We start from the raw sequence: 55,555 nt of genomic DNA, 5'->3' as shown, positions 1-55,555 counted from the left end.
CTTCAGTTTCTTCTCCTTCGCGAAGAGGTGCCGCGCGACCGCGGTGAGGAGTTCCTGCGCCTCGTCGTCGTCGAGGTAGCCGGAGACGTCCAGGATGATCGGGACGTTCTGTTCTAAGGCGAGGTTCGCGAGTTTCTCGGCGTGCTCGGGACTGACGACGATGTCGCACTCCTCGTCCGCGCCGGCGTGCAGCAGTTCGAACTGCTCTTTCAGGCCGTAGTACTCGCCGTCCGTGTCGACGATCAGGACCGGAAAGTTGTTCGAGAGCAGGTTCTCGATGACCACCGAGGCCGTGTTCGATTTCCCCGATCCGGACTTGCCGGTGATGAACCCCCGGCCGGTCAGGATGTCGACGACGGGCAGGTCGACTGTCGCCCCCGGGTCGTGGGTTCCGTCGCCGCCCGGCCCCTCGCTCACGTTCGCGACGGCGATCGTCTCCGTCTCCTCGGTCATTGCTGAGAGGCTTGCTCTCGCGGGACATAGTTCCTTCCCCGGGAAGACGGGCGTCTGACGTGCGTCTGACGCCGGTTCCGGGATCAACTCACTCCCCGGGGTCGAACTGGTCGAGCGACGCCTGGCCGCGCCCGGTGTCAGACCGCTCGTGGCCGTCGGCTTCGCCCTCGCCGTCTCTATCCTCGACGGCCGTTTCTCCCTCCCAGCCGTCGAGTTTCGCCTGTTCGCCGTCTGCGAACGAGAGGTTCGAGACGCGGACGCCGACCTTGCGCGCGGGGTCGTCTTCGAACTCGGTAAGCAGATCCAGCGCGACACGTTCGACGAGTCCCGGCTCGTCGACCGGCCCCGAGAGCGATCGCTCGCGGGTGTTGACGTCGTAGGGCGGGACGACCACCTTGATGCCGATCGTCCGGTAGGTCGCCCCGCGGTTTCTCGCCCGGGCGGCGACGTCCGAAGCGAGCGCCCTGACCTGTTCACGTTTCTCCGCCCTGTCGGTCGTCGCTCCCGCGAACGCCGACTCCCGCGAGAGACTCTTGGGCCGGCCCGTGGGGGTGACCTCCCGGTCGTCGACGCCACGAGCGCGGTCCCGCAGTTCCGGGCCGCGGGAGCCGAACGCCGAGCGGAGTTCGGTCGGATCGGCGTCCGCGAGGTCGCCCGCCGTCTCGATCCCCATCGAACGCAGCCGATCGGCAGTGACCGGACCGATGCCGTGAACGGCCGTGACCGGCAGCGGAGCGAGAAACGCCGTGACGTTCCCGGGTTCGACGACCACGAGTCCGTCGGGCTTGTCGTGGTCGGACGCGATCTTCGCGGTCGACATATTCGGGGCGACGCCGATGCTGGCGGGGACGCCCACCTCGCGGGCGATCCGCTGTTTCACGTGTCTGGCGTACCCTTCGGCCAGCGTTCGCTCACCGTCCGGAGCGCGCTCCCAGGCGGTTCGACCGGTCACGTCGAGGTACGCCTCGTCGATACTCACCTCTCTGACGACGTCGGCCGACTCGTGAAGGACGTCCTTGACCGACGCCGCGACCGAGCGGTAGAAGTCGAGGTCGACGGGCCGGTAGTAGCCGACAACGTCGTGATCGGCGTCGTCGTCTGTCGGTGAATCGTTTGTGCCGTCTGTCGGTGGATCGTTCGCGCCGTCTGTCGGTGGATCGCTCCCGCCGCCCGCCGGCGGATCGTTCACGCCGTCCGTCGGTCCATCGCTCGCGCTGTCCTCGGCCGCCCGCGGCACCCGTTCGAGCGCCTGTGAGATGGGCTGAGCGCTCTCGACCCCGTACTCGCGAGCCTCGTAGCTCGCGGTTGCGACCGCGCCGAAGGTCTCGCCCGCCTCGTACCCCATCCCGACGATGACTGGCTCACCGCGGAGTTGCGGCTCTCGTAACCGCTCGCAGGAGGCGTAGAAGCAGTCCATATCCACGTGGAGGACGATCCGCGAGGACGGTTCGGTCTCCACGCCGGGAAGGGTCTCACCGCTCATCGTCCGCTGGGGAGGTCGTGGCGGGAGACGAGACGCGGTGCTCGTCCCGCGGCGTGCTTCGGTCTCCGTTCCGTCCGGTCACGACGCGTCTGGATACGTGAAATTAGATGAGGAACCACTATAGCGTTCGCAAACCGGGGCGGAAGTGAATCCGAGCGAGGGGTCGGGCGAGACGGGCGAGCAGAAGAGCGGAGACCTCGACGGTACAGGGGGCCTTACTTCAGACGTTCCTGGAGGAACGACGGGTGAGCGGCCGTGATGCCCTCGATGCCGAGCAGCGTTTCGGAGATCACGTCGCCGAGCGCGTCGCCGTCGGGGGCCCGGACTTCGGCCATAAGCATGTGATCGCCCGACGAGGTGTACAGCGACTCGACGGCCTCGAGTTCTTTGAGTTCGCGAGTGGCTTCGACGTAGCGCTCTGAGGCGACGTCGAGCCCCACCAGCGCGATCGACGTCTCGGAGAGCTTCTTCGGATCGACGTCGGCCGAGTAGCCGACGATGATCCCCTCGTCTTCCATCTTCCGGATGTACTTCCGCACGGTCGGCTTCGAGACGTCCGCGCGGTCCGCAATCTCCGAGTACGACGCCTGGGCGTCCTCTTCGAGTACGTCGAGGATGCGCCCTTCCGTCGAGGTAGTTTCCATACCTGTATGTTTTGCTCGATAGAAAAAATACCTTCCGAATAAACAAAGCGACCTCACGCCGACGAAACGATCGAGTCACAGCTTGACCAGCGGGCTTCGGAGCCGGGTGATTCCAGTCGGTATCGCCGCGGCGTCTGGCGATCCGCGTCGGGAGGTCGTTACTTGTGCTTGTCGAGGAACGTGTCGTAGACACGCTCCCACTCGTAGTCGTCGTCGAAATACCGCTCGGCGAGCGGTTCGTCGGGAATCTCGCCGATGCGCTGTTTCTCCTGCTGGTAGGACGGCCGGTCGTCGACGTAGTAGCGGCCGGTGAGCACGGTGCCCTCGTGCAGTGCGTTCTCCGTCTTGAACATCATATCGGAGGCCTCCGACCGGCTGGTGTTGTCGAACTCGTAGTCCTCGGAGTCGTTGACGTCGATGTAGGGGACGTACTGCTTGGCGTCCTTGTTCCAGGTCGGACACTGCGTGAGGAAGTCGACGTGGGAGAACCCGTCGTGTTCGATCGCCTCGACGATGATCTCTTTGGCCTGGTTCGGGTTCACCGCGGCCGTCCGGGCGATATAGGACGCGCCGGCGTTCAGCGACATCGACAGCGGCCGGATCGGATCCTTCGCCGAGCCGTGCGGTTGCGTTTTCGATTTGTGGCCCTTCGGCGACGTCGGCGACGTCTGCCCCTTCGTCAGCCCGAAGATCTCGTTGTTGAACACGATGTAGGTGATGTCGTGGTTCTCCCGGGCCGTGTGCATGAAGTGGTTGCCACCGATGCCGTAGCCGTCGCCGTCGCCGCCGGCGGCGATGACCGTGAGGCCGGGATTCGACAACTTGGCCGCCCGCGCGATCGGGAGCGAGCGTCCGTGGATCGTGTGGAACCCGTAGCTGTCGAAGTAGCTGTTCAGTTTGCCCGAGCACCCGATGCCCGTCGAGACGAGCATCTCCTCAGGTGAGAGGCCCAGTTCCGCTGCCGCACCCTTCAGGGCCTTCAGGACCCCGAAGTCGCCGCAGCCTGGACACCACGTCGGCTGTGGTTCGAGGCCGGGGGTGTACTCGTTACGGTCGCGTTCGTCGTCTTCGCCGATTGCACTGAATGCGCTCATTTTCAATCACTCGCTGCGGGGACGAACTTGGTCTCGTGGCCGGGCAGCGTCCCGTCCTCGACGATGCTGGTGACGAACCCGTCGACGATCTCGGCGGGCTCGAATGGGTTGCCGTTGTACTTCAAGAGGCTCGAGAGCTTCTCGCCGAAGCGACCGAGCTCCTTCTGGGTCAGGCCGCGGAACTGCGCGGAGGCGTTCATCTCGACGACGAGCACCTCGTCGACGCTCTCGATGAACTCGGTCACTTCCTCGACCGGGTAGGGAGCGAGTTCGGAGACGCCGAGGGACTTCACCGAGTGACCTCGGTCGTTCAGTTCGTCGACGGCCTCCTCGACGGTCCCCTGCTGGGAACCGAACGTCATAATCCCGTACTGCGCGTCCGCGGGCCCGTAGTGGGCGTTCGTGCCCTCGTCAGTGTCGAGGTCGGCCCGGATGGCCTCCATCTTCTGCGTCCGACGGTCGACCTGACTGACGCGGTTGTCGGGGTCCTCGGAGATGTGCCCCGCGGGCATATGCTCGTTCCCGGTCGCGAGGTAGCGACCGCCCTCCTGGCCCGGGATCGACCGCGGGCTGACGCCGTCCTCGACGTCGTGCTGGAAGCGGTTGTACTTCCCGGAGGCGTCGTGGGGAGCGTCGGCGAGCTCAGCTTCGGTGACGACCGATCCCAGGTCGGGGTTCGGTTCCTCGTCGAACACGCTGGCCGGGACGTTCTGCAGTTCGCCGCCGTTCTTCTGATCGTAGAGGACGATCGACGGAATCTGGTACTCGTAGGCGATCTGGAACGCGCGGCGGGTCTGTCTGTACGCTTCCTCCGCACCCGCAGGCGCGAAGACGACTCGGTGTGAGTCTCCCTGCGAGGTGTACAGGACGTGTTCGAGGTCCGCCTGCTCGGGCTTGGTCGGCATCCCGGTGGATGGGCCCGCACGCATCGCCTCGACGAGGACGACCGGCGTTTCGGTCATCTCGGCGAGGCCGAGCGGTTCCGACATCAGCGCGAAGCCGCCACCGGAGGACCCCGACATCGCCTTGACGCCCGCGTGGGACGCACCGAGCGCGAGCGCGGCCGCGGCGATCTCGTCTTCGACCTGTTCGGAGATGCCGCCGACCTCGGGGAGGTTCTGCGACATAATGGTGAAGACCTCGGTCCACGGAGTCATCGGATAGCCCGCGATGAACCGACAGCCCTCGTCGAGCGCGCCGTAAGCGATCGCGTCCGATCCCGAAATGAGGACCTGCTCCTCGTCGTGCTCACCTTCGGGCACCGTGATGTCGGGGGCGTCGGCGTCGAACTCCGTTTTGACGGTTTCGTAGGCGTCGTCGAAGACCGACATATTCGGCTCGAAGATCTTCTCCGGCATCGCGTCTTCCATCAGGCTCTTGATCACCTGAGGCTCGATGTCGGCGATGGCGCAGGTGACCGCGACACCGGCGGTGTTACGCATCACTTCGCGGCCGTGGTCGCGGGCGATGGTCCGAAGGTCGATGTCGTAGACGTGCCAGTTGTTCTCCTCGACGCGCTCCTCGAAGTTCGGGATATCGTCGGTGTCGAGCAGTCCCGAGTCGTAGACGATGACCCCACCCTCGTTCAGTTCATCGAGGTTCTCGGACAGCGGTTTGACCTCCTCGTTGCCGTAGTAGGCGTTCTCCTGGGGGTTCCGCGCGAAGGAGTCACCCAGCGAGAGGAGGAAGTTGTAGCCGTCGCCGCGTGACCGGACGGGGTCCGCGGAGACGCGGACCTCTGTGTAGGTGTGGCCACCACGGATGCGCGACGGGTAGTGACGGTGCGTGAATACGTGTAGGCCCGCTCGCATCAGGGCCTTTGCGAAGTTCTGGCTCGTCGAGGCGATTCCGTCTCCGGAACCTCCCGCGATTCGCCAGATGAGTTCGTCGTCAGTCATATCTAAGCTCACGGCCCGCGTGGGCCACTACCGAACAATTTCGAAAGGAATCGATTAAAGCCTTTGCTATACGTTACCAAGGAAAGATGATGATAGACCTAATATGTGTGTGACACACACGATATTCTCACTATTGTTGGGTATGCGTCCATCTGATCGATAGAATAGAAAATATACTGTAACTGCGACGCCCGGACTGCTGCTATCTCGTCACTCGTTGTCCGGGCTCGAGGGGTGATACTCCGTGTCGTACTCGCCGGGCTGGTCGTCGAGGCGGTCGGGGTTGATCCGGCCGCCGAGCAGCATGAAGTCGAGAATCGTGAGGTTCAGCATCGCCTCGACGACCGGGACCGCCCGCGGCGGCAACACGGGATCGTGGCGGCCGACGACCTGGATCTCCTTCTCCTCGCCGGTCTCCCAGTCGACGGTCTTCTGCTGCTTCGGGATCGACGTCGGGGCGTGCCAGGTTGCCTCGCCGTAGATCGGCTGGCCGGTGGTGATGCCACCCTGGAGTCCGCCGTGGGTGTTGCCCTCGGGAACCGGGTTGCCGTCCGCGTCGAACGCCCAGTCCTCGTTGCGATCCGATCCGGTCCACTCCCGAGCGCTCTTGCCGAGGCCGAACTCGAAGCCCGTCGTCGCCGGGATCGACATCATCGCCTGCCCCAGTCGGGCGGGGAACGAGTCGAACCGCGGCGCGCCGAGTCCCCGCGGAACGCCGCGGGCCTCGAAGTAGATCGAGCCGCCGATGGAGTCGCCCTCGGTCTGATACTCGTCGATGAGCTCACGCATCTGCTCGGCGGTCTCGGGATGTGCACACCGGACCTCGTTCTCCTCGGTGTGTTCGAGCATCGCCTCGAAACTCACCTCGGGCGCCTCGATCTCGCCGATCTGATTGACGTGCGCTTTCACTCGGATGTCTTCGGTTTCGAGAATCTTCTTTGCAATTGCGCCGGCGGCGACCCAGTTCACCGTCTCGCGCGCCGAGGAGCGCCCGCCGCCGCCCCAGTTGCGCGTCCCGAACTTCGTCGAGTAGGTGAAGTCCCCGTGGCTCGGGCGAGGAGCGGTGACGTAGGGCTCGTACTTGCCCGAGCGGGCGTCCTTGTTCTCGATGACCATCCCGATCGGGGTGCCGGTGGTGTAGCCGTCCTGGATCCCGGAGTTGATCGAGACGGCGTCGGGTTCGCCCCGCGAAGTCGTGATCATCGACTGTCCCGGCTTTCGTCGGTCCAGTTCCGCCTGGACGTCCTCCTCGTCGAGTTCGAGCCCGGCCGGACAGCCCGAAACGGTCACACCCATCGCGTCGCCGTGGCTCTCGCCGTAGGTGGTCACCTGAAAGAGTCGGCCGAATCGGTTGCCGTTCATTATCACGCCGTCGTGGTTCCGTCCATATATACGTTGCAGTACGCACCCTTCGAGGATCTTCAAACCGGGTCGATACACCCGTGGCTGCGCCGCGCAACGAGCCGGGTTTTTATTCCTGGATGTGCTCGAAGGAGGACACGCAGATGGTCCCCTCCAGCGACTCGCTCCCGGAGGCGACTTCGGCGTCGTCTCACCCCGGGAGCACGTCCTCCAGTGGCACTGCCGTAGCGCTCCAACCAACCTCGGCGCACCTGCGGAGATCCGTCCGATGCCCGACTTCGTAACCCGGATCTCCGCGGGGATGGACCGCGCCAGCGAACACCTCACGCTGGCGCTCGTTCCGGTCCTGCTCGCGCTCTTCCAGACCGACAAGATCGTCGCGATCGCCTCGTTCGATGGCGGGCATCTGGGATTCAAGTTCGGACTGCCGCTTTCCGCTATCACCGTCTGGCAGTTCGTGAGCGTCCCCAACTCCGGTGTCGCGGTGTTTACCGGGCAGCCGATCGAGATGCTGCCGTTCGCAGTCGTGACCGCGCCGGTGCTGGTGGTCGTGCAAGCAGCGGTCACTGCCGGCTACTTCGGAAGCCTCCGTGCTGCACTCGACGACGAGCCCCGACGGTTCTTCGAACACAGTCGCCAGTACTTCGTGCCCTTTTTCGTCTTGATCGCCGTGCCGTTCCTCGCGGTCCTCCCGTTCGCGCTCGGCATCTTCGGCCTCGGATCACTCACCGGCTCTATCGGCGCGGTAGCGCTCGTCCTCGTCATCCCGGCGCTGCTCGGGTTCCTGGTCGCTGGCTACCTCTTCTATGCGACCCCGTATCTGATCGTGCTCCGGGACGACGGCCTGATCGACGCTGCCCGCCGATCCTACGCGCTCGCGACGGAGGGCGGTCCGTACGTTTCGTATGCGGTCGGATTCGCACTCTTCGTCGTTCTCGTCTCACCCTTCGCGACCGGGTTCGTCGTGAACGTCCCGGTCGTCGGGATTCCGGTCGGAATTCTCGGCGGTGCCGTCATCGGGCTCGGAGCGAACTTCGCGACGATGCGCTTCGTCGCCGACCTCGATCCCGAAACGTCGGTCGAACGGAGTTGGGACGACGAAGCGGAAGCGGTGACGGACTGATACTGTCGGACAGAACTATGTGAAAATTATCGGCATCCCGTGGGTGCCAAAATGATTCACGAACTTCTGTCCGACAGTATGAGGCCACGGGCGCACTCGCCGCGAACCGTCCTCTGCCCAGTTACGCTTCGCGCTCGACGTCGACACCGAGGGACTCGATCGCGTCGAAGAAGTCCGGGAACGATACGTCGACGTGCTCGCCGCCCTCGATCACGGTCTCGCCGTCGGCGACGAGGCCGGCGATCGCGAGCGACATCACGATCCGGTGGTCGGCCCGGCCGTCGACCCGCGCTCCGGTGAGGGTAGTCTCGCCGCCGTGGACCGTCAACCGATCTTGCGCTTCGGTCACGGAGGCACCCAGTTTCGACAGTTCCTCGGCCATCGCACTCACGCGGTCGGTCTCCTTGTAGCGGACGTGCTCGCAGTTCTCGATGACGGTGTCGCCGTCGGCGATCGCACCCAGTGCGGCGATCGTCGGGAGCAGGTCCGGCGTGTCGCCGACGTCGACGGTCGTGCCCGACAGCGACGCGCGGGGGACAGCGATCTCGCCCGCGTCCCGATCCCAGTCGACGGTCGCGCCCATCGACTCCAGGACGTCGACGATCGCACTGTCGCCCTGAGCGCTCGGTCGCGCGCCCTCGACGATCACCTGCTCGCCGTCGGCAGCCGCGACCGCCCCCGCCGCGAGGAGATACGACATCGACGAGAAGTCGCCCGGCACGGCGTACTCGCCGCCCGGGGGATCGTAGGACTGCCCGCCCGGAACGGCGAAGCCCGCGTCGGTTCGCTCGGCGTCGATCCCGAAGTCGGCCAGCACTTCCAGCGTGATGTCCACGTACGGTGCAGACTTCAGTTCGGTCTCCAGTTCGATGTCGATCCCCTCGTCGGTCACCGCACCGGCCATCAGGATCGCGGTGATGTACTGCGAGGAGACGTCGCCGGGAATCGAGACCGACCCGCCGCCGACGTGACCGCCGACCACGAGCGGCGCCTGGCCGTTGCCGCGGGTCGACTCCGCGCGTCCGCCCAGTTGCTCGATTGCGTCGAGAAGCGGCCCCTGGGGTCGCGATCGCAGCGACTCGTCACCGGTGAAGACGCAGAGCCCGTCGGCGAGCGCGCCGCAGGCGGTGACAAGCCGGGTCGTCGTGCCGGAGTTCGCGCAATCGACGACGTCGCCGGGGACCGCCGGTCGTCCGGCGAACCCGGAGATCTCGAGCCGATCGTCGCCGGCCGTGCGTTCGACGCTGCCGCCGAACGCCTCGACGGCGCGCATCGTCGCGCGGGTGTCGGCGCTGACGAGCGGGTCGGTGACCGCGGCGCGCTCGGCATACCCGGCCGCGAGGATCGCTCGGTGCGTGTAACTCTTCGAGGGCGGCGCGCGAACGCGCCCGGCGACGCGGGACGGCGAGATGGAGACGTCCATACGCACCGTTCGCGCCGGTGAGGGTTTGATACTTACTGTCGGGGGGCGTCTCACGACGGCGAGGGCCCGTCCCGATCCGACGGTGACGATGGTTTATGTACGAAGCCGGGGCCAGCGTCCCCGTGACGTGACGAACGCCCCGCACCGGCCGCGGTTGTCCGGCACATCGGTGTGGGGACACGGGGAGCGAGTGCCGGCTGTCCGCTTTACCTAGTGGGACGCAGCGGTCACTGCCGCTTCGAAACGAGCGCAGCGGCGGCTGCCAGCGCAGCGATCGCGGCGACGACGCCGAACCCGGGCGTGCCAGTGCTCGACGTCGGCGACGCGGTGTCAGTCGCCGCGGTGGTCGTCTGCGATGCCGTCTCGGAGCCTTCGGTCGTCGGCGCTGCAGTCTCAGTGCTACCGTTCGTCGCGTCGAGTTGCCGGTACTCCTCGTAGGCGTCGGGGTGGACGGCCTGGAGGATCGTCTCCGCCGCGAGGACTGACCGCGGCGCGGGCTGTTGGAGGTAGTTCGTGTTCACCCGAACGACGTTCCCTTCCTGGACAGCGGTCGTGCTGTTGTAGGCTGGGGTCTCGGGGACCGAGCTCCCGTCGGGCGTGACGATCCACTCCGGATTCAGTTCGACGACCGTCTCGTCGTTGATCGGCTGGAATCCCGAGACACCAGCCGACGCCGCGCCGTTCTGCAGTCCGGCCGCCGCCATCACATCACCGATGAACGTGTTCGCCCCGGAGGTGTACCCGTAGAAGACGTTGAGTCCGACCGGGCGCTCTTCGTCGGCCAACGCCTGTCGCATCAGCTCCAGCGAGCGGCGCATCTCGGCAGCGCGCTCGGTGCCGGCTTCACAGTTCCCGGTGAGCCGACCGACGTGTTCGGTCTTATTCGCGACGTAGTCCAGCGACGTCGCTTCCCCGAAGACGTAGACGGGAACGCCCTGGGCGCGGATCTGCTCGACGCGCTCGGCCGCGAAGCCGTGCGTGCTGTTCGGCACGAGGACCAGGTCTGGCGTCGTGTTCAGGACCGCCTCGACGCTCGGTCCACCCGCTCCGGAGACGTTCGTCTTCGCGCTCGCCCCGTCGAGGTACGTGGCGTACTGCGAGACGCCGACCACCTCGTCCTCCGCGCCGATCTCCCACATCGTCTGCGCGGCGCTCGGGTTGAGCGTCACCACGCGGTCGGGGTCGTCTGGAATCTCCACCTCGGCCCCAGTCGCGTCAGTCGTCTCGTACGGGAACGTGCAGGTATCGGCATCCCCGCCGTGCGATTCGAGTGCTGTGCCGACGGATTCGCTGGGACCGGCCGCGGCGACTGCACCGGCGGTGGGGCCGACAGCCGCGACGACGAGCAGAATCGAAATGAGTAGCGCGCTGCGTTGCATACTCGGCCCTGCACGCTATTGCAACAAGTATTTGGCTAATCCAACTGAGATTGCGTAACGTCGTGACTGTGAGAACGCGTGCCGTCGCGTGGTCGAGCGCGCTGATGGGCGTCCTCGCCGCTGTCGTCGTCGTGAGCGCCGGGGTCGGTCCGGTATCCATCGCGCCAGCCACAGTCGCGAAGATCCTCGCCTCGGCCGATCCCTCGCCGCTGACGTACGACGCCGCGCGGACGAGCCGCGTCATCGTGCTCGACGTCCGACTGCCGCGGATCGTCCTGGCGGCGCTCGTCGGCTTCGCGCTCGCGACCGCGGGCGTCGTGATGCAGGGGTTCTTCCGCAACCCGATGGCCGACCCCTCGATCGTCGGGGTCTCCTCCGGCGCGGCGGTCGGAGCCGTGGCGACGATCGTCCTCCCGATCGCGTTCCCCCTGGGCCTCGAACTCCAGGGCGCAGCCTTCACCTCGGCCGTCATCACGGCCTTCGGAGTGTATCTGATCGCGACGAGAGACGGACACACGCCGACGGCGACGCTTCTGCTCGCCGGCGTCGCCGTCCAGACGTTTCTGGGGGCGATCATCTCACTGTTGCTCCTCCACAGCGGCCAGAGCCTCCGCCGGGTCGTCTACTGGCTGATGGGTCACCTCGGTGGGACCACCTGGACGGAGGTGCGCGTGATCGCCGTCGTCGTTCCGCCGCTGTTCGTGCTCCTCTTGGCGTACGCCCGCGATCTGAACGTGCTCCTGCTCGGCGAGGAGGACGCACGGACCCTCGGGATCGAGGTCGAGCGGACGAAGCGCCTGCTCCTCGCCGCGTCGAGCATCGTCACGGCGGCCGCGGTCGCGGTCACCGGTGTGATCGGATTCGTGGGGCTGATCGTGCCGCACGCGATGCGACTCGTCGTCGGGCCGGATCACCGGGTCCTCCTCCCCGCGAGCGCACTCGCCGGAGCGTCCTTCCTCGTCGCCACCGACACGCTCGCGCGGTCCGGACCGACGGAGATCCCCGTCGGGATCGTCACGGCGGCGCTCGGGGCACCGTTCTTCCTGTATCTGCTCCGCTCGCAGGAGGTGACACAGCTGTGAACGACGACGCCTCCAATACCCGAGACGACCCGCTCGTCCGGATCGACGGGCTCCGTGTGGCGTTCGGCGAGACGACGGTCCTCGACGGAATCAACGCGACCATCGAACCGGGGACGTTCGTCGGCCTCGTCGGACCGAACGGGGCGGGGAAGACGACCCTGCTCAGGACGCTCAACGGGACGCAGGCCCCCGAGGCCGGTACGGTAGACGTCGCGGGCGAACGGATCCCCGCACTCGACTCGAAGGCGGCGAGCCGACTCGTCGCGACAGTCCCGCAGGACACCGCTGTCGCCTTCGAGTTCGATGTCCGGCAGGTGGTCGAGATGGGCCGAAACCCGCATCGGTCGCGCTTCAGCGGGTGGAGCGACGCCGACGAGGCGGCGGTCGAACGCGCACTCGACCGGACCGACACGGAGCAGTTCGTGGACCGGTCGGTCTCGACCCTGTCGGGTGGCGAGCGGCAGCGGGTGGTGCTTGCGAGGGCGCTCGCCCAGGAGACGCCGCTCTTGCTCTTAGACGAGCCGACGGCGAGCCTCGATATCAACCACCAGGTACGGACCCTCGAGTTAGTCCGTGACCTCGTGCGCCAGGGCAAGACGGCCGTCGCGGCGATTCACGATCTGAATCTCGCGGCGCACTACTGCGACGAACTGCTGCTGCTCGCCGGCGGAGAGATCCGAGCGCAGGGGTCGCCGGAGTCGATACTCACCGAGACAGCTCTGCAGGAGGCCTTCGACGCCAACGCCGTCGTCTCACAGCACCCGGTGACGGGGTCCGTCTACGTGACCGCACTTCCGGACGAGACCGCAGAAAGAGCGCAGGGACAGGAGACCAGCCGGTCGCGGCCGGAACGGGTCCACGTCGTCGGAGGCGGCGGGACCGCCGCCAGACACCTCTACGTGCTCGATGCGGCCGGATACGACGTCTCTGTCGGTGCGCTGAACGAGGGCGACACCGATACCGAGGCCGCCCGGAGTCTCGCACTCGACGTCGAGACCGTCGAACCGTTCGCCGGGGTCGACCCGGAGAGCTGTGCGGCGGTCGAACGACGCATCGACGCGGCCGACTGCGTAGTCGTCGCCGACGTCGAGATCGGGACCGGGAACCTCCCGAATCTCCGGGCCGCGACCGCCGCAGACGAGGTCGTACTCGTCGAAGACCGCCCCTTCGAAGAGCGGAACTACGTCGGACCGGCGGCCACCGAGGTCTACGAGTCCCTGCGGGAACGCGCCCGAGTCGTCGAGTCGAGCGACGTACTGAGCGCCGTGACCGACGCGGTCGATGGATCGAGCGTCACCGACGCTGACAACGCGGCGGGCGGGTCGCTCTCACGGAGGCCGGCACAACCCGGGCCGGAGGAGCCGGATTCCTGAGCATTCGCGTCCCGTTTACGGCGAGGTCTCGATTGTGTTCGGGGTCGAATTTGGACCTGGTCGACATTGTGTTCGCACACGGCCGACAGATTTTTTAAGCGAGCCAAACAATATGTAGTTACGAGCGAGGCGGTGGACCGGTTCTCGCCGTCTCACGAGATACAAAATGAGTGACGCCCTTCACGCGCGTACGCGCGAAGACGACGACGAACGAACGTGGCGAGACCACGACGCCGACGGGACCACCGGGTACACCGATGAGTCAGAACGCACCGAGGCGAGCGAAGAAGAGTCGCTAGAGTGCCCCGAGTGCGGTTCGACTGATCTCGTCGCCGACGACGAACGCGGCGAGACGGTCTGTGCGGACTGCGGACTGGTCGTCGACGAAGACTCGATCGACCGTGGCCCCGAGTGGCGCGCCTTCGACAGCGCCGAGCGGGACGAGAAATCCCGCGTCGGTGCGCCGACGACGAACCTGATGCACGACAAGGGACTGTCGACCAACATCGGCTGGCAGAATAAAGACGCCTACGGCAACTCCCTGTCGTCGAACCAGCGCCAGAAGATGCAGCGGCTGCGGACCTGGAACGAGCGCTTCCGTACCCGCGACTCGAAAGAGCGCAACCTCAAGCAGGCGCTCGGCGAGATCGACCGGATGGCTTCGGCCCTCGGCCTCCCGGAGAACGTCCGCGAGACCGCCTCGGTCATCTACCGCCGCGCGCTCGACGAGGACCTGCTCCCCGGTCGCTCGATCGAGGGGATCGCCACCGCGGCCCTCCACGCGGCCGCTCGGATGGCTCAGGTACCCCGCAGCATCGACGAGGTCGCCCGAGTCTCCCGAGTCGGCGAAGACGAGTTCGAGCGAGCGTACCGGTACGTGGTTCGCGAGCTCTCACTCGAGATCCAGCCAGCCGATCCCGCGGAGTACGTTCCCCGGTTCGCGTCGGATCTGGAGATACCCAAAGAGACCGAGCGAACGGCGAACGAACTCCTCGAGAACGCCAAGCGGCAGAACGTCCACTCCGGGAAGTCGCCGGTCGGCCTCGCCGCCGCCGCGCTCTACGCCGCCGCGCAGCTGACCAACGAGGAACTGACCCAGGCGGACGTGAGCGAAGTGACCGACATCTCGGAGGTCACCATCCGGAATCGGTATCAAGAACTGCTGGAAGCGTGGGACCTCGATTCGCCGCACGGCGGCCGCAGCGGCGCGGCAGAGGCCTGATCGACGGGCGATTCGCGGTGCGCGCGGGTTATTCTTCGACGACGACGACGCCTTTCATCCCGAGCGACTCGTGCGGCGTACAGTAGTACTGCACCGTCCCGGATTCGGAGAACGTCTGCGTGAAGGTGTGGCCTTCCTCTTGGACCTGTTCGGACTCGAACGAGCCGTCCTCGGCGACGACGTTGTGGAGACTGCCCTTGCCGGTCCACTCCCAGACGACAGTCGTCCCCGTCGAAACCCGGACGGCGGCCGGGCTGTATCCGAAGTTCCCGCCGTTAGCCTCAGAGCCTACTGTTATCGTTACCTCCGACTGCCCGGTGTGATCCGCGACGCCGTCGTAGTTCGACGTCTCCGAGAGATAGCCGTCGAAGGAGGGCGTCGACCCACCGCCGTCGCCGCTGGATTCGGCGGTCGAGTCGTCGCTGGACGCGGACGTGGACTCACCGCTCGAACCGGAGCCCGAACCGCCAGAACAACCGGCGAGACCGGCGGTAATCGCTGCAGTGGCACCCAGGAAGCGTCGACGGGTCGAATCGATTCGTGACATCATCAGGGGTTAGCGTCTGGTATATAAATGGAGTCCGACTCGTTCTCAGTTCTCGAAAACGGGCGGAACGGGTTCGGGGAGTGACTGACGTACTAGAGACGATGAGTGACGAAGCGAGAATGCGCGTGACCGAACCGCGGAGCGATACGACACCCGAGTGGGAGGTGTTCCTCCGCCGTGAGCCGAGCGAGCCGCTGCAACACGTCGGGAGCGTCACAGCGCCGAGCGAGTCAATCGCCCGCGAGCAGGCGTCGTCGCTGTTCGGGTGGACGGCGGAGACGCTATGGCTCTGCCGCGCGGACGACGTGGCCCGGTTCAGTGACCGAACGTTCGGCGAGGACGAGGCGGCGACGAGCGAAGCGCCCGCCACGGGTGGTGACCGCTGATGATCTCGATCAGCAAGCTCCTGTGTGCTCTCGACGCCGAGGGCGACGGCCTCCGGTACGACGACGGTCGCGACTCCGAGGAGGAGCAGATCACCGAAGACCGGACGACGAAGCCGGTCGTCGTCTGGAACCTCACCCGTCGGTGTAACCTCTATTGCGAACACTGCTACGCCGGCGCTGATCTCGACGCCGCCCCCGGAGAGTTGACGACGGCGGAGGGGAAACAGCTGCTCGAGGAACTCGCCGACTACGGCGCGCCGGTCGTCCTCTTTTCGGGCGGCGAACCGCTCGTTCGCGACGACCTCGAAGAGCTGGTCGCGTACGCCGACGACGTCGGGATCCGACCCGTCCTCTCGACCAACGGGACGCTCGCGACGCCCGAGCGAGCAGCGGCCCTCCGGGACGCGGGCCTCAAGTACGCCGGCGTCTCCGTCGACGGGATGCCCGAGCGCAACGACGCGTTCCGCGGTGAGGAGGGCGCGTTCGACGCCGCCGTGCGTGGAATCGAGAACTTCCTCGACGCGGGGCTCAAGACGGGACTTCGCTACACGATCACCGAGAAGAACGCCGCCGATATGGAGTCCGTCGTCGATCTCCTCTCGGAAGTCGGGCTGGACCGGTTCTGTTTCTACCACCTGGACTACGGCGGCCGCGGCGGCGAGATCGCCGACGCGGACCTCTCTCCGGCGGATCGTCGCCGCGCCGTCGAGCGGCTCTGTGAGATGACGCTCGCGTACCACCGGGAGGGCGAGGAGATCGAGACCTTACTCGTGGGGAACTACGCCGACGCCGCGTTCCTCGTCGAGTACGCCCGGGAGCACTTCAGCGACGCGAAGGCTGACGCCGTCCGTCGGTATCTGGAAGTCAACGGCGGCGATCCCACCGGCGAACGCGTCGCCGACGTCGACTACCAGGGCAACGTCCACCTCACGCAGTTCTGGCAGGGGTACAGCCTCGGCAACGTCCGCGACCGGCCCTTCGGCGCGATCTGGGAGGACGAATCGAACCCGCTCTTGGGCGCGCTTCGGAACCGCGAGGAGCACCTGACGGGTCCGTGCGGGGAGTGCCGCCACCAGGACATCTGTCGCGGAGGGTCCCGCCTGCGCGCGCTCTCAGCCGAGGGCGACGTCTTCGGCTCCGACCCGCAGTGTTACCTCTCGCGCGAGGAGCGCCTCGGCCCCGCCGCCGGCACAGGGGAATCAGCGGCGGACTGAGCAGCCGTCGAATCGGCCCACAGCGGTAGTCGCTCCCGAGCCCACCCGATTCCAACGTTTTGAGAAGCGGTTTCCATTTATATGCTGTCGTCGCCCGTAGTAACGGATGAAATGAGTCACTCACGTCCCACTCCGAAGATCACCATTGACCCCCTGAAGATCGCAATCGGCGTCTTCGTCGTTCTCGGCGTCGTGCTGACGGCGGTCGCAGGGTACGCGCTCATCGAGACGCTCGGCGGCGGGCTCGGTGCGATCCCCCCTGAGCTCGCGATGACGGCCGTCTTCGGCGCGTTCCTGCTGGTGACGGCCGCGGCGACCCGTCGCCACGTCCCCCACCGGTGAAGACGGCCGACTGCCTCACTGCGTCAGGGTCGATCGCCCCCGCCGATCGCAGCACTGTTCTCAGCAGTCAGTCTCTTCAGTCCCGGCCCGAGCGACCGAGACGGGCGGGCGAGTAGCCATCTTCGGCCATCGGAACCCGGTCCACTCTCACTCGCCAAGCAACTCGAATATGGCTGTGCGCCGTCCGGTCTTACAAACGCTACTATAGAAGTCGAGTCCGGAGCGGCCAGGGGGCGGATCGCCCGGCACCTCTTTCACGGCGACGCGGCCGCGACGCCTCTGCCTATCGATCCGGTCGAAAGCGAGCCGGTCGAAAGCGACCTGCTCGAAACGCGAAACGCCGTCCGAGCGGTTACGACGTCGTGGCGGTGTCCTCGTCCGGCGTGAGCCGTCCGAGCACGTACACTCCGGTGAGGATCGCCAACAGCACCACCTCGAAGAGGATCATCGAGATGAACGGGAGGTCGAACCCGAAGAACCCGGCGACGGTCCGGAACTCGACGGCCAGAGGGATGGTGAAAGCGACGAGCACCAGGAACAGCCCGGGTGAGAGTTGTCGCATCAGCGACTCACCTCCAGTGTTTCGGCGGCCTCCGCGGCGACGTCGAGCGGCCGGAGCCCCGCGGCCGCGTCGAGGGAGACGTGCGGCAGGGCGGACGCGGCCGCTTCCGCGAGCGCCTCCAGCGAGATGGCGACCGGGAAGCCGGGGCTACTTCCGAGCAGTCCGCTGTCGGTGACGATGCTCGCCAGCGGGAGGGTGTACGCGAGGACGACAAGCACGACCGCGATGCCGGTCCACAGCGCGAGGTTGTCGAGGATCAGCGGCGCGCCGCTCGGCGGCGATAGCGGCGCGGGAATCGTATCGTCGACGGGCGTGTCGACTCGGTCTTCGGCCCACGTCGCCGCCACGTTGAACAGGAAGAAGACGACGCTGAGGAAGAGCAACAGCCCGCCGAAGGCGATCTGCATTCGGATCTCGCCGACGCTGCCGACCGCGGCCGCGAAGTCGAAGTTCTGATACTGCGGCTCGGCGGTCCGGCGGGGGATGCCCAGCAGGCCGCCGCGGTGCATCGCGTTGGACATGAACACCATTCCGATGAACCACAGCACGACCTGGAAGAGGCCGATCGGTCGGCTGTAGACCGTCTTGCCGGTGATCTGCGGCAGCAGCCAGTAGGTGCCGGCCATCATCGTCAGCGCCACGGCGGTCCCGACGGTCATGTGGAAGTGCCCGGGGACCCACAGCGTGTTGTGGACGAGGTAGTTGATGTTCATCCCGGCGTTGACCATCCCCGAGAAGCCGCCGGCGGCGAACATCAGTCCGGCCAGCGCCATCCCGGCGAAGGCGGGATCGCGCCACGGGAGTGCGCCCAGCCAGCTGAGATAGCCCTCACCGCCGCGCTGTCGCGCGCCGTGTTCGACGCTGGCGACGACGGTGAACGCCGTCAGGAGCGACGGGAGCAGGAGGAACATCGTGTTCGTCATCGCGATGAACTTGAACCCCTCTGCGATCCCGGGGTCGACGTACTGGTGGTGGATCCCCACCGGGGTCGACAGCAGGACGAACAGCACGAAGACGACGCGGGCGAGTGGGTCGCTGAAGAGGCGGCCGCCCGCGAGTTTCGGCAGCACCGTGTACCACAGCAGGTACGCGGGCATCAGCCAGAAGTAGACGACGGGGTGGCCGAAGTACCAGAACAGCGTCCGGGTGAGAAGCGGATTCACCGTCTCGATGAGGCCGAGCGACCACGGGATCAGGAAGAACACGACGGCGACGGCGACGCCGAGCGTCGAGACGTACCACATAATCATCGTGGTCAGCACCATAAACGGTTGCAGCGGAATCCGTTCGTCGGGGTTGTCGCCGCGCCAATCGCGGTACGCGAGGAACCAGTCCGCCCCCGCCATCCACGTGCCGACGATGAACATCGCGAGCCCGATGTAGAAGGCCGGGTGCGCCTCGAGCGGGGCGTAGAAGGTGTACAGCACGTCCGCGCTCATCGGGATCTCGGGGACCAGCCCGGCGAGGATTGCGACCGCGGTCAGGACCGTCCCGGTCGTCATCAGGCCGAACCACGCCCACGTCAGTCTGATGTCCGGGAGCGGGCGCTCGAACCCCTTCGCGATCGCCCACGTGAACACGCCGACGAGGAAGAAGATCGTGAACACGAGCGCGAGTAACACGCCGTGCGCGGTCAGGAGCGTGTAGTAGTCGACCGAGTCGATGACGCGCAGGATGTTGGTCCGGTGTAAGGCCTGGATCAGCCCGAAGAACGCCCCGATCCCGAGCGCGATAAACGCGACTGCGAACGATGCCTGTACGACTTTCGCTTCGTCCGGATATCTATCGACGAACGTCGCCATTTCAGTTCACCACCATACTCTCGTTCCACTGGCTCTGCGGCACGACCTGAATACTGCCCTCCATCGCGTGGTGGGCCGATCCGCAGTACTCGTGACAGAGCAGTCCGTACTCAGTCGGTTCGCCGAACTCGACGGTGATCGTCGCGACCTGTCCCGGGATCGCCATCGTGTTGGCGTTGGTCCCGACGATCTCGAAGCCGTGGACGACGTCTCTGGACGTGATGTGGAAGGTCACCTCGGAGTTGGCCGGCACCCGGATCGGGTCCGACGTGCCGGGGTCGAACGCGAACTGATAGGCGACCACGTAGACGTCGTACTCGTTTTCGCCGGTCTTGTACGTTCCCGGCTCGCTGAACTTGGGATGGTCGCTGATCGCGTTCGGCTCGATCTGTCCACCGTCGTCGTCGACCATCTCGATACCGGCGCCGACCGCACCGTAGGAGATGGTCGCGATGAAGCCGACGATGAGGAGCAGTGCGCCCGCCAACCAGATTTTCTCGTATCTGTGTATCTCCATAGTTATCCGATCACCGTCAGGTCACCGCCGAGGAACTCGACGAAGTACATAAATATCCACATCGCACCGACGATCGCCATATAGATCGCGATGAGGACGAGTGTCCCGATCGGATCGAAGTCGTCGTGGTCGATCTGTCTGACGACCCCGGCGCGGCCCGAGCCGATCACGTACCCCTCGTCGTCGATCGATTCCGTGTCGGGAATCGACGCTCCGTCACCGGCCCCCTCGCCGGCCGACGTCGGCATCTCCTCGGATTCCGGTTCTGCTGCCATATCGACGCGTCTGGACTAAAGATTCTTGAACGAACGGAGAGATTCCTACACCATGAGAATCAGCGAAATGTCGAATCACCCCGACTCGGTACTGAGCGTATGGAACTGACGCCGCGTGTCGCAGGAATGGCCGCGCTGTTAGCGATCCTTCCGGTCGCCGCGTTCGGGCTCTTCCGGACGTGGTGGGCCGGGGCGATCACGCTCGTCAACGTCCTCCTCATCGCCGTGAGTCTGTACCTGCTCTTCTCGCCGACCGAGGGAGCGGATCACGGCTCCCACGAGGACGCCGCGAGCGGCGAAGAGGCGGTCTGATCGGCCGTGCCGGGGCCTTCGACGGTCGAGTCCCTCGCGGTCCTGCTGTCAGCCGGCGGTCTCGATGCGCTCCCGGCATCGAACGTCGAGGCAGGAGTCTTTCTGATCGTGGGCGCGCTCGGCGGGGCGCACTGCCTGGGAATGTGTGGGCCGCTGGTGAGCGTCTACGCCGACCGACTCCAGGCCACCGAAGCGACCGAGGACCGGCTCTCGGTCCGGCAGGTCAGACAGCACGCGCTGTTCAATCTCGGCCGAGCAGGCGGGTACGCCGTCGTCGGAGCGGTTCTCGCACTCGTCGGCGCCGTCACCGTCGGCGCAGCCGACGCCGTCGTCGCCATCGGTAACGGCGTCCGGGCCGCGACGGGGATCGTCGTCGGCGCGCTCATCATGACGACGGGCGTCTCGTACCTCGGCGGCGGCACCGGTGGGGTAATTCGGATGCCGGACGGGATCTCGGCCGTCTTCGGTCGCGTCAGTGCCGCGCTCACGAGTCGCGTCGACGCGCTCGTCGGCGACGTCCGGATCGTCGGCCTCGGCGTCGGGCACGCGTTCCTCCCCTGTCCGATCACGTTCCCCGCGTACCTGTACGCGTTCGCGATCGGCGATCCGTTCCGGGCGGCGTTTCTGCTGTCGCTCCTGGGACTCGGGACGTTCCCGACGCTCTTCGTCTACGGGACGGCGCTCGGGTCGCTGTCGGTCGGTCGTCGCCGGACGCTCCACCGCGTCCTCGGTGTCGCCTTCCTCGCCCTCGGATATTTGCCGCTCGCACACGGATTGATGCTCGTGGGCATCCACATCCCGCATCCGATGATTCCGATCTACCAGCCGCTGGGGTGACCAATGCGTTCAGACAGCACCGACGACGCCGGCACCTGTTCGCTGTGTGACCTCCCGACGCCGGACCCGCCGGTGACCGACGCGGACGTCGCGGGCACGTACTGCTGTCGCGGGTGCCTGGAAGTCGCCCGATCGATCGGCGGCCCCGACGAGGCCGGACCCGCAGCGATCGACGACGAACTCGACAGCGCGACGAGCGAGCCGGCGGCTGCCGAGGTCCCAGACGACGCCGCCGAGACGTACCTCGCGGTCGACGGAATGCACTGTGCGACCTGCGAGCGGTTCATCGAGTCGACCGCCGCGGAGGACGATGGCGTCTACGGGGTGGAGGCGTCCTACGCGACGGACATGCTCTCGGTCACGTACGACCCCGAGCGAACGACCGTCGACGACCTCGGCGAACGGCTCTCGCGGTACGGCTACGACATCGAGGATCCAGAGGGAAGCGAAGCCGACGAGCGCGACGGGCTGGCGACGCTCCTCATCGGCGGCGGGATCTTCGGGATGATGGTGATGGTCTGGTACGCGGTCTTCCTGTATCCGACGTACCTCGGCTTCGAGCCGTTCGTCGATCTCGGCGGACTGGACGGGCTCTACGTCCTCGGCAACGTCTGGGTGATGTCCTCGATCGTGCTGTTCTACACGGGCTATCCGTTGCTTCGAGGGGCGTACGTCAGCCTCCGCGCCGGACAGCCCAATATGGACTTGCTCGTCGCGCTCGCGGCGGTGTCGGCGTACCTCTTCAGCGTCGGTGCGGTGCTCGCCGGGCGCACGCACGTCTACTTCGACGTGAGCGTCGCGATCGTACTCGTCGTCACGGTGGGGAACTACTACGAGGCCCGAGTCAAGCGACGTGCCGCCGGCCGACTGACGGACCTGACGAGCGCCCGCGTCGACGAGGCGACGCGGCTCGCCGCCGACGGATCCACCGAGACCGTCTCGGTCGAAGAGTTGGGAGCGGGCGATCGCGTGGTGGTGCGGCCGGGTGAGCGTATCCCCGTCGACGGCGTCGTCGTCGAGGGGAGCGCCGCCGTCGACGAGTCGCTCGTGACCGGCGAATCGATGCCCGACCGTCGCGGCCCGGGCGCGGAGGTACTCGGCGGCACCATCGTCACCGACGACCCGATCACGGTCGAGGTGAGCGACGCGGCCACCAGCACGCTCGATCGGCTGGTCGAACTGCTCTGGGAGATCCAGTCGTCGCGCTCGGGCGCACAGCGCCTCGCTGACAAACTGGCGACGGTCTTCGTTCCCCTCGTCCTCGCACTCGCGACACTCACGACGGTGGGCTCCCTCGCGTTCGGGATCCCCCTCACGGACGCAGTCCTCACCGGGCTGACGGTGCTCGTCGTCTCCTGTCCGTGTGCGCTCGGTCTGGCGACGCCGCTGGCCGTGGCGGCCGGGATCCGCGACGCGGCCGATGCGGGCGTGGTCGTCGCTTCCGACGCGGTGTTCGAGGACGCCGCCGACGCCGACGTCGTCGTCTTCGACAAGACCGGGACGCTGACCGATGGGCGGATGCGGGTCGTCGACGTCGTCGGAACCGAGTTCGACGGGGACGGCGGGGCGATCGCGGCGGACGGCGGCCGGACCGACGGCGGCTCCGTCAGGGCCGCATCGACCGACCCCGACGCGGAGGCGCTGGAGCGCAGGGCGCTCGAGTTGGCCGCTGCCGTCGAGCGGTACGCATCCCACCCGATCGGGGCCGCGGTCGTCGAGGCGGGCCCGGACGCGCTCCCGAACGTGACCGACCCGACGGTTCACGCGAAGGGTGTCCTCGGCACCGTAGACATCGGAAACGAGGGCGAACCGTCCGTGTCCGGGACTGATTCCGGGATCGAGGTCGCGGTCGGGGCTCCCGAGTTCCTCCGGTCACGAGGGTACGCGATGTCGCGTTCGATCCGGGCGGCGACCGACCGAATCCGCGAGAACGGACGCGTTCCGACGGTCGTCGGCTGGGACGGACGCGCGCAGGCCGTCCTCGGCGTCGGCGACGCGCCGCGTGAGGAGTGGGACCGCGTCGTCTCGACGCTGGGGGCGGACCGAGACGTCGTCGTGCTCACCGGGGACGACGAGCGGGCGGCCGAGGGGTTCCGGCGGCACGACGCGATCGACGAGGTGTTCGCCGGCGTCCCGCCGGAGGCGAAGGCGCAGACGGTCGAGCGCCTCCGCTCGCGCGGGACCGTCGCGATGGTCGGCGACGGTTCGAACGACGCGCCGGCGCTGGCGGCGGCGGACGTCGGGATCGCGCTCGCGTCGGGGACAGATCTCGCCGGAAGCGCGGCCGACGCGGTGATCGTCAAGGAGGGACTCGGCGCCGTGCCGACGGTCTTCGACGTGGCTCGTGGAACGCACCGCCGGATCCGCGAGAACCTCGGGTGGGCGTTCGTCTACAACCTCGTGGCTGTCCCGCTGGCGATCACGGGCGTCCTCAACCCACTGCTGGCGGCCGTCGCAATGGGCGCGAGCAGTCTGCTCGTCGTCACCAACTCTTCGCGGTCGATCGTGCGCGAGTAACGCGGTGTGCGCACCGGCCTGGACCGTCTCAATCGCCGGGGAGGCCCGATCCCGGATGCTCGGCCTGCCACGACGACGGGAAAAACGGCCGAACCGGGAAGTACAAGTTCGGTGCGCCCCTGTTTTGCATCGTTCCGATGATCGACGAGGGTGCGCCCGTCGACTTCGAGGAGTTCCGACCGGGGGATCCGTACGACATCGACCGCCCCGAGGGATGGTCGGCGCAGTACCGCGACCGAACGGCCGTCTACGAGAACGACCGCGGCGACCACCGCATCCGTATCGTGGAGTTCTCGAAGGGGCTGTCGCTGTACTGGTGGGTCGACGTCTACGTCGGCGAGGAGGGCTGGCACCGGCAGGAGGTCGGCCTCGGCGACAGTTACACCGACCCCGAGGCGGCCGCCGCCGCCGTCGAATCGTACCTCGACGTCGTCGGGGAGAGCGACGGGCGCGACGGAGCGACGGGCGGTGAACGCCCACCGTCCAGTGGAGGGAGGCCCGATCGCGAATCGGTGGCCGCCCGCCGGCACGCCCCCGGCCCCGACGGCTGGACGCTCGACGACGCCCGACCGGAGACTGCCGCGTCGGATTCGACGTCGTCGGATGAGCGCGGTTCCGGGCCCGACACGGACGCAACCGAGTGAGCACCCGACCCGCTCGCAGGGACGGACTTTTTCTCGGCACCCGACGAAGGAGCGCGTATGACCAGCCCCACGTCGGTCGCAGTCGATCGGATACTCGTTCCGCTCGATGGGAGTGAGAGCGCGATGCCGGCCCTCGAGCACGGGATCTCGCTCGCAGTGGAGGCGGACGCGACGGTTCACCTCGTGGCGGTCGTCGACCCGTACGGACTGTCGAGCGTCGCAGAGCGCAGCGAGGTCGAAGCCGAACTCGAAGAGGCCGTCACCGACGCCGCAGCACGGGTACAGGACGCGGGAGCGACGGTCAGAACCGCGGTGGAGTCCGGGTTCCCCCACGAGGAACTCCTGTCGGTCGTCGACCGCGAGGGGATCGATCTGATCGCGATGGGAACGCACGGTCGGACCGGGCTCGACCGGTACGTCCTCGGCAGCGTCGCGGAGAAACTGGTCCGTCTCTCGCCGGTGCCCGTCCTGACCGTCCGGGAGGACGCGACCGGCGAACGACCGTATCGGAACGTGGTCGTCCCGACCGACGGGAGCGACGCCGCCGTGCCGGCCGAACGGTGGGGCGTGGGGCTCGCCGACCGATTCGGCGCCGGCGTCCGCGCGCTCTCGGTCGTTCCAGTGGGGCCAGTCCGATCGAGCGAGACGACCGCAGCTCTGGAAGAGGCTGCCACCGCGGCGGTCGAACGAGTCACGTCGCGAGCGACGGAGGCGGGCGTCGAGAGCAGCCAGGTGATCGAACACGGGGTGCCGCACCGGAAGATTCTCGACGTCTGTGAGCGGACGAGCGCGGATCTCGTCGTGCTCGGGACGCACGGGCGGACGGGGGTCGAGCGGTTCGTCTTGGGGAGTGTCGCGGAGAAAGTCGTCCGGCTTTCGGAGATGCCCGTGCTCGTCGTGCCGGCGGAGTGACCACGGCAGGCTGACACGACCGGCGTGGCGGCCCTCACTGTGATTCCAGTGTCGCCGCCGACACGGGGCGAAACGTCACGCTTACTCCGATCGCTCGCGACGTCCCGGTATGACCGTCCCCTGCGTCCGCGTCTCGACGAGCGAAGGCGAGGCGGTCCGGAGCGCGCTCGCCTCGCGTGACCTCCTGGATCGCGAGCGGGAGATCACCGTCGAGGACGGATCGCTCTACATCCCCGTGATCGACGCGGAAGCGGTGCCCGAGCAGCACGACGTCGTCGCGTACGACGCCCCCGTGCGGGAGACGCAGACGGCGCCCGCGGAACTGCTGGGCTTCGAGCCCTCCTACGAGCGGCTCGGGGACATCGTCATTCTCGACGAGGACGACGAGGAGCGCGCCCGGCGGATCGCCGACGCGATTGTCGACTCCGACCTCCGCGCGTCGACCGTCGTCAACCGGGCCTCGAAGGTGAAGGGTGAACTCCGCGTCCGCGAGTGGGACGTGCTAGTCGGGGAGTCGACGGAGACCGTCCACCGGGAGTACGGCTACGAGTTCGCGCTGGACATCGCGGCCGTCTACTTCTCGCCGCGGCTCGCGACCGAGCGACACCGCGTGATCGAACAGGTCGCTGCGGGGGAGCGCGCTCTGGATATGTTCGCCGGCGTCGGTCCCTTCGCCGTGCCGATGGCCGGCCGGGGAGCCGAGGTGGTGGGTTGCGATCTCAACGCGACGGCCGTGACCTACCTCCGCGAGAACGCCCGTCGCAACGGCGTGGCCGATCGCGTGACCGCCATCGAAGGTGACGTCCGCGGTCTCACCGACGAGTACGCCGACTGGACCGACCGGCTGGTGATGAACCTCCCCCACAGCGCCGACGAGTTCCTGGACACGGCGGTGACGCTCGCTGGCGAGGAGTGCGTGCTTCACTACTACGACATCCAGCACGAGGACGATCCCTTCGGCCCGGGCGAACGAGCCATCCGTGAGGCCGCCGAACCGGACTACGAAGTCACGGTCGAGACCGAGCGGATCGTCCGATCGTACGCGCCGCACGAGTACAACGTCTGCCTCGACGTCCGCCTGACGGCGCGTTGATTCGGAAGCCTTTTCTAAATCATCGGAGTACACCTGAGTGCGTAACGACGACCGTGCCGGGGTAGCTCAGCTGGCAGAGCGATTCCTTCGTAAGGAATAGGTCGAGGGTTCAAATCCCTCCTCCGGCTCTCTTCTGTCGATGCACTAACGTCAGTGAGCAACGTGCCAATGGGATTTTGCCTTCCGGCCTCGCGTGTCTTTACAACTGCGTAGTTCCACTAGACTCAAAGACTAAGCAGTCGGATCCTGAACAGGTTCGTATGCCGATCGACGGTGACCTCTGGGGAACGATCGAAACACAGCGCCAGGATGCGATCGACAATCCACCGGCATCGATGTCGGCGTTTCGCGAGGGGTACCCGCGCCGCTCGTTCTTCGAGGAACTCTACGACGAGGCAGGTGGCTCTGACGGGTCAAAACGGCGGATTCCGCTCTCGTACTACACGAAAGCCTGCGGGTGGGCCAGCGACTATCCGCTGCTCTATCGACGAGTAGCGGGATTCATCAATCCAGGCGCACTCGATCGTCTCAGTTTCGACGAGTACGTCCTGCGGGAGTTCGGCTGTCGGAGCGAGACACTCGCCAAACTGACCGCTGACGGCTGGTTCGTACCGATGCTTGTACGGCGAGAACAGTACGGACCGAACGCCGCCGAGGCCATCGAGTCGTTCTTCGAGCGCGTCGACGAGGAGGAGACTCGGTGGGAAGTCGAGCCGAAGTATCTCAATCTCGTCGATACGACGCTGGAGGCCGCCGCAACCGAGAAACTCGACGACACCGCCGCCTACGTGCGGGCACCGGGTGGCGACAGAATCGACATCGAGGCGACGAAGCGTCGCTGGAAGGAACAGGAACCCTGGGCGTCGTTGCCGACAGAGGGTATCGACAACGTACACGGCGTCGACGTTCACGACGACCTTCAGGAGTATATCGTCGAACGGGCGGTCAAACTTCGCCTGCTCGACGACGTATACAACGTCATCACCGCGGATCAGGAGCGAACCAACAATCTCCGCGAACTCGCAGAGCGCTACGTTTCCGGCGAAGCGGAAACCCGCGAGACGCTGGTCAGGACAGCCTACGTCCTCTGGAATCATTACGGGACCCCGGCATACTACTGCGACTTCACTGGGAGTGTCGACGTCGGCCCCAACCCGGCTCGTCGGTACGTAGATTATCTCCTCTCACAGGCGAAAGCGCTCTTCGGCAATCTCTGGAACCGACTCGAGGGGACGATTCAGGACGAGCCGCTACAGACGAAAGAGCTGAATATCTGGGAGACCGACGGCGCTCACCTCTCCGAACTGCTCCGATTTTCGCCGTCAGAGGCTCGCGAACTGGAATTAGGCGACCGATACCGGTTCCTCGCGGGACGGGCGGACCACTTCGACGATCACTACGAGGCACTCAGAGATCGACTCAACACGGTCGTCGACGACGGAACCACGTACGACGAGTACGCGACGATCGTCGCCGATCACAACGACCGAACGCCGAGTCTCTCCCGACGAGTGCGCAAACGGTTGCTCGGTGACAGCGACGAGAGCTTCAGCGCGCGGCACATCGCCTCCGGGGTCGGAGACACACTCCACGTTGGAACCGCAGCGTGGACGCTGTTGGACCTGGCTCGACACGCTGAAGCGTACGACCTCGTCCCGACGCCCGAATCTGCACTGTTCAATTTCGCGGGCGCAAGCTTCCGCGCCCCCGAGCGGATCGCAGACCTGGCACAACACAGCGACGCTCCCGCACAACTCAAAGGACTCACTGCTGACGACGTCGGGGTCGTGGAGCGGGACGACGTGTCCTACGCCGACGTGTGGCGGATGCCGTACGCGGGACGAAACGAGCGGATCCGGAAGTTCCGCTGGGTGGCGGAGGAAACGTTGACAAACACCCTTTCGCCGCTCCCGTGATCGGCCGGCGAGTGAACAGGTCTGAGAGATTATTCAGTCGTCGGAGTCACTCAGTGAAACCCACCAATGCGAGAGCGACGTCATCGCCGGTTCGGACGCCGGTAGACGCACTCTTCGGGAGGGCGCTCTCGGCGCGCCGTAACTCCTCGACGACGGCCTCCGCGCCCTCGCTGATAGCCGCGGAGAGTACGGCACCCCAGTCGGTTAGTGCGTCGTGTACTTCCACAATCGGATCCAAGCCGTCGGAGTGCAGCACCACCGCGTCAACCTCCGTTCGCTCGATCGTTCCATCGGTCGCGAACCGCGCCGCGAGCGGATTCGTCTGGGCGACCCAGTAGCCGCCGGGTGTGTTAGCGTACTGGCGAGTCTCACGGATGTACGCGCGGACGTCCCTGTCGGTCGTCTCGCCACCCGCTCTGGCCAGGTTTCGCCGGCGCTGCGTCTCCGCGTCGATCTCGTCGAGAATCCCGGGAGAGGTGATCCGTTCAGTGCCGCCGTCAGAGCGTCGGTAAAGCGTCGACGCGTCACAGAGCGTGAGGTACTCGATCCGGTCGTCGTCCCATCTGAGAACCGAGGCCGTACAGGCGGGCAGTTCGTAGCGCTTGACAGCCGTTTCGAGCGAGGAATCGGCGCTGTCTGGCACGCACTGAGCGAGATCCTCCGCAGTGTCGGCGATCGACGCTTCGAGAAGTGCGTCGAGTGGGCCGTCGCGGTCGATGCGCGAACGAAGGGCGGCATCGAGGGTCTCGACGTACCAACGACCGTCGCTCGCCGCGTCGGTGAACGATCGGTCGCCAAACCCGCTCGTCCCGTCGAGTACCCACGCGGCCCCCGCAGTGGTACGCACGAGATCTTCACACACGGATCCGCCGGCGTCGCGGATCGTTTCGATCCGGGGCATACGGGTAAGAGGGGGTCGATCCCAAAAGGAGCGGCGGTGAGATGAGCCGGAACGCACTCGGTAACGATCGGTTACAGTCCCTCGATGAACCCCTCACGCTGGGCGAGGATCAGCGGGGTCAGGTTCCACTCGGCCGCTGGATCGTCGCAGACACGGTTGAGTGCGTCCGCGACGGGAACGCGCTTGATATCCTGCACTTCCGGTTCAGTCTCGTGCGCCGGAGCGGGGCTGAAGTCGTCGACCCAGACGACGTCTCGTTGGGCGCGGGTCCACGCGCTGAAATAAAACGACCCGAGGTGCGTCGTCGTCGACGGCTCGAACCCAGTTTCCTCGGCGAACTCACGGCGCGCAGCCGCTTCGGGCGTCTCGCCATCATCGATCCCGCCGCCGGGGAGTTCGAGCAAGCGACGTTGCAGGCGCGGGCGATACAGTTCGACGAACAGGACGTCGCCGTCGTCGACGCCGAGCGCGATGACGCCGCCCGCAGCATCGAAGTCGATTCGGTAATAGTCGTTCGGGGTCCCGTCCGGTTGTTCGACGGCTTCCCGTTCGACCGCAAAGTACGGGTTCGCGTACTCGATCTCGGAATCGAGCACGGGCCACTCGTCAGTCATTCGTGAGTGAACGGTGCCGCGGGATCTATAAACCGTCCTCGGAACGAACTGATCTCGGAGAGGGTTCGAGGCCTCACTTACGGCCACGGTTCCGGCTCCAGATCGGCCGACTTGCGCAGCGGGTGGCCGGGGTGTCCCTCCCGAGTCGTCGTCAGCGCGTCCCACTCGACGTCGAGAGTGGAAACGACCTCGCTCGCACGGTCACGGTACGTCCCGTCGATACCCCAGGCGGCGACGACTCGGTCGGCCCCAGCGACAATCCGGCGGAGGTACTCGTCGTTCCGCGGCCCGACAGGATCACGAGCCCGTTTGAGGTCCTCCCGATCGGTCGCTCGGTAAGCAAAGAGGTTCCCGAGGACCAGTTGTCCGTATCCCCAGTCCCGCGCGAACCGCTCGCACGTCGTGACCGTGTTGTCGTTCTGCGTCTCGTCCGCAGTCGAGGGGTTGAGCGCGACGAAGGCGACCGTCGGTTCAGCCCGATCCCACGTCCGCCACAGACAGTACCGGTACTGCCTGTCGGGGCTGACTATCGCACCGGCATCGTCAGCATCGGCCACGCGCCTGTCGTCGTCGCCGAGTGCGTCCCAAGCCATCGGGTTGATAGTGGGCGCCCCGCTACTTTGTGCTATCTTTCCACCCGACGTGTTCTATCTCTCTATCTCTTATTCTCAATATTGAAATGGATCTGTGGGTAGAAGACGTTTCTAAGTCCGTATGTGAGTGCACTGCCGATCCACTAACGCTTAATTATCAATACTGATTTTGATAAGGGAACAGCTATACAAATCGACTCACGACACAATACTATGAGCGACACCGATGGGGGTATCGACACGATCACCGCGAACCTTCCCCGCTACGTTCGGGCGGTCGCATTCGGTCTCTTTGCCGTCCACCTGCTCTCGTTTGCCATTCTCAGAGGCCTCTCTATCGACCAACTGATCGCGTCCGACTTCCACGTCAGCGTGGTGACGATCTATCCCTTCCTCGCCGCGATGGTGTACGGGAGCCGGTGGCTCAAACGGAGCGAGCTCCCGATGAAGTACCACGCTCGGATCCGGAACTGGTTCGTCGGGGGACTCGCCGGCTTTCTATCATTGAACCTGGTGATGATCGCGACGTGGCCCGCAGGGTCCCTGCACAACAACCTCGGGTGGGCACTCTTCGCAGCGAGCGTCGGCGGTGCCGCGGGGCTCGGAATCGGGCTCTTAGAAGCCCGGCGGATCTGGCACGCTATTCGCGCCGACAGACAGAGCCAGCAGCGTCGCGAAATCGAAACGCAGAATCAGCGGCTCGTTGGGTTCGCGGAATCCGTCGCGCACGACCTCAGGAACCCGCTCAACGTCGCGGCTGGAAATCTGGAACTCGCGCGACGGGAGCCGAGCGAGGAGTACTTCGAAAACATCGAGGCCGCCCACGAGCGGATGGCGACGCTCATCGAGCAGTCGATGGAATTGGCCCGGAGCGGACGCGATATCGACGAGACGGAGGAGGTCGATCTGGAATCGTTCGTCGAGCGCTGCTGGTCGAACGTCCCGACCGGGGACGCCCGCCTCGACGTCGAGGCGTCCGCGACAGTCGAGGCCGATCCCGAGCGCCTGTCTCAACTCTTGGAGAACCTCCTTCGAAACGCCGTCGAACACGGTGCCGTGAGTGCTCAGCCACCGGCTGCGGAAGCCATCGCTGAGCAGGGCTCGACGGACCACTCCTCCCAACCGCGGGCGGATCCCGGTCTGACTGTCTCCGTCGGCCCGCTCTCGGACGGGAAGGGGTTCTACGTCGCTGACGACGGCGATGGAATTCCCGAATCCGAGCGGGAGAGCGTGCTCAAATCAGGGTATTCCTCGAACGCGAACGGAAGCGGGCTTGGACTGGCGATCGTCAGCCGGATCGCGGCGGCGCACGGCTGGCAGATCGATATCGACGAGAGCGTCGACGGTGGGGCCCGGTTCGAGTTCCGCATCGACGCGCCGGAGCGAGCGGTGGGAACCGGACCCACAGCCGAGAACGGCTGATCGACTCCGCGCCCTTTATTTCGCCGCCGCGGGCACCGAGTAGGTATGGACTCAGGCGGGCGGACGGCGACCGCCACGCTCCGTGGCCTGCTGGACCTCACGCGGCCGGGTAACGCGATCGCTGCGGGCGTGCTCACGTTTACGGGCGCGTTCGTCGCGCGAGGGTTCGACGCGGCCCCGCTCGCTGTGATCGCGGCCGTGACGGCGACCGTCTGTGCGACCGCCGCGGGCAACGCGATCAACGACTACTTCGACCGTGACATCGACCGCATCAACCGCCCGGACCGCCCGATTCCCCGCGGGGCCGTCTCCGCGCGCGGCACCCTGGCGTTCAGTGTCGCGCTGTTTCTCGGTGCGGTGGTCGCCGCGCTCGCCCTGCCGCTGGCCGCTCTCGCGATCGCCGTCGCGAACCTCCTGGCACTCGTTGCATACACGGAGGTGTTCAAGGGGCTTCCCGGCGTCGGGAACGTCGTCGTGGCGTATCTCACGGGGTCGACGTTCCTCTTCGGGGCCGCAGCGGTGGGCCGCCTCTGGAACCCGGCCGTCCTCGTGCTGTTCGCCCTGGCGGCGCTGGCGACCGCGACGCGAGAGATCGTGAAGGACGTCGAGGATCTCGCGGGCGACCGCGAGGAGGGCCTCCGAACGCTCCCGATCGTGATCGGCGAGTCGAACGCGCTCTGGATCGCCGCTGTCGTCCTCTTCGTGGCGGTCGGGGCCAGCGCCGTCCCGTATCTGATGGGGACCTTCGGCGTGGCCTACGTCGCCATCGTCGTCGCGGCCGACGCGGTGATGCTCGATGCGACGCGCCGATCCTTCACCGATCCGTCGATCGGGCAGCGACGGTTGAAGCGGGGAATGTTCCTCGCTGCGATCGGATTCGTCGCCGGACGGGCCGCCGCCGCGGGCCTCGTCTGATCGAAACTGATCGACTTTCCGACAATATCGGCGGAGAATCGACCGGCAGGATCAAAAAGAATATTATCTGCAACCGATATGGTTTACTCATCTAATGACTCCCGGCGAGTCGATCAACCGGACGACCGACCCCGCAGTTCTAGCTGGCGGCTCGACGCCGAGGACCCCAGATGTATGACCTCGGCCCGGACCTCGACAGAGAGGTCCCCCCGGGAACGAACATCCTGGTGAGTGGTCCTCCGCTGTCCGGGAAGCGGTCGCTCGCGCTCGACATTCTAGCATCAGGCACCGAGAAGGGCGAAGGCGCGATCATCGTCACCACCAAAGACGGCGCCGACCGCGTCCTGGACGACTTCGAGAAGCGCACGCCGTACGAGGACCGGCCCGTCGCGATCGTCGACTGCGTGACCCGACAGCAGGGCGTCGGCGACGTCCGCGACAGCGACCGGATCAAATACACCTCCTCACCGGTCGATATGACCGGAATCGGAATCAAGCTCTCGGAGTTCCTGCAGTCGTTCTACCAGAACCAGGAGATCGAGCAGAATCGCGTGATGCTGCACTCGCTGTCGACGCTGCTGATGTACTCGGATCTCCAGACCGTCTTCCGCTTCCTCCACGTCTTCACCGGACGGGTACAGAGCGTCGACGGCCTCGGCATCTTCGCGATCGACGCCAGCGCCCACGACGACCAGACGATGAACACCCTGAAACAGTTGTTCGACGGAATCATCACGACGCAGGAGGACGGGCCGGTGTCGGTCCGTCTCGCGGGCGACTGAGAGCGCGGTTCTTCTCGGAGGGGCCCGAATCGGCGGCGGCCCAGCGGAACCGGCCGTCGACCTCGTCGTACTCGTTGATGGTCACGTCCGCGGGACGCGGATGGCCGGGGTGAAAGCTAGTTCAGTCTGGTCCAGTTCAGCCCGGTCCAACCCAGGCCAGTCCAACCCAGTCCAGTCGGCCCTGGACTCGGAACGATTGCTGTGGACGTCGTGTCGGATCGGCCCGATCGATACCGGGTGGTCGAGAGTGCGTCGGTGAAACCCGGATTTGACTCTCCATCGGGACTTTATTACCCGGCGCCGATATCGAAGCTATGGATCTAGCGGAGTTCACGCGGTCGAACGCGCCCGAAGCGGGCGGGACCGGATTCCAGAAAGAGAACAGCCGACTGCTCGACGTCCCAGTCGATGGGACCGTGATGGTCAAAGCGGGCACGATGATCGCCTACACCGGCGAGATGACCTTCACCGGGAGGTCCTCCGCCGAGGGCGGCATCACCGGCTTCGTCAAGGAGGCCGTCAGCGGCGAGGGCACGCCCGTGATGGAAGCCGAGGGCCACGGACACCTGTACGTCGCCGATCAGGGAAAGAAAGTACAGGTGCTCGATCTCGACCCCGAGGAGTCGATCTCCGTCAACGGCAACGACGTCCTCGCGTTCGAGTCGGGCGTCGACTTCGAAATCAACACCGTGGGAAGTCTTTCGGGAGCCGCCGCGGGCGGCCTGACGAACGTCTACCTCTCGGGCCCGGGGCAGGTCGCGCTCACGACCTTCGGCGACCCGCTCGTGATGACGCCGCCGGTTTATACCGACCCCGACGCCACCGTCGCCTGGAGTACGAACCTCTCGCCGTCGATCGCGACGAACAAAGCGATCGAGATCGGGCAGCAATCGGGCGAGACGATGCAGATGGAGTTCACCGGATCCGAGGGCTTCGTCGTCGTCCAGCCCCACGAGGAAGGTGGCCAGACCCACGGGTGAAGACGGGTCGAAGTCGCGGCCCGCGGTACTGATTCGATGAGTGAGGAAACACCACCGACCGACCGAGTGACAGAGCCCAGCGTTTCCGATCACCTGCGGCCGACCGTTCCGGCCTACGACGACGGCGTCTATCGCGTCGTCGGGGTCGACGACGACCGGGTGACACTCCTGCGAGTGACCGACGAGCAGGGTCGACGGGCGCACACGGGCGAAGTGCTCACGGTGTCCCACGAGGAGCTATCCGGATTCGAACCGGCCGGAAATCCGAGGGGAGGCCGGACCCTCCGTGCCGTGGTCATGTCGGCCCCGGAGACGGCGTACTGGTCGTTCCGCGCGTTCGGACAGCAGCTGAAAACGGCACCACTTCCGGCCGCCATCGCCGCTGGGACGGTGATACTCGGACTCGTCGGGGACCTAGCCGACGTGCTGCCGAGTCTTCTCGCAGGCATCCTGCTCCTTCTGGGCAGTCTCGGCCTCGCGTACGTCGGCAGCGGTCGGGCGTAGCATTCGGTGGCCACGCTGACCGGAGGTGGCACCGACGAGACGACGGCGAGGGGACGACGGCACGACCACCACAGTTTTGCAGCGGACGGCCGAGCAGCGGATATGGCACGCACTGCCATCATTGCCGGTGTCGGTCCCGGACTGGGCGAGTCGCTCGCACGGACGTTCGCGGCGGAGGGCTGTCAGGTGGCGCTGTTCGCCAGATCAGGTGATTTCATCGAAGACCTCGCGGCCGACCTTCCCGACCCGGGAGAGGGACTAGCGGTCCCCACCGACCTCCGGGACGTCGAAGCGATCAGAGAGGGCTTCGAGACCGTCCGGGAGGCCTTCGGCCCCGTGGACGTACTCGTGAACCACGCCAGCGGCGCGTCGTGGCAGGGGTTGTTGGACGCGAGCGTCGAGGACTTCGAGCGGGCCTGGGAGGTCGGCGCGCGTGGCGCGTTCGTCTGTTCGCAGGAGGCCGTGAGCGATATGGTCGAGCGCGGCGGTGGGACCGTCCTCTTCACCGGGGCGACCTCCGCGGTCCGGAGCCTCGGCGGCACGATCGGGTTCACCGCGGCGAAGTTCGCTGCTCGCGGGATGGCGATGGACATCGCTCAGGAGTTCGGCCCCGAAGGCGTCCACGTCGCACACGTCGTCATCGACGGACAGATCGACGGGCCCGACGCCCGCGAACGAGCGCCGGACCGCGGCCCGGAGACGTTCCTTGACCCCGACGAGATGGCCGAGACCTACTGGCACCTCGTCGAGCAGGATCAGGTGGACACGATGCCGTTCGAGGTACACATCACGAACGGACCGCAGAACACCGAGTTCCTCTGAGGCGGCCGGGCGTCGTCGCCGGGCGGGCGGCTCTCAGTAGCCGAACGCGGCGTCGACGATCGCGACAGTCTGGCCGGTACCCACGACGAGGAGCCCCCCGATCTGGAGCGACGGGGAGGCCGTCGCGAACCCCGCGGCGTACCCAATCGCACCGAGCACCGACGCGAGACCCCCGCCGTAGTAGCGTCGGGGCCTGTCGGCCCCGCGCCGCGCGGTGTCGACGAAGCCGACTACGGGGAGGAACATCCAGCCGTACAGCGCGAGCGCCTGGAGCAGCGCCCCTCCGGTGTCGATCCGGAAGCCGACCGTCCCGAGCAGCGTGACCACGAATCCGACCGCGATGACCCACCACCACACGCGGAGCGTGCCCTCGCGCATGTCTGCACGTCCGGTCACCGCGAAGACCGCGAGGAGTACCGACATCACCACGTGAGCGATGAAGAGGGTCGACGCCGCGACGACGTCGAGGTGCGCGGCGGTGACGAAGATCCACGCCAGCGGCACCAGCAGGGCCGGTCCGAACTCGCGAGCCTGTCGGAGCATATTTCGACCGACTCGCGGCCTCGGCAAATCTCCTTGGGTCTCTCACGGCCGACGACATCGATCTGCGCCGCCCGCTGAGAGGCGTCGTCGACGACTGTCCTGCCTTCGGAGACTGGGTTACCACTACTCTAGTGGCCGTCACCGGTGCGAGCGGCCTCGGGTTCCTCGGTTCACCCTGACAGTTGTGTGGCCGGCCGACAGCCGGCACAGATATTCGATCGTGATAATACCGTACGCTCGGGGGCGCAGACTAGCCACCGGCAGCTATCACCCATATATCGGCGGGAGAAAGGGTTGAGCACCGCTTTCGCGTTGCGCTATACTGACAGAACTGTTACCAGTTTTGATACTTGAGGGCGTAGGGTTATGTGTGGGAAGAGGGAAACTAAGAGCAGAGGCAAATCGATGAACATCAAGAAGGTATTCACAGAGGACCGGGCAGTCAGCCCCGTTATCGGCGTCATCCTGATGGTCGCGATCACGGTCATTCTCGCGGCCGTCATCGGGACGTTCGTGCTGAATCTCGGACAGGAAGTCCAGCAGTCGTCTCCGCAGGCGACGTTCGACATCAATTCGACTGATTTGACCGACGGTAGTAACGCGACTATCACGCACACGAACGGTGACTCGATAGAAACTGCAAATCTTTACGCGAACGGAGATATCTATAATTCGAGTAACTCCGTAACCTCGTTCAAGAGGAGTATAAGCGGTGATACGATGAGCGCCGGAGAGTCCTTCGAGGTCGAGGCCAACTCGGATAGCGGAACGATCAGCGTCACCTGGGAGGCCACTGACGGGAGTTCCTCGGCGACACTGCAGACGTTCGACTACTGAGAACGCCCGCAGCCAGCTCTCGACTGCCCTCCATTTGCCGTTCCGTCTCGGACAAGTATAATAACTCATAGCGTTTTCAATAATAATCAAAGCCATTTTGGACCGGCTAGATAGCAGTTAGTTTCATAACTCGGAACCGCTTACCCTCGCGTAATGACCACGTCCGAGACCGACTCCGACGGTGGGGACGACGCGTCTCGATCGTCTTCGTCTGCCGACGGCGAGGACCCCCCCGCGGCTGGCGACGCGCCGGAGCCGGCGGCAAATCGTGCCGAGGTCGCGGAGTACGCCGTCCCGGAGATGGATTGTCCGTCCTGCGCGGAGAAAGTCGAGCGGAGCGTGGAGACACTCGACGGAGTCGACGCGGTCGACCCCCGGGTGACGACCGGACAGGTGTCGGTCACGTTCGCCAGCGACGAGACGACGCCGACAGAGATCACAGAGCGGATCGAGAAGGCCGGGTACACGGTCGAGAATCCGGCCGCCGAGATCGAACTGACCGTCCCCGGGATGGACTGTGCCTCCTGTGCGGGGAAGGTCGAAACCGCTCTCGACGACGTCGGCGTCACCGAGTACGACACCCGACCGACGACGGGGACTGTGCAGATCGCATACGACCCGGCGTCGACGTCGGAGGCCGACCTCGTCGGCGCGGTGGAGAACGCCGGCTACGAAGTGACCGGGTCGACCGGGGGCGAATCCGGGGCGCGGGCCGACGACGGCGAGGACCGCGAGCGCGTCTGGCGAAGTTCGCGGGCGATCAAGACCTGGATCAGCGGCGCGTTCGTCGGACTCGGACTGCTCTTCGAGTTCGCGCTCCCCGGGGCGGATTTCCTCGTGGCGGCGGTCCTCGGTCGGGAACTCTTCCTCGCCGACGTGTTCTTCCTCGTCGCCGTCGGCGTCGCCGGCCAGGTGATCTTCCGAAACGGCTACTACTCGGCGATGAATCGGAGCCTCGACATCGACCTGCTGATGAGCATCGCGATCGGCGGGGCGCTCGTCGCGAGCCTCGCCTTCGGCGAATCGCTCTACTTCGAGGCGGCGACGCTGGCGTTCCTGTTCAGCGTCGCGGAGTTACTGGAGCGCTACTCGATGGACCGCGCTCGCAACTCGCTGCGAGAGTTGATGGACCTCTCGCCGGACGAGGCCACGGTGAAACGCGACGGGGCAGAGGTGACCGTGCCCGTCGACGAGGTGTCTCTCGGCGACGTCGTCGTCGTCCGCCCGGGCGAGAAGATCCCGATGGACGGCGTAGTCCGGGACGGTGAGAGCCCCGTCAACCAGGCGCCGATCACCGGTGAGAGCGTCCCGATCGACAAGACAGCCGGTGACGAGGTGTACGCTGGCACGATCAACGAGGGCGGGTATCTCGAGGTCGAGGTCACCTCCGAGGCCGGCGACGACACCCTCTCGCGGATCGTCCAGATGGTCGAGGACGCCCAGTCGAACAAAACCGAACGCGAACAGTTCGTCGAGCGGTTCTCCGCGTACTACACGCCGATCGTCGTCGGCTTTGCCGTGCTTGTCGCGGTCGTCCCTCCCGTCGTGTTCGGCGGCTCGTGGCCGACGTACATCGTCTACGGGCTCACGCTGCTCGTACTCGCGTGTCCATGTGCGTTCGTCATCTCGACGCCCGTCTCGGTGGTCTCGGGGATCACCAGCGCCGCGAAGAACGGGGTGCTGATCAAGGGCGGCAACCACCTCGAGGCGATGGGTGCCGTCGACGCGGTGGCATTCGACAAGACGGGGACGCTGACGAAGGGCGAACTCACCGTCACTGACGTCGTCCCGTTGAGCGGCAACACCGAGGCGGACGTGCTCAGGTGCGCTCGCGGACTCGAACGCCGGAGCGAGCACCCGATCGGGGAGGCGATCGTCACGGCGGCCGGTGCCGAACAAGTCGGCGAGCCCGACATCGAGGACTTCGAGAGCATCACGGGCAAGGGCGTCCGCGCGGACCTCGACGGGACGCCCCACTTCGCCGGGAAGCCGGGGATGTTCGAGGACCTGGGATTCGACCTCTCGCACGTTCACGCGACGACCGACGGCGGGGTCGTCACGCAGACGGCTCAGGGGATCTGTGACCGACACAACTGCCTCGATCTGCTCGAAGACACCGTCCCCAGACTGCAGTCTGAGGGCAAGACCGTCGTCCTCGTCGGGACAGAAGACGAACTCGAGGGGGTCATCGCAGTCGCCGACGAGATCCGCCCGAGCGCGGTGGAGACGATCGACCGCCTGCGCGACCTCGGCGTCGAACGGACGGTGATGCTCACCGGAGACAACGACCGAACGGCCCGCGCCATCGCCGAACGCGTCGGTGTCGACGAGTACCGCGCCGAACTGCTGCCGGAGGCGAAGGTCGAGGCGATCGAGGAGCTGACCGAGACGCACGACGGCGTCGCGATGGTCGGCGACGGCGTGAACGACGCGCCCGCGCTGGCGACGGCCACGGTCGGGGTGGCGATGGGCGCGGCCGGCACCGACACCGCGATCGAGACGGCCGACATCGCCCTGATGAGCGACGACCTCTCGAAGCTCCCGTACCTGTACGAACTCGCCGGGCAGGCCAACGGCGTCATCCGGCAGAACATCTGGTCCAGCCTCGCGGTCAAGGCGGGGCTGGCACTGGCGGTCCCGTTCGGCTACGTCCCGATCTGGGTGGCCGTGCTCGCCGGCGACGCGGGGATGACGACCGCCGTGACCGGCAACGCGATGCGGCTGTCGCGGCTCCGACCAGCGACGGAGACCGATAGCGAGTCCACGGTCGGCTGAGGGACCGGCACTGATTGGGCGTGATCGGCCGCTTCAACCGGCCTGTAGACCGCTCGGTGCGCGTCCGAGGTCCCGGCGGCGATTCCCGCGGGAGTCCCGGGCGACCGCTGGCGATCACTCGACCACAGTGATCCGATCGGCCGCCTTCGGGACCACACACAGGAACGAGCCCTCGCGGTCGCTCTCGTTGCGGTACCAGTGCTCGACGCCCGCGGGGATGAGAAGCGAGTCGCCGGGGCCGACGGTGTAGGTCTCCTCGCCGATGCCGACCTCGTACTCGCCCTCGACGACGAACTGCTCGTGTTCCACCTCGTTCGTGTGCCGCGGGACGCGGGCGCCCGGTTCGAGGACGAACCGGCGCATATCGAAGGTGGGCGTCGCCTGCTCGTCGCCCAACAGGACGCCCTTCAGCAGTCCTTCGGCCAACTCGACCGGTTCGTAGGAGACGTCGGCCGCGCGACGGACGCGCGGTTCGGGGTCAGACGCTGTCATCACCGGCGTATGTGCCGGCACCGACTTCATACTACATCCCTGCCGTTCCGTACGCTCGTCCGTCGCGGACCGCGACTCAGTCTGCGGTCCCGATGCCCGACGCGCGGGCGACCGCGCGCCAGCGCCCGGACCAGAACCGCCCGGTGTTCACCGCAGCCTTCACGTAGAAGTCGGCGGCGATTGCGAGATACACCGCCGGGAACCCGAGGCCGAGTCCGGGTGCGAAGCCGAGCCCCAGAAGGGTGATACTGAAGCCGACAGGGAGCGCGAGCACCGCGATCGGGAGTCGGACGAAGACTGCACCGACGACCATCGCGTACAGCGGCCAGCGCGTGTCGCCGGCGCCGCGGAGACCCCCGCGCATCGTCCGCGAGATCGAGAAGCCAGCGACGGCGACGCCGAACAGCCGGATGAACGAGACGGTCAGTCCGACGTACTGGGTCCCGAACGCTAGCGCGATCGGCCGTGCAGCGAGCACGATGACGCCGGCCAAGAGCAGTTGCGTCACCAGCGCGATCCGCAGCGTCTGCCACCCGTAGGCCGTCGCCAAGTCGTCGTCGCCGGCACCGATGTGCTGGCCGACGAGCGTCGATGCGGCGGTGGAGTACCCCCACGCCGGCATCAGCGCCAGCAACATCACCCGCCGGGCGATCGCGTAGGCCGCCAGTGCGGGCGTCCCGAGAACGCCCAGAATGAACAGGAACGGGAACCGCGCGAACGTCTGTGCCAGCCGCATCCCCGAGAGCGGCAGTCCCACCCGGAGGACCTCCGTGATGAGGTCGAGATCGAACTGTCGCCCGCGCAGCGGGAGCCTGACCGCGTAGTCGCCGGAGACGAGGAGGGCCAGAAACGCCACGGCTGCGACGGCGTTCGCGACTGCAGTGCCGATCGCCGCGCCCGCGATGCCGAGCGCGGGGATCGGCCCGACTCCGAAGATTAAGAGCGCGTTGAGAGCGACGTTCGTCGGCAGCGTCAGCGACCGCACGTACATCGGGGTCCGCGTGTCGGCGCTCCCCGCGAGGGCCCGCGCGGCGATCATCGACCAGAACCGCGGCGCCATCGACAGCATCACGAGAGTGAGGTACGTGGCGCCGTACTCCACTGCCGCGGGATCGTCGCTGAGCAGGCCGACGAGCGGTTCGGCGTACAGCCAGGCGCCCACGGTGAGCGGTATCGAGATCAGGAGTCCGAGCCACACCGATTGCTTGACCGCGAGGTTCGCGCGGTCGGGCTGGCCGGCACCCTGAAGCCGGGAGACGACGCTGATCGTTCCCGAGGAGATCGCCAGCGACAGCCCGAATCCGATGAAGTAGTACTGGAAGCCGAGTTCCAGCCCGGCGATGGCTGCGTCGCCCAGCGCGATGCCCACCATCAGGAAGTCCGCGATCCGGACGAGGACCCGGAGCCCACCGGTCACCATCACCGGAACCGCCAGGTCGAACGCGTCCGCCGCCTGGTCCCGGTCGACGAGTCCGAGCCGGGCGAGCGCCGCGGGATAGAGGGCGAGGACACGCGAGATGGAATCGCGAACAACCATCACCGAAGGTACCCGTCGGTACTATCGCCGCCGCCCTCAATCCTCCGGCCCCGGAGAGACCTTCGGAACCGACGGCACGTGGCCGTCGGGACGTCTCGTCTCGTCCAGGTGGTCGCGGGGGCTGGGAAGCCCAGTGGCAGTCGTCTCACCAATCGTACGAGCGGTGGATCTCCCGCCCCTCGTCGTTCAGAACGGGCCCGACCACCTCGGTGACGCCGTCGAGGATGGATTCGGCGCGAACGGCCGGCTCGCTACCGGTGAACGACCCGATTTCGTCGGCCCCGACGCTGTAGACGACGCGGCCGAACCCGGCGGTTGCCATCCCGCCGGCGCACATCGGACACGGTTCGGTACTCGTGTACATCACCATCGCAGCGCGCTCCGCGGAGCTGTGCGCCCGGTGCGCGCGCTGGGCGAGGTGGAGTTCGGGATGCCGCCGGAGATCAGAGGCGGTGACGACCCGGTTCGACTCGGCGTGAATCACCTCGTCGTCCCGGACGAGCACCGATCCGAACGGTTCGTCGCCTCGCGCCGCCGCCTCACGAGCGCACTGGAATGCGGCTTGCATATGCGCCTCGTGGTCGAAATCGTCGAACTTGGGGGATCTCACGGCTGTCTCGAAGGCTATACACAGGAGGTAAGTAAGCCTCGTGGCAGGGTCCAGACAGGGGGTAGCGGTCGATCTGACTCCGTGGGCGCCACCGGTCGGTGACGACCGCCGTTACAACATATACGAGAACGCGTCGAGGGTGTTCTCGCCCTCAGTGGTCGCCTGGACGTACTTGTTCCGCCCCTGCTTGTAGGTTTCAACGTACTCGTCCGCCCGGAGCGAGTCGAGGAGGTGGGAATCGAGTAGTCGGTACAGCCCGCGGGTATCGTCCGCCGAATGCTGCGCCAGGGGGTCGATGCCGGCGGCGACGGCGAACTCGATGCACTCCTGTTTGGTGACCGGTCCCTCCTCGACGATGTACTGGAGGAGCACCAGCGGGTCGCGCGATGGCGCCTGGATCGGATACGTCGGGAGTCGCGAGACGCTCGTCACGTCTTTGGCCACTGGCACCTCTTTGTCCTGACCGTACTCCGCGGCGCTCACGTAGATCGGCTCGGCCTCGCCCGTGACCATACAGGCGATCATCCCCGCGATCGCGGTGACCTTGCCGCCGGCGGCGAGGTTCACGTAGACGTCGTGTGCCCGGTTGGCCTGGATGAGTTCGGCGATGGTTCGAAGGGTGTCGTAGAGGTCGAAGATGTCGCAGACGGTGTCGTCGTCGATCTCGATACCCGCCGCGCGCAGATCCGCGTGGATGTCTTCGTAGTAGCCCGGGCGCTCGTCGGGATCGTCGCCCTCGTGGTAGACGAGGTGCACGCGGTCGGCCCGCATCCGGACCGCCGGAACCGTGACCCGTTCGTACTCGTAGCCCAGCGGGACGATGTGGACCCGATCGGAGACGTTCAGGCCCTCGAAGGAGACCGCTTCGGGGTCCTGCTGCGCGTTTGCGGCGTCGGTGGTGTCACTCATATGGAAGGGGGTAACGGGAGTTCGCGTATGAATACTGCGGTTATTCTGTTACTGTTATCAACGTCGCTAGCGTCAGCAATAGTATTATTTTGTCAGCGTAGTGCTTTTACGCTTCTCTCCGGTACACTTGCGTGGATGCAGGCCGCCTGAGTCCTCCGGCGTCACCGCCCCGCCCAGGCGACTGCACCGGCAGTGAACGCATCCCCGCGCATCGGCCCTCCACCGCAATCTCCGGACACTGGCCCTCCACACTGACCGCTGCGCATCGGCCCTCCACCGCGATTTTCACTCACCGGCCCCCACCGAACCTCCGCACACCGGGCCGCCGCGTCTGCCGCCACAGGTTTGCGCTCCAGCAGTTCGAGCAACGAGCAGAACCAAGCGCCGTGATCGGAGACTCCTGAGGCTCTGATGCGGTGATGGGACGGAGTATCGAGGGTCTGGGAAGACGCGCAGTCGACACTTCGACGTGGGCTAACGCGGCGTACGGTTCGCGGTCCTCGTGGGGGGTCTGCAGTTCGATGGCCCCGATGCCCTCGTCCCCGGGGGGTCGAGTCTGCTCCGTTGGCTGTTCGGGGAGCGCGAAGCGGTAGTTTCAATCGGGGATCTGCCGAACACGCTGCTGTGACGTTCTCGACGCAGACGCTCCCGAGCGGTGACGAACTGCCCGCACTCGGATTGGGCACGTACGGACTGGACGACGAGCAGACAGCCGAGAGTGTTCGCGCGGCACTCGACGCCGGGTACACGCACATCGACACGGCCGAGGGATATCACAACGAGACGGTCATCGGTGAGGTCCTCGCGGAGTACGACCGCGACGACGTGTTCCTCACGTCGAAGGTCCTCCCGAAACACCTTGACTACGGGTCGCTGATCCGCTCGTGTGAGGCGTCGCTGGAGCGACTCGGAACCGATTATCTCGATCTCTATCTCATCCACTGGCCGAACCCGGCAATCTCGCTGCGGGAGTCGTTGCAGGCGATGGCTCGACTGCACGAGCGGGGCCTCGTCCGCAACGTCGGCGTCTCGAACTTCAGCGCGTATCAACTGAGTTGTGCGCAGCACATCGCGGACGTCCCGATCGCGGTGAATCAGGTCGAGTTCCACCCGTGGTTCCAGCGCCCCGAACTCGTCGAGTACTGCCAGGAGACCGACACCGTCGTCGAGGCGGCAGCGCCGCTGGCCCGGGCAGCGGTGTTCGAAGACGAAGCCGTCCAGGAGTTGGCCGAGACGTACGACAAACACCCGGCGCAGGTGATCCTTCGGTGGGCACTCGACCGCGGAATCGTCGCGCTGCCGCGGTCCTCGTCGCCGGAGCACGTGCGGGCGAACGCCGATCTCGACTGGGACCTCGATCCGGCGGACCGACGACGCCTCGACGGCCGGGATCGCGATCAGCCGGTCTACGACACGCCGACGCGGGACTGGTCGCGAGACGTGTACGGCATCGAGCGGTGAGGCCCGGAGTCAGTCCGGCAGTTCACCCGAGAGCGCCACCGGCTCTCTGGTCTCGGCCGATTCGTAGATCCCGTCGAGCGCCTCCATATCGGTGAGTGCGTGGTCCCCGTCCGGGGAGAACGGCTCCTCGGCCAGTAGCTGGTGACCGAAGTAAGCGAACTCCTCTTCGAGTTGATGGACTTGCTCGAAATCCACGTCGATCCGGGTCCCGCCGCGGTCGAGCGCGAACCCGCGGTCCTCGCGCTCGTAGAACGCCGGATCGAGGATCAGCCTGGCGTCCGTCCCGGTGATCTCGAGACGGCTCGCGTGCTGGGCATTCTGACTCACTGTGCACATCGCGTCGACGCCGCCGGGGAATTCTAGTCGATACATCGCGTGCTCGTCGACGTCGGCGAACGCCTCGTGCTCCGTGCGGGTCCGTCCGGACACGCGTACCGGATCGGTCCCGAGGACGAACCGAATGGTGTTGAGCGGGTACACGCCGAGATCCATCACCGCACTCCCACCGGAGAGTTGGGCGTCGAGTCGCCACTGGTCGTGGTCGCTGCCGAGTTCGCCGAGCATCGTCTGCGACATCGTCGCGTGGACGTGGATCACGTCGCCGGCGACGCCGGCCCGAACCAGGTCGCGAAGCCGACGCACTGCGGGATCGGTCTGCATCCGATAGCCGACCATCAGCGGCACTCCGGCGTCGCGGCACGCGCTCACGAGTCGTCGAGCGCGGTCGAGGGTGGCCTCGAGCGGCTTCTCGCACAGCACCGCTTTGCCCTGTTCGGCGGCGGCAGTCACATACTCGAGGTGCGTGGCGTTCGGCGTCGCGACGTAGACCGCGTCGTACTCGTCGGCCACGCTACCAGCGCGAAGTTCCTCCGGACTGACGCCGTGGACGTCGCGTTCGGCGGCGACCGTCTCGACCGCCTCCGCGTCAACGTCGGTCACGACGGTCGCGTCGGTGAACGCCGACCGCGCGATGCCCGGGAGTGCCCACTCGCGAGCGAACCACCCCAGACCCACGACGGCGATGCGGACGGGGGCGCTCACGTCCTCGGGGTCGAGCGTCTGCCAGTCACGGCGCGTGAAGTCGTCGAGATACTCAGCGAACGGCTGCTCCATACTCGAAGAGCGAGGGGGCGGCTCGAAATAGTTTCGACGCTCACTGTCGCCCGGGGGCGCGGTCAGCATCGGATCCAGAACAGCTCTCACTCGACGACTCCCGTCTTGCCGTCGACCACACCCCTCCCCGCGCGGTACTCATAGTGTTTACTCTCACTTTTTACCGCCGAGCGCCACCCCCGTTGGCAGCGCCCGGCGGTAAGAGATGAGAGTAAACACTATCACTCCTCGCGTCGGGCGTCCTCTAACTCCGCCGCGCGGTCGTCGATCTTCGAGAGTTCGCGCGCCACCTCGTCGTCGCGCCCCCCGTGCCCGATTCTGACGGACAGATCGAGCGGCGACGGAACGAACGTCTCGGCGTCACGCCCGTCGGCCTCCTCTTCGGACCTTCCGAGGCGGTTGAGGAAGACCCTCCAGAGGCGCTGAATCATACGTTCGAGTTCGGTGGACTGTCACATAAGGGTTCGTCCGACTCCGATCGGGGTCACTATCAGGGTCGTAGAAAGGATCAATACGTCGAAACCCGAGGCGCGTGATATGGTGATTTCAACCACGTCGGTCTGGGACGAGATCTCCGAAGAGTTCACGTCCGAATCGGTCATCGAATACGAGAAGGCCACGGTCTACGGCGACTTCGAACAGGAGCGAGTGCTCCACCAGGGACGAATCCGGATGCTCCCAAACGGGTGGATCGCGCTGCCGACCGGCCGGTTGCTCTCGCCCGACGCAGTCCACCACATCGATCCGTAGCCATCGTGGCGGTGGCTACGTACCCGAACGGATTCACAGACAGTGATCTCAGCGACGGGGAAGCGTTTGCGGGACTGATCGAGAGAAAGCCAACAGCATCTTCGAACTCGTCGCCTGTGGGTTCAACACGATCGGTCCACTACGGCAGCCAATGTCGTCGTTAGATGCGGTTGCGGTCGGGAGTGCGGTGATCGATCACAGATACGGTCTCTCGAACTTGCCGGAACCCGACGGCGGCGCGTTCGTCCGCAACCACGCCACCGACGTCGGCGGCGTCGCTGCCAACGTCGCCTCCGGTCTGGCGAGACTCGGGAACGACACGGGGATCGTCTCGCGGGTCGGTGCCGATGCCGCAGACGAGATCAAAGCGGACCTCCGGAACCGCGGACTCGACTGCGCCCGGTTGCGCACCGGTCCCGAGGAGTCGTCCTACACCCTGATTCTCCGTGACCCCGACGGGAAACGGATGATCGTCGCCGGCGGCCCGAGCGTCCCGAATCTGCGGCTCGACGAGCAGGATCTCGAGTACGTGAGTGATGCGGATGTCGTGTTCACCAGCGCGTACGCACCGGACCAGGTGGTCTCTGCGCTTGTGAGCGCTCGTGAACGAGGTGAGGTTTCGAGGCTCGTATTCGACCTCGCGGGGCCGCTCTCGGAACTCGAAGGCCGGGGAACGACGTCCGCCACGATCGATCGACTGCTCCCGGTCGTCGATCTGTTCGTGGTGGGCGACATCGCCGCGCAGTCGTATTTCGGTAGTGGGGGCGACGACGCGGCCGCCGCACTCTCCGAGCGGAACGTGTCTCGTGCCGCTGTCACCCAGGGGGCCGAGGGGGCGCTCCTCGTACACGAGGGCAGGGTGACCGAGATTCCGGCCTTCGACGTGGACGTCGAAGACACGACGGGCGCTGGCGACACGTTCACCGCGGGCCTCATCCACACGTGGATGCGCGAGAGTCACTCCGCACGGGACGCAGGGCGCTTTGCCGCCGCTGCCGCGGCACTCAACTGTACTGCGGTGGGCGCACGCGGCACCCTTCCCACAGCGAGCGACGTTCGAGCGTTCCTGTCGAGTCAGTGAGACACGGCCTCGACGAGACGCTCGACCGCCGCCTCGTCGACGGGGTTCGTCGTCTGAGAGCCGCGTTTGAGGGCCGTGCCGACGATCGCGCCATCGGCCAGCGAGAGCAGCTCCGGCGCGGTTTCTGATGTCACACCGCTGCCGAGCAACACGGGGACGTCGAGCGCCTGTGCATCGCGCGATTCTACCACCCGTTCGAGCACGCTCGTCTCGACCGATTCGCCGGTGCCGGCACCGCTCACGACGATAGCGTCGGCCCCGCCGCGGTCGACGAGTTCGCTCACCACCTCGCTGTACGACCGCTCGGTGAGCGGGGCGGAGTGCTTCACGTCGATGTCGGCGAGGATCGCCACGTCGGCGTCGAGTCGCTCACGGAGCCGAAGCGTTTCGTGGGCCGTCCCCTCGATGATCCCCTGGTCAGTGAGCCGGGCACCGGTGTGGACGTTCACTCGGACGAACGCCCCGCCCGTCGCGGCGGCGATGCCGAGCGCACTCTGCCCGTCGTTCCGGAGCACGTTCACGCCGAACGGGATGGAAATCTGGTCGCGAAGCGTTTCCGCGAGTGCCGTGACGTCGGCGACGACGTGGCGCGGCACGCGGTCCGGATAGAACGGAGCGTCGCCGAAGTTTTCGAGCATAATGCCGTCGACGCCGCCCGATTCGAGGGCCGTCGCGTCCCGACGGAGTCGCCGGCGAAGGTCCTCGCGGTCGCCCTCGAAACCGGGAGCCCCCGGAAGCGGTGGGAGGTGGACCATCCCGATGATCGGCGTGTCGGTGCTGAAGACGTCCATACCACCCGTGGCCGTGCGATGGCCTTAATCCTACAGTTGTGGGGGCGGTCAACCGGCGTGCGCAGCGGAGGGCGATGTAATCCGTATCGTACTCGAACGTCAGCCGTTCGCCACAGGCCGGGCAGGGCGCTTCGAGTTCGACCGGACCGATCGCTGCCTGGTCGTGGAAGACGCCGCTCTGGATCGCATCGAGGACTCGGTGCCCGGGATACTGGAGTTCGTACCCGTCGTCGGTATCGGCGACGAAGTGGCCTTCTAACTCCGACAGGTGGTAATTGAAGCTCCCCGAATCGCGCTCGCCGACGCTCTTGCGCAGTTCGGAGAACGAGAGCGAGAACGAAGACGCGTTCCACAGCGCCAGGAGGATCTTCAGCCGGAGGTCGTGACTCAGCGTCATAAACGCCGACTCGGCGTCGGTCACGGCAGGGCGGTCCTCCGCTGAGTCACCGCACATAGTGAAGTATCCGGCACAAATCCGCATAAAAATTGGCCTCGATCGGGATCTCGAATCCTCGTGTCCGCCGTCTCGGACTGAGCCCCGGAGCCTCAGGACTCCGTCCAAATCGTTTCGAGATTGCAGTTCGGACAGTCACGCAACGTCTCCAGCGGCCGATCGGTAGCGCGAACCTCGTCTTCGTTCACTGTCGCCGTTGCTGTTTCACCGCAAATGACACACGCAAATTCGACCCTCACGCTTCGAATCTAGGTCGGGTGGACTGGATATATATCTGACTCTATTCAGCGACAAATTGCACGACACAAACGGGGACATCGCGGGGACGGAGTGACGAACGATCAGCGGACGTCGGTCGCGTCGAGTTCACCGCGAGCGATCTTCCGGAGTGTCTCCTCGGGGAGTGATTCGACGACGAAGTCGGGGATTCCCTCGGGCAGATCATCCGGGATTGACACCGAACCAGCCGATGCCTCGCCTCCGCTGCTCTCCTGTCCACCGTCGGTCGCCGTGGTGCTATCTGTCAGCGTATCTATGGTGGTCTGGATCTCGTTGACCATCGTCGCCTGCTGTTGATTTGCCGCGGCTAAGTCGTCAATCTCTGCAGCCACGCTCTCGGTCTGGCCCACGATTTCGTCGACCATCGAAGCGATTTCCTCACTGCTTGCCGCCTGGTCGTCGGTCGCATTGGACACTTCGCCGATGCCGTTGGCGGTCTCCGAAATTGCTTCGGCGATGTCGACCAACTTGGCCATCGCGTCCTGGGCCTGGTCGATCCCCTGGTCGACCTGCTCGGTCATCTCGGCGAGACTCTCGACGGTCTGTTCGGTGTCGTCCTTGACCGTTGCAACGCGCTCTTCGACGTCATCAGCGCGGTTTTGAGACTTTTCAGCCAGGCTCTTCACCTCCTCCGCCACGACGGCGAATCCCTCGCCAGCCTCACCAACGCGGGCGGCTTCGATCTGTGCATTCAGCGCGAGGATGTTCGTCTGTGAAGCGATATCGTTGATAGCGACGGCAAATTCGTCGATCTCTTCGATACCATCCTGTAACTGGTGCATATCCTCGCGAGTTGTCTGGGCGGCATCGCCGATATCGGTCATCGTCTCTGCCGCGTCGTCGGCGGCTACTTTGCCATCTTGCGCGAGTTCTTCGGCGCGATCGCTCGTGTTTTCGACCTGATCGGCCGTCGAGGCAATCTCTTCGATCGTCGCCGAGAGGTTCGCCACCTCAGATGCGATTTCGTCCATCTGTTCGACCTGCGTGTTAGCCGTCGCAGAGATATCCTCGGCACTGTCCGAAACGTCCGCAGAGATCGTCCGCAGGTCTTCGACCGGATCCTGGACCTCTCTCTGCACGTTGGCCATCAGTCGTTCGTTGCGCTCGATTTCGTCTGCGAGCTTCTGACTGTAGGAATGAATGTACGTGTCCGTGACGACCTGCATATCGAGATTGATGATGCGAAGAATCGAGAGGAGGTCCTGAATCGTGTCACCGACCGTTTCTTCGATGATGGCTTCCGTTTCACTCTGTGTTTCGGTGCCGCCCAGCCGGTCGGTAAGCGTCTCGGTGAGATGATCACCGATGAGTGGGAGAATCAGCTCGTAATAGACGCCATACTGGCCGAGATAGTGCTTCATCGGCATCTCCAGAATATCGTGGATCTTGCCAATGCGAGCCCGATCACGGAAGTACTCCATCCCGTAGTCCCCGCTCACGAGCGTTACCAGGTAGGCGGACTGCGTGCGCCCGAGTTGCTCGACGCTCTTTTCTGATCGGCCAATAACTTCGAGCGTTTGGTCGTAGTCGGTGAGGTTGTCGTAGAAGTCTTCGGCGACCTGGTCAGCGTGTTCCCGGAACACGCCTTCGTACTGCTGCAGGCGGCGCTCGTCGTCCTCGTCGAAGTCGATGAAGTCCTTTCGCCAGGCGATCTCGTCTCGGTCGAGATCGATCTGCTCGAGCAGTGAGTCTACGTCTAATTGCTTGTTCAGGCCACCTTGTCCGAAGTCCTCTCTCCCATACGCTGCTTTGGCCATACAGAGAGTACTTTCATCTGCAGTATAATCTTTTAGTTGAAATTATCAAATAAAATATTATAGAAATTTCATTATAGTTGAGCAAAGCACCGTGCTACGGGGGACTCTCCGAGTGGTACTGAAGCGAAAGGAGCTATCGGAGCTGCCTATACCCATCTGATGTCTGCGTCGGATTTCTCGAACTCACCGATGGATATACCTCTGATTCACTGGGAAAAACCACCGGACGGCGACGGAAAAAGAGTGCTCCGTCAGGGATTCGAACCCTGGTCCTTGCCGTGAGAGGGCAAGATGATTGGCCGGACTACACCAACGGAGCTATCTCGCACTTCTGGATATCGCCGGGATGTGTAAAACGGTTCCGTTTTACCAGCGCCGTGCGGTGGTGTAGCGTACGGAGGCCCCCGGCTCGTGAGCCCTGAGACGGCGGTTATTCGTCGTCGTCGTCGCTATCCTCGGGCGCGTGTTCGTCGACGACCGCGTCGATCTCGTCCTCGGAAACGACTTCGTAGCCCTCGGTCGTGATGGTCGCGACGCTGATGCTGTCGGCGTCGAGTTCGGCCTCTGACTCCAGCAGCCCACGGATGGCGATCGAGACCCCGTCGTCCAGCGTGAGATCGTCCGTCCAGTTGTCTTCGAGGAACTCCTGGATGTCGTCGCGGCCGGAGCCGATGGCGACGGCGCGCCACTCCTGCGGTGCGCCCGACGGGTCGGTCTGGAAGAGTCGCGGGTCGGCATCGGGATCGTCGCCGTCCAGCCCGGCGACGAGGAGCGCCGCTCCGAAGGGTCTGGTTCCTCCCACCTGAGTCGTCTCCTGGATCTCGTCAGAGAGGTCTTTGGTGAGCGTCTCGACGCCCAGCGGTTCACCGTACCGCAGGCGGTTGCGCTGTGCGGCCGTCCGTGCGCCGTCGATGAGTCGACGAGCGTCGGCGACGTGCCCGGCCGAGGCGGCCCCGAGATAATCGTCGAGTTTGTGCAACTTTTCGATGCTATCACCCTCCATCAGCGGGGAACTCGTCCGGCGCTGAGCGGCGAGGACGACGCCGTCGTTCGTCCGGACGCCGAGACTCGGTGCGCCGCGGTTGACGGCTTCGCGTGCGTACTCGACCTGATAGATGCGTCCGTCCGGGGAGAAGAGCGACGTCCCGCGGTCGTACGCCTGCTGGTCGTTTCGGTTCATCTATCCCTACTCCGGGCCGGGGACGGATAAAGCCACCAGCGTCACACGATATTACCGGAACCGAGAGCGACCCCCGGTCGGATGCTCACCCGTCGAGATGCTCACCCGTCGACTTCGACCACGTCCGCGTCGTGCGCGTTATCCTTGACGCTCTCGATGCCCTGCTTGGCCTTCTGTTTCGTCGCGTAGCCTTCGCCGCCGTCGGCGATGATGTTGCCGTTGGAGTGGACTAGTCGCCAGCGGTACTGCCCCGACTTGTCTTCGAACAGCTCGAACGTTGCGGACATACGCAAGCGTTCGCAGGGGGGTGTGGTAAATTTTGGCACGGAAACTTCCCGTTCGCGTCACTCGTCGACGCGTTCGTAGGTCACGAAGTCGAACCCGTCGCGCTCGTCCCGCTCGACCTCTGTCCACGCCGCGTCGTCCCAGGCGGGAAAGCGCGTGTCACCGTCGTGCGCTTCGTTAATCTCGGTGAGCACGAGCCGACTCGCCCGCTGGAGGAACTGCTCGTAGATCCGCCCGCCGCCCGCGACGTAGACGGTGTCGACGCCACGTTCGGCGGCATCGTCGCGGGCCAGTTCGAGTGCCTCCTCGATCGAGTTGGCGACGACGGCCGACTCCGGAAGGTCGAGCGACTGCGAGGTGAGGACGACGCTCGTCCGCTCGGGGAACGGTTCGCCGAGTCCCGCCACGACGGTCTCGTAGGTCTTCCGTCCGAGGATCACGGGGTGATCCGTCGTCGTCTGCTTGAAGTGCTTGAGGTCTGCTGGGAGGTGCCACGGCATCTCCCCATCGCGGCCGATGACGCGGTTCGCCGCGACTGCAGCGATCAACACGATGTCGATGTCGGTCGGCGAGTCGATAGCGGCGTCCGACTCGTCGTCGTCGTGCTCGGTCATATCGACCCCATCGGCTGCCGACGTCGTGGCTCGCCGCTCGTACGCCGAGCAGGACGCCGCGCTGTGGCCGTCATTCTGCCACCGCGAAGCGGATTCCGGGCGCGGGGTCGTACCCGGAGAGTTCCACGTCCTCGTAGGTGAGTTCGTCGAGGGGCACGTCCGCGACGTCGATCTCGGGCCGGTCACGCGGTTCCCGGGCACACTGTTCGAGGAGCCCTGGCACGTGATCGTAGCGCTCCTCGCCATCGGCCTCCGGCGGCGCGGTGTCCTCGAGCCACTCGCGGACGTCGCGGTACTCGCTCCGGGATTCGACGGCTGCGAGGCGCGACTGGAGTTCGCCGAGGTTGTCGGCGTACCACGCGCCTCGCTCGCCCGCGCCGCAGTAGATGTGGGCGTCGACGACGCTGTGCGCGAACTCAGCGACCTCGAAGCCGGTCCGCTGAGCGATTGCCGTCGCGAGCAGCGAGTACGCCGCGATATTGAACGGGATTCCGAGCGCGACGTCGCCGGAGCGCTGGTGCAGATGGACGTTCAACGTGTCTCCTTGAACGTTGAGGACGAAGGTGTAGTGACACGGCGGGAGCGTCGAGACCGCCGCGTTGGCGGGGTGCCACGCGTTGACGACGATCCGTCGGGAGTTGGGGTTCTCCCGGAGCATATCGAGCGCGTACGCGATCTGATCGAACGTTCCTTCCTCGTTCATCCAGCGGTGGTCGGCTTCGGGCCAGGACTCGCCCGGGAGGCCCGCCTCGGGGACGGGAAATCGACGCCAGAAGCGGCCGTAGGCGGTGTCGAGGTGGCCCTCCTCGTCGGCCCAGGCGTCCCAGATCCCCGTCTCCTCGCGGAGCGTCCGGATGTGTTCCTCGCCCGAGAGATACCAGACGAACTCGTGGATCAGCGAGTTCCATCGCGGGCCCGAGAGGTCTTTGGTCGTGAGCAGCGGGAAGCCCTCCGAGAGATCGACGCGGTAGTGCCGGCTGAACGCCGAGACGGTGTCCACGCCGGTACGGTTCGGCTTGTGCCGCCCGTCTTCGAGGACGTCAGTGACGAGATCGAGATACTGTCGCATAGTGAACCGGATGTCCTATGGTGGCGCACGTGTCGTATTGGTTGTTTGGGTCGCCGGTGCCCGTCGTCCGACACTTAAGTGACCGCGTGCAGAATGCCTCGCCGATGGCGACGCTCGCAGAGCCCGCGGTGCTCGCCGCGGCGAAAGACGCGCTCTACCCCGACATCGCCGAACGGGACGACCGGTACGCCGTCACGGAGACGCAGTTCACCGTCGACTCGTGGGGTGGCTGGTCCGTCCCCGACGGGATCCGCGAGCGGCTCCGTCCGTACAACGCGATCCGCCTCCACTCCGGCGAACCGGACCTCCTCGGGGTCGGCCTGCCCGCGGGCGAAGTCCTGGACGCGGCGGCCGCGAGCGCGCCCGTCGTGGCGGTCGAAGCCAAGGGCCGGTCGAAGACGGGTTCGGTCGACGTGGCGCGCGGCATCGAGCAGGCCCACTCGCGACTCTCGGAGGTGAACCTCGGCTACGTGGCCGCCCCCGCCGACAGCGTTACCGAGACGACGCGGTCGCTCGCGCGGGAACTGAACGTCGGAGTCGTCGGCGTCGCGGGCACCGACGCAGCCACGGTGATTGAACCGCCGCGCGTGACCGGAGCAGGGGCGTTCTCCACGGGCGTCGAGGCGGTTCGGTTCCAGGCGCGAACCCACCGGCTGACCGACGGCAGTTTTCCGGTGAATCACCCGAAGAACTACCTCGGGTACGCGCTCGCGCTCGCCGCCGAGGGCGACACGGCGGCGACGTACGAAGAGCACGTCATCCGCCTCACTGCGGATGGCCGCCGGGGGGCGATCCTCCTCGGACTCGTCGAGGACGGAGCCCGAGAGCGACTCACGCACCTCGGGAGCGAGGTCGTCAGATTCGCCCGCTCGCGACACGGAAGCGTCGAGGCGGCGCTCTCGGCGTTCGACGAGTGGACCGGGAAGTCGACGCGCTTCACCGAACTCGCGCCGCGCTGGGCGCAACTGGCGCGGAGCGTGACGATGCAGTACGAACCGACACGGCTCATCGTCGACGCCCTCGAATCCCTTCACGAGGACGGTGTCCGCCCGGCGACGCTGCCGACCGTCGCG

The 55,555-nt window shown here is 65.9% G+C and carries 55 protein-coding genes, 2 tRNA genes and 1 pseudogene (2 of these 58 only partly in view); 27 read left to right on the top strand and 31 right to left on the bottom strand.

Annotation, left to right across the window (positions count from 1 at the left end; all coding sequences use genetic code 11):
- The 6 genes from BLU74_RS12625 to aroC form a co-directional block, all read right to left on the bottom strand.
- Window positions 1-453: the start of an ATP-binding protein gene (locus BLU74_RS12625; RefSeq protein ID WP_089767779.1), read on the bottom strand. 1,431 nt of this gene lie to the left of the window's left edge; the window shows 453 of its 1,884 coding nt (coding positions 1-453); its start codon is at window positions 451-453; its stop codon lies beyond the left edge, outside the window.
- An 88-nt stretch (window positions 454-541) separates the two neighbouring features.
- Window positions 542-1,936 (bottom strand): DNA polymerase Y family protein, encoded by a 1,395-nt coding sequence (locus BLU74_RS12620; protein ID WP_089767777.1) that lies wholly within the window; start codon window positions 1,934-1,936, stop codon window positions 542-544.
- A 215-nt stretch (window positions 1,937-2,151) separates the two neighbouring features.
- On the bottom strand, window positions 2,152-2,580 hold the full coding sequence (lrpA1, locus tag BLU74_RS12615; RefSeq protein ID WP_089767774.1) for an HTH-type transcriptional regulator LrpA1: 429 nt from the start codon (window positions 2,578-2,580) through the stop codon (window positions 2,152-2,154).
- Window positions 2,581-2,738: 158 nt separating this feature from the next.
- Window positions 2,739-3,674, bottom strand: coding sequence for a thiamine pyrophosphate-dependent enzyme (locus BLU74_RS12610; RefSeq protein ID WP_089767771.1), 936 nt, complete (start codon window positions 3,672-3,674; stop codon window positions 2,739-2,741).
- A 2-nt stretch (window positions 3,675-3,676) separates the two neighbouring features.
- A complete protein-coding gene (locus tag BLU74_RS12605) occupies window positions 3,677-5,572 on the bottom strand; it encodes a 2-oxoacid:acceptor oxidoreductase subunit alpha (protein WP_089767769.1) in 1,896 nt (631 codons plus the stop codon).
- Window positions 5,573-5,782: 210 nt separating this feature from the next.
- Window positions 5,783-6,934 carry a chorismate synthase gene (gene aroC / locus BLU74_RS12600; RefSeq protein WP_089767767.1) on the bottom strand — a complete coding sequence of 384 codons (1,152 nt, stop codon included), beginning with the start codon at window positions 6,932-6,934 and terminating at the stop codon, window positions 5,783-5,785.
- A 121-nt stretch (window positions 6,935-7,055) separates the two neighbouring features.
- Here aroC and BLU74_RS12595 point away from each other — a divergent pair, with 121 nt between their 5' ends.
- Window positions 7,056-8,057, top strand: coding sequence for a hypothetical protein (locus BLU74_RS12595; protein WP_217635372.1), 1,002 nt, complete (start codon window positions 7,056-7,058; stop codon window positions 8,055-8,057).
- A 121-nt stretch (window positions 8,058-8,178) separates the two neighbouring features.
- On the opposite strand, the gene aroA is transcribed toward BLU74_RS12595, so the two are convergent.
- Together aroA and BLU74_RS12585 are read right to left on the bottom strand one after the other, a co-directional pair.
- On the bottom strand, window positions 8,179-9,480 hold the full coding sequence (aroA, locus tag BLU74_RS12590) for a 3-phosphoshikimate 1-carboxyvinyltransferase (RefSeq protein ID WP_089767761.1): 1,302 nt from the start codon (window positions 9,478-9,480) through the stop codon (window positions 8,179-8,181).
- Window positions 9,481-9,707: 227 nt separating this feature from the next.
- A complete protein-coding gene (locus BLU74_RS12585) occupies window positions 9,708-10,859 on the bottom strand; it encodes a PGF-CTERM-anchored ABC transporter substrate-binding protein (RefSeq protein ID WP_089767759.1) in 1,152 nt (383 codons plus the stop codon).
- A 62-nt stretch (window positions 10,860-10,921) separates the two neighbouring features.
- On the opposite strand from BLU74_RS12585, the gene btuC reads away from it, so the two are divergent.
- The 3 genes from btuC (at window position 10,922) to BLU74_RS12570 (ending at window position 14,536) form a co-directional block, all read left to right on the top strand.
- A complete protein-coding gene (gene btuC / locus BLU74_RS12580; RefSeq protein WP_089767757.1) occupies window positions 10,922-11,941 on the top strand; it encodes a vitamin B12 ABC transporter permease BtuC in 1,020 nt (339 codons plus the stop codon).
- Complete coding sequence (locus BLU74_RS12575) at window positions 11,938-13,314, top strand: ATP-binding cassette domain-containing protein (protein ID WP_089767754.1); 1,377 nt, start codon at window positions 11,938-11,940, stop codon at window positions 13,312-13,314. The genes btuC and BLU74_RS12575 overlap by 4 nt, the downstream gene beginning before the upstream one ends.
- A gap of 166 nt (window positions 13,315-13,480) precedes the next feature.
- Entirely contained in the window at window positions 13,481-14,536 is a 1,056-nt protein-coding gene (locus BLU74_RS12570) for a transcription initiation factor IIB (RefSeq protein ID WP_089767752.1), read from the top strand.
- 28 nt (window positions 14,537-14,564) lie between these two features.
- On the opposite strand, the gene BLU74_RS12565 is transcribed toward BLU74_RS12570, so the two are convergent.
- The gene (locus BLU74_RS12565) at window positions 14,565-15,086 is read right to left on the bottom strand and encodes a halocyanin domain-containing protein (protein ID WP_175454639.1); all 522 of its coding nucleotides are present in this window, start codon (window positions 15,084-15,086) and stop codon (window positions 14,565-14,567) included.
- A gap of 98 nt (window positions 15,087-15,184) precedes the next feature.
- On the opposite strand from BLU74_RS12565, the gene BLU74_RS12560 reads away from it, so the two are divergent.
- The 3 genes from BLU74_RS12560 to BLU74_RS12550 all read left to right on the top strand — a co-directional run bounded on the left by BLU74_RS12560 (window position 15,185) and on the right by BLU74_RS12550 (window position 17,025).
- Complete coding sequence (locus BLU74_RS12560) at window positions 15,185-15,469, top strand: Htur_1727 family rSAM-partnered candidate RiPP (protein ID WP_089767749.1); 285 nt, start codon at window positions 15,185-15,187, stop codon at window positions 15,467-15,469.
- Entirely contained in the window at window positions 15,469-16,683 is a 1,215-nt protein-coding gene (locus BLU74_RS12555) for a TIGR04347 family pseudo-SAM/SPASM protein (protein ID WP_089767746.1), read from the top strand. The genes BLU74_RS12560 and BLU74_RS12555 overlap by 1 nt, the downstream gene beginning before the upstream one ends.
- A 111-nt stretch (window positions 16,684-16,794) precedes the next feature.
- Window positions 16,795-17,025 (top strand): hypothetical protein, encoded by a 231-nt coding sequence (locus BLU74_RS12550; protein WP_089767743.1) that lies wholly within the window; start codon window positions 16,795-16,797, stop codon window positions 17,023-17,025.
- Between the two features lie 352 nt (window positions 17,026-17,377).
- Here BLU74_RS12550 and BLU74_RS12545 read toward each other — a convergent pair whose 3' ends face one another.
- Genes BLU74_RS12545 through BLU74_RS12530 form a run of 4 tightly spaced genes read right to left on the bottom strand, consistent with a single transcriptional unit; the run spans window position 17,378 to window position 20,181 of the window.
- Entirely contained in the window at window positions 17,378-17,587 is a 210-nt protein-coding gene (locus BLU74_RS12545) for a CbaC protein (protein WP_089767741.1), read from the bottom strand.
- The gene (locus BLU74_RS12540; protein WP_089767739.1) at window positions 17,587-19,389 is read right to left on the bottom strand and encodes a b(o/a)3-type cytochrome-c oxidase subunit 1; all 1,803 of its coding nucleotides are present in this window, start codon (window positions 19,387-19,389) and stop codon (window positions 17,587-17,589) included. Before BLU74_RS12540 ends, BLU74_RS12545 begins: the two co-directional genes overlap by 1 nt.
- Before the next feature lies 1 nt (window position 19,390).
- The gene (locus BLU74_RS12535) at window positions 19,391-19,906 is read right to left on the bottom strand and encodes a cytochrome c oxidase subunit II (protein ID WP_089767737.1); all 516 of its coding nucleotides are present in this window, start codon (window positions 19,904-19,906) and stop codon (window positions 19,391-19,393) included.
- A 2-nt stretch (window positions 19,907-19,908) separates the two neighbouring features.
- Window positions 19,909-20,181: a ba3-type terminal oxidase subunit CbaD gene (locus BLU74_RS12530; protein WP_217635375.1), complete on the bottom strand. Its 273-nt coding sequence runs from the start codon at window positions 20,179-20,181 to the stop codon at window positions 19,909-19,911.
- Window positions 20,182-20,280: 99 nt separating this feature from the next.
- Between BLU74_RS12530 and BLU74_RS12525 the strand changes: the two genes are divergently transcribed.
- The 8 genes from BLU74_RS12525 (at window position 20,281) to BLU74_RS12490 (ending at window position 28,412) form a co-directional block, all read left to right on the top strand.
- Window positions 20,281-20,493, top strand: a complete 213-nt coding sequence (locus BLU74_RS12525; protein WP_089767734.1) for a DUF8131 family protein — start codon at window positions 20,281-20,283, stop codon at window positions 20,491-20,493.
- Window positions 20,494-20,538: 45 nt separating this feature from the next.
- Window positions 20,539-21,330 carry a sulfite exporter TauE/SafE family protein gene (locus BLU74_RS12520; RefSeq protein ID WP_394327874.1) on the top strand — a complete coding sequence of 264 codons (792 nt, stop codon included), beginning with the start codon at window positions 20,539-20,541 and terminating at the stop codon, window positions 21,328-21,330.
- A gap of 3 nt (window positions 21,331-21,333) precedes the next feature.
- Window positions 21,334-23,847 carry a heavy metal translocating P-type ATPase gene (locus BLU74_RS12515; RefSeq protein WP_089767730.1) on the top strand — a complete coding sequence of 838 codons (2,514 nt, stop codon included), beginning with the start codon at window positions 21,334-21,336 and terminating at the stop codon, window positions 23,845-23,847.
- Window positions 23,848-23,984: 137 nt separating this feature from the next.
- Window positions 23,985-24,491, top strand: coding sequence for a hypothetical protein (locus BLU74_RS12510; RefSeq protein WP_089767727.1), 507 nt, complete (start codon window positions 23,985-23,987; stop codon window positions 24,489-24,491).
- Between the two features lie 57 nt (window positions 24,492-24,548).
- Window positions 24,549-25,403, top strand: coding sequence for a universal stress protein (locus BLU74_RS12505; RefSeq protein WP_089767724.1), 855 nt, complete (start codon window positions 24,549-24,551; stop codon window positions 25,401-25,403).
- Window positions 25,404-25,512: 109 nt separating this feature from the next.
- Window positions 25,513-26,496, top strand: coding sequence for a class I SAM-dependent methyltransferase (locus tag BLU74_RS12500; RefSeq protein ID WP_089767721.1), 984 nt, complete (start codon window positions 25,513-25,515; stop codon window positions 26,494-26,496).
- A gap of 55 nt (window positions 26,497-26,551) precedes the next feature.
- Window positions 26,552-26,624 (top strand) — tRNA-Thr (locus BLU74_RS12495).
- Window positions 26,625-26,756: 132 nt separating this feature from the next.
- Window positions 26,757-28,412, top strand: coding sequence for a hypothetical protein (locus BLU74_RS12490; protein ID WP_089767719.1), 1,656 nt, complete (start codon window positions 26,757-26,759; stop codon window positions 28,410-28,412).
- Window positions 28,413-28,458: 46 nt separating this feature from the next.
- Here BLU74_RS12490 and BLU74_RS12485 read toward each other — a convergent pair whose 3' ends face one another.
- The 3 genes from BLU74_RS12485 to BLU74_RS12475 all read right to left on the bottom strand — a co-directional run bounded on the left by BLU74_RS12485 (window position 28,459) and on the right by BLU74_RS12475 (window position 30,520).
- Window positions 28,459-29,313 carry a protein phosphatase 2C domain-containing protein gene (locus BLU74_RS12485; protein ID WP_089767716.1) on the bottom strand — a complete coding sequence of 285 codons (855 nt, stop codon included), beginning with the start codon at window positions 29,311-29,313 and terminating at the stop codon, window positions 28,459-28,461.
- A 71-nt stretch (window positions 29,314-29,384) separates the two neighbouring features.
- Window positions 29,385-29,927, bottom strand: a complete 543-nt coding sequence (locus BLU74_RS12480; protein ID WP_089767715.1) for an NUDIX hydrolase — start codon at window positions 29,925-29,927, stop codon at window positions 29,385-29,387.
- Between the two features lie 77 nt (window positions 29,928-30,004).
- Entirely contained in the window at window positions 30,005-30,520 is a 516-nt protein-coding gene (locus BLU74_RS12475) for a DUF1643 domain-containing protein (RefSeq protein WP_089767713.1), read from the bottom strand.
- 213 nt (window positions 30,521-30,733) lie between these two features.
- Here BLU74_RS12475 and BLU74_RS12470 point away from each other — a divergent pair, with 213 nt between their 5' ends.
- The 6 genes from BLU74_RS12470 (at window position 30,734) to BLU74_RS12445 (ending at window position 35,945) form a co-directional block, all read left to right on the top strand.
- Window positions 30,734-31,942, top strand: a complete 1,209-nt coding sequence (locus BLU74_RS12470) for a sensor histidine kinase (protein ID WP_245705794.1) — start codon at window positions 30,734-30,736, stop codon at window positions 31,940-31,942.
- Window positions 31,943-31,987: 45 nt separating this feature from the next.
- On the top strand, window positions 31,988-32,857 hold the full coding sequence (locus BLU74_RS12465) for a geranylgeranylglycerol-phosphate geranylgeranyltransferase (RefSeq protein ID WP_089767711.1): 870 nt from the start codon (window positions 31,988-31,990) through the stop codon (window positions 32,855-32,857).
- 170 nt (window positions 32,858-33,027) lie between these two features.
- Window positions 33,028-33,639: an RAD55 family ATPase gene (locus BLU74_RS12460; protein ID WP_089767709.1), complete on the top strand. Its 612-nt coding sequence runs from the start codon at window positions 33,028-33,030 to the stop codon at window positions 33,637-33,639.
- A gap of 314 nt (window positions 33,640-33,953) precedes the next feature.
- Window positions 33,954-34,619: an AIM24 family protein gene (locus BLU74_RS12455; RefSeq protein ID WP_089767707.1), complete on the top strand. Its 666-nt coding sequence runs from the start codon at window positions 33,954-33,956 to the stop codon at window positions 34,617-34,619.
- A 36-nt stretch (window positions 34,620-34,655) separates the two neighbouring features.
- A complete protein-coding gene (locus tag BLU74_RS12450; RefSeq protein ID WP_245705793.1) occupies window positions 34,656-35,123 on the top strand; it encodes a hypothetical protein in 468 nt (155 codons plus the stop codon).
- A gap of 102 nt (window positions 35,124-35,225) precedes the next feature.
- A complete protein-coding gene (locus BLU74_RS12445; protein ID WP_089767705.1) occupies window positions 35,226-35,945 on the top strand; it encodes an SDR family NAD(P)-dependent oxidoreductase in 720 nt (239 codons plus the stop codon).
- A 33-nt stretch (window positions 35,946-35,978) separates the two neighbouring features.
- Here BLU74_RS12445 and BLU74_RS12440 read toward each other — a convergent pair whose 3' ends face one another.
- Window positions 35,979-36,488 (bottom strand): hypothetical protein, encoded by a 510-nt coding sequence (locus BLU74_RS12440; protein WP_089767703.1) that lies wholly within the window; start codon window positions 36,486-36,488, stop codon window positions 35,979-35,981.
- A gap of 405 nt (window positions 36,489-36,893) precedes the next feature.
- Between BLU74_RS12440 and BLU74_RS12435 the strand changes: the two genes are divergently transcribed.
- Together BLU74_RS12435 and BLU74_RS12430 are read left to right on the top strand one after the other, a co-directional pair.
- Window positions 36,894-37,325 carry a type IV pilin domain-containing protein gene (locus tag BLU74_RS12435; RefSeq protein ID WP_089767701.1) on the top strand — a complete coding sequence of 144 codons (432 nt, stop codon included), beginning with the start codon at window positions 36,894-36,896 and terminating at the stop codon, window positions 37,323-37,325.
- A gap of 153 nt (window positions 37,326-37,478) precedes the next feature.
- Window positions 37,479-40,100 carry a heavy metal translocating P-type ATPase gene (locus BLU74_RS12430; protein WP_089767699.1) on the top strand — a complete coding sequence of 874 codons (2,622 nt, stop codon included), beginning with the start codon at window positions 37,479-37,481 and terminating at the stop codon, window positions 40,098-40,100.
- Between the two features lie 114 nt (window positions 40,101-40,214).
- On the opposite strand, the gene BLU74_RS12425 is transcribed toward BLU74_RS12430, so the two are convergent.
- The 4 genes from BLU74_RS12425 to BLU74_RS12410 all read right to left on the bottom strand — a co-directional run bounded on the left by BLU74_RS12425 (window position 40,215) and on the right by BLU74_RS12410 (window position 43,648).
- Window positions 40,215-40,592: a cupin domain-containing protein gene (locus BLU74_RS12425; RefSeq protein ID WP_089767696.1), complete on the bottom strand. Its 378-nt coding sequence runs from the start codon at window positions 40,590-40,592 to the stop codon at window positions 40,215-40,217.
- 76 nt (window positions 40,593-40,668) lie between these two features.
- Window positions 40,669-42,129, bottom strand: a complete 1,461-nt coding sequence (locus BLU74_RS12420; RefSeq protein WP_089767694.1) for an MATE family efflux transporter — start codon at window positions 42,127-42,129, stop codon at window positions 40,669-40,671.
- Between the two features lie 145 nt (window positions 42,130-42,274).
- Window positions 42,275-42,739, bottom strand: a complete 465-nt coding sequence (locus tag BLU74_RS12415) for a nucleoside deaminase (RefSeq protein ID WP_281241855.1) — start codon at window positions 42,737-42,739, stop codon at window positions 42,275-42,277.
- Between the two features lie 111 nt (window positions 42,740-42,850).
- Complete coding sequence (locus BLU74_RS12410) at window positions 42,851-43,648, bottom strand: HFX_2341 family transcriptional regulator domain-containing protein (protein WP_089767690.1); 798 nt, start codon at window positions 43,646-43,648, stop codon at window positions 42,851-42,853.
- Window positions 43,649-44,272: 624 nt separating this feature from the next.
- Between BLU74_RS12410 and BLU74_RS12405 the strand changes: the two genes are divergently transcribed.
- The gene (locus BLU74_RS12405; protein ID WP_089767687.1) at window positions 44,273-45,109 is read left to right on the top strand and encodes an aldo/keto reductase; all 837 of its coding nucleotides are present in this window, start codon (window positions 44,273-44,275) and stop codon (window positions 45,107-45,109) included.
- 9 nt (window positions 45,110-45,118) lie between these two features.
- Here the strand turns inward: BLU74_RS12405 and gfo6 are convergent, their stop codons facing one another.
- Together gfo6 and BLU74_RS12395 are read right to left on the bottom strand one after the other, a co-directional pair.
- Window positions 45,119-46,222 carry a D-xylose 1-dehydrogenase Gfo6 gene (gfo6, locus tag BLU74_RS12400; RefSeq protein WP_089767685.1) on the bottom strand — a complete coding sequence of 368 codons (1,104 nt, stop codon included), beginning with the start codon at window positions 46,220-46,222 and terminating at the stop codon, window positions 45,119-45,121.
- A 221-nt stretch (window positions 46,223-46,443) separates the two neighbouring features.
- Window positions 46,444-46,653: a hypothetical protein gene (locus BLU74_RS12395; RefSeq protein ID WP_089767683.1), complete on the bottom strand. Its 210-nt coding sequence runs from the start codon at window positions 46,651-46,653 to the stop codon at window positions 46,444-46,446.
- 106 nt (window positions 46,654-46,759) lie between these two features.
- Between BLU74_RS12395 and BLU74_RS12390 the strand changes: the two genes are divergently transcribed.
- Together BLU74_RS12390 and BLU74_RS12385 are read left to right on the top strand one after the other, a co-directional pair.
- Window positions 46,760-46,972: a hypothetical protein gene (locus tag BLU74_RS12390; protein ID WP_089767682.1), complete on the top strand. Its 213-nt coding sequence runs from the start codon at window positions 46,760-46,762 to the stop codon at window positions 46,970-46,972.
- Between the two features lie 151 nt (window positions 46,973-47,123).
- Window positions 47,124-48,053, top strand: coding sequence for a carbohydrate kinase family protein (locus BLU74_RS12385; RefSeq protein ID WP_089767680.1), 930 nt, complete (start codon window positions 47,124-47,126; stop codon window positions 48,051-48,053).
- On the opposite strand, the gene BLU74_RS12380 is transcribed toward BLU74_RS12385, so the two are convergent.
- The 8 genes and pseudogenes from BLU74_RS12380 to thyA all read right to left on the bottom strand — a co-directional run bounded on the left by BLU74_RS12380 (window position 48,047) and on the right by thyA (window position 54,482).
- Window positions 48,047-48,844, bottom strand: coding sequence for a BtpA family protein (locus BLU74_RS12380; RefSeq protein ID WP_089767678.1), 798 nt, complete (start codon window positions 48,842-48,844; stop codon window positions 48,047-48,049). The two genes, BLU74_RS12385 and BLU74_RS12380, sit on opposite strands and share 7 nt — an antisense overlap.
- 193 nt (window positions 48,845-49,037) lie before the next feature.
- Window positions 49,038-49,241, bottom strand: a pseudogene (locus BLU74_RS19680) (DUF7347 domain-containing protein); the annotation flags it as partial.
- Window positions 49,242-49,639: 398 nt separating this feature from the next.
- Complete coding sequence (locus tag BLU74_RS12375; RefSeq protein ID WP_175454638.1) at window positions 49,640-51,334, bottom strand: globin-coupled sensor protein; 1,695 nt, start codon at window positions 51,332-51,334, stop codon at window positions 49,640-49,642.
- A 244-nt stretch (window positions 51,335-51,578) separates the two neighbouring features.
- Window positions 51,579-51,653 (bottom strand) — tRNA-Glu (locus tag BLU74_RS12370).
- 111 nt (window positions 51,654-51,764) lie between these two features.
- Window positions 51,765-52,514, bottom strand: a complete 750-nt coding sequence (psmA, locus tag BLU74_RS12365) for an archaeal proteasome endopeptidase complex subunit alpha (protein WP_089767676.1) — start codon at window positions 52,512-52,514, stop codon at window positions 51,765-51,767.
- A gap of 101 nt (window positions 52,515-52,615) precedes the next feature.
- Window positions 52,616-52,801 carry an HVO_2922 family protein gene (locus tag BLU74_RS12360; protein ID WP_089767673.1) on the bottom strand — a complete coding sequence of 62 codons (186 nt, stop codon included), beginning with the start codon at window positions 52,799-52,801 and terminating at the stop codon, window positions 52,616-52,618.
- Between the two features lie 57 nt (window positions 52,802-52,858).
- The gene (locus BLU74_RS12355; RefSeq protein ID WP_089767671.1) at window positions 52,859-53,413 is read right to left on the bottom strand and encodes a dihydrofolate reductase; all 555 of its coding nucleotides are present in this window, start codon (window positions 53,411-53,413) and stop codon (window positions 52,859-52,861) included.
- A 70-nt stretch (window positions 53,414-53,483) separates the two neighbouring features.
- Entirely contained in the window at window positions 53,484-54,482 is a 999-nt protein-coding gene (thyA, locus tag BLU74_RS12350) for a thymidylate synthase (protein ID WP_089767668.1), read from the bottom strand.
- Between the two features lie 104 nt (window positions 54,483-54,586).
- On the opposite strand from thyA, the gene BLU74_RS12345 reads away from it, so the two are divergent.
- Window positions 54,587-55,555, top strand: the 5' portion of a protein-coding gene (locus BLU74_RS12345) for a hypothetical protein (RefSeq protein ID WP_175454637.1). The gene runs 273 nt beyond the window's last position; 969 of the gene's 1,242 nt are visible here — the first part of the coding sequence; its start codon is at window positions 54,587-54,589; its stop codon lies off the right edge, out of view.

The organism is Halobellus clavatus (assembly GCF_900107195.1).
Taxonomy (GTDB): Archaea; Halobacteriota; Halobacteria; order Halobacteriales; family Haloferacaceae; genus Haloquadratum; species Haloquadratum clavatum.
Note: the sequence above shows the minus strand (reverse complement) of the source record. Positions and strands in the feature narration are given on the sequence as shown.

Excerpts from the sequence above, each read along its gene's own strand:
- BLU74_RS12620 (WP_089767777.1), bottom strand. The coding sequence starts at position 1,936 with ATGAGCGGTGAGACCCTTCCCGGCGTGGAGACCGAACCGTCCTCGCGG.
- lrpA1 (WP_089767774.1), bottom strand. The coding sequence starts at position 2,580 with ATGGAAACTACCTCGACGGAAGGGCGCATCCTCGACGTACTCGAAGAG.
- BLU74_RS12610 (WP_089767771.1), bottom strand. The coding sequence starts at position 3,674 with ATGAGCGCATTCAGTGCAATCGGCGAAGACGACGAACGCGACCGTAAC.
- BLU74_RS12605 (WP_089767769.1), bottom strand. The coding sequence starts at position 5,572 with ATGACTGACGACGAACTCATCTGGCGAATCGCGGGAGGTTCCGGAGAC.
- aroC (WP_089767767.1), bottom strand. The coding sequence starts at position 6,934 with ATGAACGGCAACCGATTCGGCCGACTCTTTCAGGTGACCACCTACGGC.
- aroA (WP_089767761.1), bottom strand. The coding sequence starts at position 9,480 with ATGGACGTCTCCATCTCGCCGTCCCGCGTCGCCGGGCGCGTTCGCGCG.
- BLU74_RS12585 (WP_089767759.1), bottom strand. The coding sequence starts at position 10,859 with ATGCAACGCAGCGCGCTACTCATTTCGATTCTGCTCGTCGTCGCGGCT.
- BLU74_RS12570 (WP_089767752.1), top strand. The coding sequence starts at position 13,481 with ATGAGTGACGCCCTTCACGCGCGTACGCGCGAAGACGACGACGAACGA.
- BLU74_RS12565 (WP_175454639.1), bottom strand. The coding sequence starts at position 15,086 with ATGATGTCACGAATCGATTCGACCCGTCGACGCTTCCTGGGTGCCACT.
- BLU74_RS12560 (WP_089767749.1), top strand. The coding sequence starts at position 15,185 with ATGAGTGACGAAGCGAGAATGCGCGTGACCGAACCGCGGAGCGATACG.
- BLU74_RS12555 (WP_089767746.1), top strand. The coding sequence starts at position 15,469 with ATGATCTCGATCAGCAAGCTCCTGTGTGCTCTCGACGCCGAGGGCGAC.
- BLU74_RS12550 (WP_089767743.1), top strand. The coding sequence starts at position 16,795 with ATGAGTCACTCACGTCCCACTCCGAAGATCACCATTGACCCCCTGAAG.
- BLU74_RS12545 (WP_089767741.1), bottom strand. The coding sequence starts at position 17,587 with ATGCGACAACTCTCACCCGGGCTGTTCCTGGTGCTCGTCGCTTTCACC.
- BLU74_RS12540 (WP_089767739.1), bottom strand. The coding sequence starts at position 19,389 with ATGGCGACGTTCGTCGATAGATATCCGGACGAAGCGAAAGTCGTACAG.
- BLU74_RS12535 (WP_089767737.1), bottom strand. The coding sequence starts at position 19,906 with ATGGAGATACACAGATACGAGAAAATCTGGTTGGCGGGCGCACTGCTC.
- BLU74_RS12530 (WP_217635375.1), bottom strand. The coding sequence starts at position 20,181 with ATGGCAGCAGAACCGGAATCCGAGGAGATGCCGACGTCGGCCGGCGAG.
- BLU74_RS12525 (WP_089767734.1), top strand. The coding sequence starts at position 20,281 with ATGGAACTGACGCCGCGTGTCGCAGGAATGGCCGCGCTGTTAGCGATC.
- BLU74_RS12515 (WP_089767730.1), top strand. The coding sequence starts at position 21,334 with ATGCGTTCAGACAGCACCGACGACGCCGGCACCTGTTCGCTGTGTGAC.
- BLU74_RS12510 (WP_089767727.1), top strand. The coding sequence starts at position 23,985 with ATGATCGACGAGGGTGCGCCCGTCGACTTCGAGGAGTTCCGACCGGGG.
- BLU74_RS12505 (WP_089767724.1), top strand. The coding sequence starts at position 24,549 with ATGACCAGCCCCACGTCGGTCGCAGTCGATCGGATACTCGTTCCGCTC.
- BLU74_RS12500 (WP_089767721.1), top strand. The coding sequence starts at position 25,513 with ATGACCGTCCCCTGCGTCCGCGTCTCGACGAGCGAAGGCGAGGCGGTC.
- BLU74_RS12490 (WP_089767719.1), top strand. The coding sequence starts at position 26,757 with ATGCCGATCGACGGTGACCTCTGGGGAACGATCGAAACACAGCGCCAG.
- BLU74_RS12485 (WP_089767716.1), bottom strand. The coding sequence starts at position 29,313 with ATGCCCCGGATCGAAACGATCCGCGACGCCGGCGGATCCGTGTGTGAA.
- BLU74_RS12480 (WP_089767715.1), bottom strand. The coding sequence starts at position 29,927 with ATGACTGACGAGTGGCCCGTGCTCGATTCCGAGATCGAGTACGCGAAC.
- BLU74_RS12475 (WP_089767713.1), bottom strand. The coding sequence starts at position 30,520 with ATGGCTTGGGACGCACTCGGCGACGACGACAGGCGCGTGGCCGATGCT.
- BLU74_RS12470 (WP_245705794.1), top strand. The coding sequence starts at position 30,734 with ATGAGCGACACCGATGGGGGTATCGACACGATCACCGCGAACCTTCCC.
- BLU74_RS12465 (WP_089767711.1), top strand. The coding sequence starts at position 31,988 with ATGGACTCAGGCGGGCGGACGGCGACCGCCACGCTCCGTGGCCTGCTG.
- BLU74_RS12460 (WP_089767709.1), top strand. The coding sequence starts at position 33,028 with ATGTATGACCTCGGCCCGGACCTCGACAGAGAGGTCCCCCCGGGAACG.
- BLU74_RS12455 (WP_089767707.1), top strand. The coding sequence starts at position 33,954 with ATGGATCTAGCGGAGTTCACGCGGTCGAACGCGCCCGAAGCGGGCGGG.
- BLU74_RS12450 (WP_245705793.1), top strand. The coding sequence starts at position 34,656 with ATGAGTGAGGAAACACCACCGACCGACCGAGTGACAGAGCCCAGCGTT.
- BLU74_RS12445 (WP_089767705.1), top strand. The coding sequence starts at position 35,226 with ATGGCACGCACTGCCATCATTGCCGGTGTCGGTCCCGGACTGGGCGAG.
- BLU74_RS12440 (WP_089767703.1), bottom strand. The coding sequence starts at position 36,488 with ATGCTCCGACAGGCTCGCGAGTTCGGACCGGCCCTGCTGGTGCCGCTG.
- BLU74_RS12435 (WP_089767701.1), top strand. The coding sequence starts at position 36,894 with ATGAACATCAAGAAGGTATTCACAGAGGACCGGGCAGTCAGCCCCGTT.
- BLU74_RS12430 (WP_089767699.1), top strand. The coding sequence starts at position 37,479 with ATGACCACGTCCGAGACCGACTCCGACGGTGGGGACGACGCGTCTCGA.
- BLU74_RS12425 (WP_089767696.1), bottom strand. The coding sequence starts at position 40,592 with ATGACAGCGTCTGACCCCGAACCGCGCGTCCGTCGCGCGGCCGACGTC.
- BLU74_RS12420 (WP_089767694.1), bottom strand. The coding sequence starts at position 42,129 with ATGGTTGTTCGCGATTCCATCTCGCGTGTCCTCGCCCTCTATCCCGCG.
- BLU74_RS12410 (WP_089767690.1), bottom strand. The coding sequence starts at position 43,648 with ATGAGTGACACCACCGACGCCGCAAACGCGCAGCAGGACCCCGAAGCG.
- gfo6 (WP_089767685.1), bottom strand. The coding sequence starts at position 46,222 with ATGGAGCAGCCGTTCGCTGAGTATCTCGACGACTTCACGCGCCGTGAC.
- BLU74_RS12395 (WP_089767683.1), bottom strand. The coding sequence starts at position 46,653 with ATGATTCAGCGCCTCTGGAGGGTCTTCCTCAACCGCCTCGGAAGGTCC.
- BLU74_RS12390 (WP_089767682.1), top strand. The coding sequence starts at position 46,760 with ATGGTGATTTCAACCACGTCGGTCTGGGACGAGATCTCCGAAGAGTTC.
- BLU74_RS12385 (WP_089767680.1), top strand. The coding sequence starts at position 47,124 with ATGTCGTCGTTAGATGCGGTTGCGGTCGGGAGTGCGGTGATCGATCAC.
- BLU74_RS12380 (WP_089767678.1), bottom strand. The coding sequence starts at position 48,844 with ATGGACGTCTTCAGCACCGACACGCCGATCATCGGGATGGTCCACCTC.
- BLU74_RS12375 (WP_175454638.1), bottom strand. The coding sequence starts at position 51,334 with ATGGCCAAAGCAGCGTATGGGAGAGAGGACTTCGGACAAGGTGGCCTG.
- psmA (WP_089767676.1), bottom strand. The coding sequence starts at position 52,514 with ATGAACCGAAACGACCAGCAGGCGTACGACCGCGGGACGTCGCTCTTC.
- BLU74_RS12360 (WP_089767673.1), bottom strand. The coding sequence starts at position 52,801 with ATGTCCGCAACGTTCGAGCTGTTCGAAGACAAGTCGGGGCAGTACCGC.
- BLU74_RS12355 (WP_089767671.1), bottom strand. The coding sequence starts at position 53,413 with ATGACCGAGCACGACGACGACGAGTCGGACGCCGCTATCGACTCGCCG.
- thyA (WP_089767668.1), bottom strand. The coding sequence starts at position 54,482 with ATGCGACAGTATCTCGATCTCGTCACTGACGTCCTCGAAGACGGGCGG.